Origin of the sequence: Galbibacter sp. PAP.153 (genome assembly GCF_037029175.1) — a bacterium.
Taxonomy (GTDB): domain Bacteria; phylum Bacteroidota; class Bacteroidia; order Flavobacteriales; family Flavobacteriaceae; genus Galbibacter; species Galbibacter pacificus.
Genome location: NZ_JAZEUN010000002.1, coordinates 57,672 through 115,342, shown reverse-complemented (window position 1 = coordinate 115,342; position 57,671 = coordinate 57,672). Strand labels below are relative to the sequence as shown.

The window sequence follows — 57,671 nt, the reverse complement described above, 5'->3', positions numbered from 1 at the left end:
ATCAGGATATGTTTTTAATGGAAGATGTAGATGTAGTGGTTGCTACCATTGCATTTGGTATGGGGATAGATAAACCGGACGTCCGGTTTGTAATACACCACGATATTCCCAAAAGCATAGAAAGTTATTATCAGGAAACCGGCCGCGCCGGCCGTGACGGGGGCGAAGGCCATTGTTTGGCATTCTACTCTTATAAAGACATAGAAAAACTTGAGAAGTTTATGAGCGGCAAGCCCGTTGCCGAACAGGAAATTGGCCATGCCCTGCTTCAAGATATGGTTGCCTATGCCGAGACCTCGATGTCCAGAAGAAAATACATTCTTCATTATTTTGGAGAGGAATTCGACGATGTCAATGGGGAAGGAGCCGATATGGATGATAACATCAGGCACCCCAAGAAAAAGCACGAAGCAAAAGAAGATGTTGTTAAATTGCTGAAAGTTATAAAAGGTACCAAAGAAAAATACAAGGCAAAAGAAATTGTAAACACCCTTGTCGGGAAAGTGAATGCCTTGATAAAATCCCACAAAACAGATGAGCGTCCGTTTTTTGGTACGGGAAAAGACCACGACCCAGCTTATTGGATGGCCTTGATACGTCAAGTATTGGTTACCGGGATGCTCCACAAGGAAATAGAGCAATATGGTGTTTTGCACGTAACAGATAGAGGGGAGGCATTTTTGAAGCAACCGGAATCCTTTATGATGACCGAAGACCATACCTATGAAGATGCCAATGACGACACCATTGTGACCGCTGGAAAAAGTGGTGGTGCCGTAGCCGACGAGCAATTGCTTAAAATGCTGAAAGACCTTAGAAAACAAGAAGCCAAAAAGCAAGAAGTACCACCATTTGTGATATTTCAGGACCCTTCGCTGGAAGACATGGCTTTAAAATACCCAATTTCAATAGACGAGCTCATTAATATCCACGGAGTCGGGGAAGGAAAAGCGAGAAAATTCGGGAAACCATTTGTGGCCTTTGTAAAAAAATACGTCGAAGAAAACGACATTATAAGGCCAGACGATATGGTAGTTAAATCTACCGGGGCAAATTCTGCCTTGAAACTCTACGTGATCCAAAATATAGACAGAAAACTCCCATTAGACGACATTGCCGCTTCCAAGGGTATATCCATGGACGACTTGATTAAGGAAATGGAACAGATTGTGTATATGGGCACTAAATTGAACGTAGATTACTGGATAGATGAAATCCTTGATGAAGACCAGCAGGAAGAATTACACGATTATTTTATTGAAGCCGAAGACGATAAAATTTCATTGGCCATGGAAGAATTCGATGGCGATTATGAAGACGATGAAATACGTTTGTACAGGATTAAATTTATAAGCGACGTGGCTAATTGATAAAATTATTTTTTTGATAAAAATTATAAATAATCGCCATTTTCGATAAGTGTAAAAGTATCGACAGCGATTTTTAAATGATATACCAGAGCTTTGATTTTTGTATTGTTTACTAAAATTATGGCTTCCCTCTTTTCGTAATAATCAAATTCCGGGTCGTTAATGCCTTCGTAAGTATCTAAAGAATCCATGATGCTTTTTACGTTTTTCTCAACGTAATAGACTTCACCTTTAATTTTTAAATCGGCCGAAGCATCAAAAACGGCACCGGGAAAAGCGCCCAAGTCGTATAGCCTGCCAGATGCCTGGCCTTTTCCAATATATGTTGCGTTTGTATGTAAATTTTGGGCAAATGTATTATAAAATCCACGCATTAAAGTGCCGTATACAAATACATGCATGTTGTTTTTGTTAGTTGGAGAGTTTATAATAACGGTCAATACAATTGTCCTGCTCGTTGTAGATTTCTTTTATAAACCGAAAGGTAGAGTCCAGTATCCGTACCGATGTAAGATTGTTTTTGTCCACATACGCTACAATTTCCCTTATCTTTTTTTCTTCAAAGGCATATTTTATCAGTCCGTTGGTAACTTCCTTTCCAAAGCCTTGTTTCCAATACTCCTTTAATAAGCGGTAACCAATCTCATATTCTTCTTTTTCGTTTTTAACCAGTGCAATGGTACCAATAAAGCTGTTGCTATCTTTAATGGTAATGGCCCAAACCCAAAAATCGTTCTTCGGGTTTTTATAAAAGTTTAGAATGTTTTCCAGGTCTTTTTTATTTTCTTCAAGGCTAAAGATTTTCCCTCCAATATAGCGCATCACTGTTTGGTCGTTCTGCATTTTATGAAACAGATCGAGGTCTTTTATGGTGAGCTCCCTAATGGTTAATCTATTTGTTTGGAATATCATACATATAAAGGTATGATAAAAAACCTAATACTGGAAACTATGAAGCCACACTATTTTCCAATAATTGCAAATTGAAATTTTTAGTGTCCAAAGTAGCTTCTATCCCTACGGGGATGGTTAAATGTTTTTTAATATGTCCAATGGAAAACCCGTAAATGGAAGGGATGTTTAAGGGCTTAATGCGGTCCAGGATAACTTCCCGTAGGCTAAAAGAAACCCGTTTGGGCTCGTTGCACCCTTTAAAAACGCCCAACACGATCCCGCGTGCATTTTTAAAGGTTTTAGAGTCGAGCAATTGGGTTAACATTCTGTCAATCCGGTATGGGTCTTCATCCATGTCTTCAATAAAAACAATTTTATCGGTATAATCTACATCAAACTCGGTTCCCGTCATGGCCGATAACAGCGAGAGGTTCCCGCCCACCAGTTTACCGGTGGCTTTTCCAGAGTTTATTACATATTGCTCAAAGGTTGCATCGTCTGCAACGGTCTGGCTGGAATAGGTTTCGGGCGTTAAGGCAATGCTGTTGTTGGCATGGCAAATAATATCTTCCAGATGAGACCTGTTAAACTCATTGTCCAGGGTGGTGCCTACCGGCCCGTGAAAGGTTACCAGTCCGGTTTGTTGGTATATGGCATTTAACAGCGCAGTAATATCGCTAAAGCCTACCAATACTTTTGGATTTTGACGGATATGCTCAAAATTTATCTGGTTAAGTATGCGGGTACAGCCATATCCGCCCCTGGCGCAAACAATGCCATCAATGTCCGGGTTTAAAAACATTTCATGTAAGTCTGCCACCCTGGCTTCGTCGGTATTGCTTAAATAACCAAAATTACCTTCTATCCGTGGGGTATGGTACGGAACAAAACCCATGGTTTTTACATTGGTAATGGCATTTTGCAGGGCGTCGCTGGACAGGGCATATCCGGGGGCTATTAAACCAACCGTATCTCCTTTCTTTAACTTCTTTGGAAGGATAATGCTATCTTCTTGTGCTTTTTGCAGGGTTTCCGGTATTTGTTGGGAAATAGCAGTTCCCATGGGAAATGCAGTAAGGGCAGAAACTTGTACCCCACGGGCGATAAATTTTCTTCTATTCATTGTAAAAACTAATTAGCAGCTTTTCAAAACTACTTAATTTTTTTGGCTTCGTCACGGGTTTTTACAATTCATCCCGTAAAAGTAACGGCTCGGTAATTCATTTTTTATAAATAAGGTACTATTTATCAATTTTGAACTGTATTAATCAAACAACCAAATAAAATGATACGACTTCTTTATTACATGTTGCTTTTGCTCTTTAACTTGTTGGGGGGCAAACTTCAGCAAAAAGAAAAACCGATGGCCGTTCAAAAGGAAAAGATAACATCGGTAAGCAGGACAGTATGTATTTCAGAAAAAATAAAAAAAGAGAAACTTTCATTAACTTTAAATTCATTTTAACAAACCGTAGGGGTATGAACATTATTAAAGAAATAGCAAGGGGATTTTCGTTGGGGGTATTGATTTTTCTCATTATAGGGATTATCAATTATTTAAACGGTACTCCTGTTGAATTCGACCATACTTTTATAACCAGCTTTCTGTACAACCAGCTTTACACCATTGTTTTGTATACCGCCAACACAATTTTGATAAAGCTTTTGTTCAAGAGGTACGGGAAAGAGCTGTATACGCTCAAAAACATTTGGATTTTTTTGGTGGGCTCGGGCGTGGTAACCTTTATCTGCCTTTTCTTTATTAACCTTTTTATAAAAACGGTAATCGGGGGAACATCGGTTGCGACGTTTATTTCAAGCGAAGAAATTTCGGATTACATACAGCCTTTGGTCATATCGTTTATCATTGCGGTACTGTTCTCGGCCTTTTTTTACTACCGGAAAAGGCAAGAATCCAAGGTAAAGGAGCAAAAAGTAATTGCCGGAAGGGCCACGGCACAGTTTGATGCCTTAAAGAACCAACTGGACCCCCATTTTTTGTTCAATAGTTTAAATGTACTTACAAGTTTGATTGACGAGAACCCGGATGCCGCCCAAAAATTTACCACCGCCCTCTCCAAAGTATACAGGTATGTACTGGAACAAAAGAACAAAGAGCTGGTAACGGTGGCCGAGGAGATAAGTTTCTCCAATACCTACATGAGCTTGCTTAAAATGCGGTTTGAAGACAGTATTATCTTTAATGTTTCTGAAGGATTACTGGAGAACGAGGCCAAAGTAGTGCCCCTATCCTTGCAGTTATTGCTCGAAAACGCCGTAAAGCACAATCAGGTAAACCCTAAAAAGCCATTGCAGATCAATATATACCAAGACCACGGTTATTTGGTAATAAGCAACCGGTTGCAACCTAAAGAAGTAGTTAAAAAAAGCAGCGGCGTTGGCCTGTTCAACATTAAACAGCGCTACAACTTGCTAACAACCAGAAAAGTACTTATAGAACAGGATACAGAACAATTTAGTGTAAAAATACCTATGTTAACCAAACAAATTTCAACAATGACAATACAAGAAGATTACATACGGGACAAGCGTTACAAGCGTGCCAAGGAGCGCGTAGACGCCATTAAGGGTTTTTATGGCAATTTAACCGCCTATATAATTGTAATACCCTGCCTTGCATGGCTTAACTACCAAACAACCAGTTTTCCATGGATTATATTTCCAACGCTGGGCTGGGGCTTCGGGATATTAATGCATGCAATGGAAGCCTATGGCTACAACCCATTGTGGGGCAAACGGTGGGAAGAAAGAAAAATCAAGGAACTAATGGAAAAAGATATTTAAAAGAAAATACGGCCATGGAAAATACAGAAAAGCAAAATAAGTACCTGCGCGCAAAAGAGCGTGTGGAGGCAATGAAAAAGTTTTACAACAACTTAACGTCGTATATTATTGTCAATATATTTTTATTTATAATAAACTATTGGACAAACGGTTTGTCTTACGCATGGTTTCTGTGGGTTACCTGCTGGTGGGGCCTCGGGCTTCTTTTTCACGCAGCAAAGGTATTTGGTTGGAACCCTGCCTTTTCCAAGGAGTGGGAAGAACGAAAAATCAAGGAATTCATGGAAAAAGAGGAAGAAGATTACAAATCGTCCCGGTGGGAATAAAACAAATATGTCATGGAAGTATCTGAAAACGAAAAATACAAAAAGGCCAAGAAAAAAGTAACCGAGCTAAAAAGCTTTTACTGGCATTTGGCAATATTTATTATTGTAAACAGCTACATATTTGTAAGCGTATACATAGATACCTCAAACAAAGGGGAAAATTTTTGGGATTACACAACTTTTATAACCTTTTTTTTCTGGGGAATAGGGCTCTTGATACATGGGTGGCATGCACTGTGGAAAGATTACTTTTTTACCAGGGAATGGGAACAAAAACAAATACAGCGTTATATAAAGAAAGACGTGCAGCAAGAAAAACGCTGGGAATAACAAAACAATAACAATGAATGTAATTATTATAGAAGACGAGGCACCATCGGCAAGACGGTTGCGCAGAATGTTGGAGCAGCTGGGTGTTAACGTAGACCAGATACTGCACTCGGTAGAAGAGTCCGTTCAATGGTTTTCCAAAAACGGGCACCCGGAACTTATTTTTCTCGACATACAACTGTCCGATGGCCTTTCGTTCGAGATCTTCGAAACCATCAACATACAAAGCGCCGTTATATTTACCACTGCTTACGACGAGTATGCCCTACAGGCCTTCAAGCTTAACAGCATAGACTACCTGTTAAAGCCCATAGACCAGGAAGAACTAGAGAAGGCCGTGGTTAAATACAAACAATTTAAACCTTCGCAGCATGGGCCCCAAATAGATTTTAGCGATATCAGGAAATTACTGGTAAATCCGTTGGAACGCGACTATAAAAAGCGCTTTACCGTTAAGGTGGGCCAGCATATCAAGCTTGTGCCCATTAACGATGTGGTTTGTTTTTATAGCAAGAACAAAGGTACCTACCTGCATACCAACGAGAACCGCAGCTATTTGCTGGAGACAAGCTTGGATGCGCTACAGGAAGAGCTTCACCCCGAAAAGTTCTTTCGGGTAAGCCGTAAGTTTTTTATCAATGTAGATGCGGTGAAGGATATTATTAGTTATTCCAATGCGCGCCTACAGGTTAAGCTCCATCATTTTAACGAGCAGGAGATTATTGTAAGCCGCGAGCGCGTTAAAGACTTTAAGGACTGGTTGAGCTAGGATTGTTGCCCGCCGTTTGCACAACATACAGGGTTATATGGGCGTACGCCCCCCTTTTACGTAGAACAGGCGGGGTTTTCTTTATAAAAAAGGTTCCCGTGGATCGATTTGTACAAGGGGATCATCAACTTTTTTGTAACTTTATCCGGATAATCAATCAAAAACCAATCTAAAACATACTACAAATGCAAAAAACTGCAAACAGCCCCCTTTATTTCATCATTATCGGTATCTTTTTTCTTTCCATCCCTTCCATAACAAACAGGTTTGTACCCGTGTCCGATGTTTTTCGGGGCCTTTTTATGGGTATCGGGATAGGAATCCTGTTATTGGCCCTTATATACAGGCGCAAGAAGACCATTGACCAATAATTTTCTTTACGTACAGTTATTTTTTATACCATGAAGCATACATTTTTTATCTCTACTGCATTTTTAATGCTCATAGTTACGGCATTGCCTGCACAAAACGGTATTGATCCCGTTAAAGAGGCACAAAATTATATAACAACTACCAGTGGCGTCCGGTTGTACGCAAAAAAAGCGGGCAAGGGCCCCGTTTGTATCTTTGTTCACGGCGGGCCCGGGGCCTGGAGCAAATCGTTTGAGGACCTTGGCGGGAACAAGCTCGAAGAGCAGCTCTCCATGATCTATTTAGACCAGCGTGGATGCGGGCGATCGGGAAATCCGGCCGATAACGATTATTCGCTGGACAGCATGGTAGACGATATCGAACAAGTAAGGCAAAATCTTGGCACCGAAAAGGTATATATCCTGTCGCACTCCTTTGGGGGCATCTTGGCGGTAAACTATGCAGCCAAATACCCGCAGCACGTTAAGGGGTTAATACTTGCAAACTCCACATTAAACCTTTTATATTCGGTAAACGGGCAAACCGATTATATAAACAGCCTTTTGGGTACCAATTTTACCGCATCGGGTCCAGAAGACGTGTTCCCCACCTTTATAGAAGCCACCAAACAGCTCAACGAAGAGGGCTTGGATTATAAAAGACTGTCCGACATAGAAGAAAACGTAGAAAAAGTAGACAGTGTAGACCTTACCAGCCCAAGTACCTACCAATTTGCTCAAAATGCACTGCGTATCGATGCTTATTTAAAAGATTATACTACCATTACGCCCAATATTGCCTGCCCTGTATTGATAATTACGGGAAAAAAGGACCATGCCATTGGGGTAGACCACTACAAGGCATTTAAATTTCCAAATCAAGAGGTAGTTAGCATAAACGGGGGCCATATTTTGTATTTTGAAAACAATAAAGCCTTTGTGGACGCCATTTTTTCGTTTGTGGACAAGACACAATAGAAATTCCGTCAATTTTTAGCAATATTTATTAGTAATTAACAAACAGTTGTTTCTTTTTTTCTGAAAAGGAAGCAGACAGGTGCTATGCTGTCTATTTTTTTTGAAAAAGATAGAACTCGGCTAAAAATGTGTGTAATAAAGTTGAAAAAAATGGATGACGAGTGCTAAAATGTGTAATAAAGTTGAAAAAAATGGAAAAAATTTGAAAATAATGGATGACGCGTGCAAAAATGTATAATAAAGTTGAAAAAGATAAAAGAAAATTAAAAAAGATAGAAGATAGATGCCTAGGTGTGCAAAAAAAGCTGAATATAAAACCATAAACTCCTGCAAGGTCTTTTTTTTGACCTTGTAGGTCTGTGTTCAACCATAAAAATGGAACATCGGCTACAAAGTGTGGAATAAAGCCAAAAAAGATAGACTATAGCTACTAAAAGATAGGACATTGTAGAAAAAGGTAAAGAATGCATCATATAAAAGGGGATTAAAGCAAATTCCGTAAAGCAATTCACGGTATGTATTCATATATAGATAATACGGTACTTTAAATTCCTGCAAGGTCTTTTTTCTGACCTTGTAAGTATGGTTTCTTCTGTTATATGATACCTACAAGGTTTAGGAAACCTTGCAGGATTGTGGACACTGATATAATGAATGCCTTTGGGATTTTATTTTCTATTATTATAATAAACAAAACATCTGCAAGGTCTTTTTTTGACCTTGTAGGTCTGCTTTTAACCATACAAATGAAAAAAGCTAAAAATGATGGATGACGAGTGCTAAAGTGTGTAATAAAGTTGAAAAAGATAAAAGAAAATTAAAAAAGATAGAAGATAGATGCCTAGGTGTGCAAAAAAAGCTGAATGTAAAACCATAAACTCCCGCAAGGTCTTTTTTTTGACCTTGTAGGTCTGTGTTCAACCATAAAAATGGAACATCGGCTACAAAGTGTGGAATAAAGCCAAAAAAGATACACTATAGCTACTAAAAGATGGGACATTGTATAAAAAGGTAAAGAATGCATCATATAAAACGGGATTAAAGCAAATTCCGTAAAGCAATTCACGATATGTATTCATATATAGATAATACGGTACTTTAAATTCCTGCAAGGTCTTTTTTCTGACCTTGTAGGTCTGCTTTTATCAATAAAGATGAAAAAAATCTGAAAGGAGTAGATGATGGGTGTCGCAATGTGTAAAAAAGCTGAATAGGGTAGCACATTTATTAAAATAGATATGGCATCATTTAAAACCGCTATAACAAAATGCAAAGTCGTTTTACAGGGCTTGAATAGGGATGGCAATCTTAAAAAAAATAGTATCTATATTCTTTTCCGTAGGGTATTTTACAATTTCTTCCTAGATACTTCATTTTTTGTTTAAAATTCTTCAAAAATCATCAAAATAAGAATTTTATTACGACTATATACCTAAAAAATGGTGTATATCAATACATTAATTTTAATGTATTTCGTGTTTTTTAAGAGAATTTATGATTTTTATCATAGATTATATTTTATATTGTCCGCAGAATTTCAAAAATAGGATATTATGAAAGGAAAGAACACCCCTATGGGAAAATTGATGCAATACGGTATAGCATTGCAAAACGTAGAAAAATCAAACTACATAAAAGAGGCCATGATGTTATCTGGTTACGACGAGAAGAAGATAAACGAAGGAAAAGTGCTGCTAAAAGGCACAGAAGATGCAACTAGGAACCAAACACGTAAAAGTATCGAGCTTTCTGCGGCTTCCAGCGAATTTAAACGCCTAAAAAAACAAGTTACAGAGTTTTATAAGGAGCAACGCGCCAAGGCCAAGATAGTTTTTAAAGAAGATGGCAACGCAATGGACGAGCTGGGAATAAACAGGCCGGTTCCTTCAAAATATGCACAGTGGCAAGATTCGGTAGCGCAGTTTTACGAAACTTTGTACACTTCTACGGCTTTGCAAAAAAAGATTGCCGGCATTGGCATCAAAAAAGAAGATATTATAAGCGCCATAGATTATGTAACGCTGTTAAAGAACAAATATATTGATTATATAGAAATAAAGGGTGTAAAAGAGGATGCTACCAAGGACCGCAACAAGATTTTTGATAAATTAAATCGGTGGATGCATAGTTTTTATGTTGTTGCCGAAATTCAGCTAAAAGAGCACCCGCAATTATTGGAATCGCTGGATAAAAGGGTAAAAAGTTAATAGTTAGCCTACATATGTGGCCCCGTGCACAATTTTGTGGCAGTGGGGCAAAAAATTGTGCCAAAGCTATTCTTCGTCTATACGGTTATCGTCAAAGGCAGAGGGGAGGAGCTTTGGTATCAATTTTATAAAAATAGGGAGCAATATGGCCCCGCCGGGCAGCGCAAAAATGGCCAAGGACGGAATGGATTTAAAAATGTCCAGCAATTGTTCCTTTATTTTCCTGCGTTCCTCGTCAGAGAGGTCGGTAGTGGTAGATTTTCCCAGTAAATAGATAAGTTCCTTGCTTTCGGTAAGCTCTTTTACCAAGCGTTTGCTGTTTCTTTTTATCAATCGCTTTACCAATGTGTGCGAATTGTCGAAAAACTGCATAATGGGGTGCGCACTCTTAAAAAGCGATACGCGGTCTTTGTATTTTTCAAAAAAAACGCTCACATGGTTTATGGATTCTGTTACCATGTTGTCGTCGAGCCTTAAATCTTTGCCGGTGCCAAAGATAAATTCAGATTCCTTGTAATCTACCGAGTGATCTTCCCAAGCGGCCAGGCATACCATGTCTATAAAGTATTTTTTTTCGGGCAAAGAGAAATCACCTTTCAATTTATCCCGGTAGGTACCGTCAAATTGTTCGTCTTCTACATTGTTGTACAGCAACGATGCGTTAAAGAGCTTGAGCAGTTGGTTATCGTTCTCGGTTTTTTCCTGTTTGGCGTTAATGGCGTGGTATGCCAGGTTAATAAGGATACTTTCCATTTTTTTGGCATGCGGGCGTAGGTTTTTGTGTCCGTTTAGGTGTTTGGTGTACATCAAAACATCTACGTACAGGAGCGAATTGGTAAGTATCTTGCTAAAATTTTTGGTAAGCAGATTATCGAGTATATGCACGCGGTTGTGCACGATTTTTTCCAATCTTGCGCTTGGTTTCTTCCCCGTGAACAGGTTGTCTATAAAAGAAATCTTTTCGGCCTCAAGATCATCATAAAAAAGCAGGACATCGTTTAAAAAATCTGTAAAATTGCCGCCATCGGCGCAATAAAACTGGTAAGTGCCGTGCAAAGCCGTGAGCAGGTTAACCTTTGCCATTTCATCTTCAGAGAGATCGTTGTTTGACTGTAAAATGCCCGGAATATCCACATTGGCACCGTAAATAAAGCCAAGTTTTCTCATTTCTGTGTACAAAACCTCGGCAGAAGGATAAAGAATTTCCTTCTTTTTTACTATTGAGCCATATTTATCGATCCAGCCTTGCGCAGAAGGATTCATACTGATGAAAATTTATACTGCTAAAATACAATAGTTAATGTAAATACATAATTAAACCATAGGGATGCTTTTCTGTTTGGCACCCGTACAAAACCTATAAAAAACTTTACTTCCCGGCTTTTATTGTACAACATGCTGCCAAAAAACAGTAACGGGCACGGCCATAGAAAATTTTTGTGCAAAAAAATAAAACCGGCCTTCAACTTATTACGTAAGTAGTACCGAAAGATAAGTTTTTTTGGTTAATAGCCCATTCGCTCCCGTACCAATGGGAGCAATTGGGCTTTAATGCTCACTCGATGAGTTAAAATTTAGGTTTTTTGTTAGGTTTAAAAGCGCTTGGCTCTATATAGCTGGCGCTTTTTGCCGTTTGGTTGAAATATGTTGGATTTATGCCGAAAACATTAAAAAATGTTGATTTTAATGGCATTTGTGCCGGTGCATGGCAGTAGTCTTGTACATTTATGTTAATTTTATGTCTCAAGAAAACCTATATTAAATGAAAAAATACAAACCCGCCGAAAACCGATACGAACAAATGCAATACCGCCGCTGCGGAAAAAGCGGAATAGACCTTCCGCTGTTATCGTTGGGATTATGGCACAACTTTGGCGATAACGACGATTTTGACAATGCCGCAAAGCTATTGCGTACTGCATTCGACCATGGAATTACACATTTTGACCTTGCCAACAATTATGGCCCCCCATATGGTTCTGCCGAGAAGAATTTTGGCAAAATATTTAAACGCGACTTTAAAAAATACAGAGACGAGCTCATTATCTCTACAAAGGCAGGCTGGGATATGTGGCCCGGACCCTATGGGAATTTTGGGTCCCGCAAATATTTAATTTCCAGTTTGGACCAGTCTTTAAAAAGAATGAAACTGGACTATGTGGATATTTTTTATCATCACCGGCCCGACCCAAATACGCCATTGGAAGAAACCATGGGCGCCCTGGACCAAATAGTGCGACAGGGAAAGGCATTATATGTTGGAATATCTCAATACAACGCCGCCGATACCAAAAAAGCGGCAAAAATATTAAAAGAACAGGGAACACCGTTCTTGATTCATCAACCAAGGTACAATATGATGGACCGTTGGGTAGAAAACGGGCTTTTGGACGCCTTGGACGAGGTGGGCATTGGCAGTATCGTGTTTTCTCCGCTCGAACAAGGAATTTTAACATCAAAATACCTCGGAGGGATCCCAAAAGATTCGCGGGCCGCTACCGAAGGGAGTTATCTGGATGCTTCGCGCATAAAACCCGAACTTGTTGAAAAAATACAAAAGCTCAACGATATAGCCGAAGCCCGGGGGCAAAGTCTGGCACAAATGGCAATAGCCTGGTTGCTAAAGGATGTGCGGGTAACATCGGTATTGATTGGTGCGAGCAGGGTGTCTCAGCTAAAGGATAACCTAGAAGCTATAAAGAATATAAAGTTTACCAAAACAGAATTGAACAAAATAGATAAAATTATAGTGGATAAATAAAAACTAAAGCCACTGTTCATTTTTATTTTGGACAGTGGCTTTTAATAAGTTTATATTATCTTTTTTATGACCCGCAATTTATGCGAATGTGTTTTGGTATCTACATTAAAGATTCCGGTATGGTCAATGCGGTCTATCCTAACTTTTCCATGGGCATGGATAATGTAATTATCTTTCATAATAATACCAACGTGGATAATATTGCCTTCATCATCATCAAAAAAAGCAAGGTCGCCGGGCTCACTTTCTTCAATAAAGCTTAAAGCTTCACCTTGCGATGCCTGCTGGGCTGCATTCCTTAACAATTTATGGCCGTTTAGTTTGTATACCATTTGTGCAAATCCGGAGCTATCGATTCCAAAAGGTGTTTTTCCGCCCCATAAATAAGGAGTATTAAGGTACAGATAAGCAGTCTCGATAATATTTTCTTTTGGCAAGACGCCTTGTTTTGTTTCACCGTCGAAACTCCCGGAAAGGTGTTCGGTAGCCTTTACGTTGCAGCCCAAAGGAATGGGGAGCAGGTTATTTTGATTGTCGTATACAAATTCAACTAAATCGGCAGACAATACAAGTTTTTCCTTTTCTACAATATGGTATAGTTCTTCATCTATAAGCTGGTATTGGGTATTCTCTATCCACCCTTCGTATTTGTCGAATGCCAAGCGTATTTTACTCCATTGTTTTCTGCGTTCCAGTACTTTAAAATGGTCGCCATAAAGCACTTGTGAGCTAAGTTCGCCTATATGTTGGGGCTCATTACGTAAAGGAACGATACTTAGATGACAAATTCCATATTGCATTTAGCTGATGATTAGGTATAAATATTAATTTCTTTCAATTACAATGGCCGAAGCACCACCGCCGCCGTTACAAATGGCCGCGGCACCTTTTTTAGCGTTATTTTGTTCTAAAACGCTTAGTAGGGTAATCAAGATACGCACTCCGGAGCACCCCAATGGATGCCCGAGGGACACAGCACCTCCGTTTACGTTTACCTTATCGTCTGTAAGCCCTAAAATTTTCATATTGGCGAGACCCACTACCGAAAAAGCTTCGTTAAACTCAAAGAAATCAATATCATTTAGTTTCAGTCCGGCTTTATCAAGCGCTTTTGGCAATGCTTTTGCTGGGGCCGTGGTAAACCATTCCGGCTCTTGAGCGGCATCTGCATAGCTTAAAATAGTGGCCAATGGTTTTAACCCTAATTCCTTGGCCTTTTCCCCGCTCATTAATACCACTGCTCCGGCACCATCGTTTATAGTAGAAGCATTGGCTGCCGTTACCGTTCCTTCTTTTGTAAATGCAGGTCTTAATGACGGTATTTTATCGAGCTTTACATTTCTGTATTCTTCATCTTCCTTAAATAGAATGGGTTCACCACGGCGTTGAGGGACTTCTACGGGAACAACTTCATTGGCAAATTTTCCTTCTTCCCATGCTTTGGCAGACCTTTTGTATGATTGAATGGCAAATGCATCCTGATCTTCACGTGTAAACTTGTATTTTGTGGCACATGCATCGGCACATACGCCCATTGCATTTTGGTCGTATGCATCTACAAGTCCATCTTTTTGGAGCCCGTCGATTAATTGGCCGGGGCCAAATTTTGTTCCTTGTCGCATATGTACGTAATGAGGGATAAGGCTCATGTTTTCCATTCCTCCGGCTACAACAATAGATGCATCTCCCAGGGCAATAGCCTGCGCACCTTGCATAATGGCTTTCATGCCGCTGGCACAAACTTTATTGACCGTGGTACATGGAACCGTGTTTGGTATTCCGGCAAAAATGGCGGCTTGCCTTGCCGGGGCTTGCCCTTCACCTGCTTGCACTACATTTCCCATCAATACTTCCTCAATCAAAGCAGGGTCCAGGTTTATTTTGTCAAGAGCCCCACGAATAGCAACAGCACCCAATTTAGGCGCAGGCACCGTAGATAGAGAGCCCAAAAAGCTTCCTATGGGGGTTCTGGCAGCCGATACAATTACAACTTTGTTCATAATACTCGTTTTATTGTTGCGAATTTAGTTAATTTAAAAAGATATTCACAAGAACTTCCTTTTTAATAAATATCAATAAGGATACTATTTTTTGTTACATTTGAATATCAATACCCTGTTAAATGAAGCGATTTTTAGACAACTTATATAAAAATCAATCTATAGTTTATAAAGGATTTTTATTTATAGCCACTATTGTTTTGATAGTTTATCTTTTCCCAAAAGGAGGGAAATTTAAATATGATTTTCAAAAAGGAAAATTGTGGCAATATGAAACTTTATACGCACCGTTCGATTTTGCCATATATAAAACCGATGCGGAAATAAAAAAAGACAAAGAAGCCATACAGGCCAACCATCCTGATTATTTTAGGTATGAAGATGCCATAACAGATGCCGTTTACAACGGTTTCGACGAAAAGTTTAACTCATATTTCCCTTCGGATGATTACGGTAAGAGCGAAAGGGATCGGTTATATTCGTATGGGCAGGAACTGCTTAATACCATATATGAAAAAGGGGTTGTACAGTTTAACTCTGATTATACAGACGATAGCGTTGTGAATGTGGTTAAGAGAAATGAAGAAAGAACGGTTTTATATGGAAGTTTTGTTAAACTAAATCAAATAGACCGGTTAATAAGCACTTTTATAAAAGAAAAAGGGCTTACCGAATATAAATCTCAATACAACAGCCTCTATTTTGATATTATTCAACCAAATGTCTTCTTTGATGAAGTACTTACCGCGAAAACATTAGAACGTGAACTGGCAAAGGTAACAACCACAAGGGGGAACATAGATAAAGGAAAACGGATTATTGCCAAAGGCGAAGTTGTAGAAGGCGAAAAATACAATATTTTAAGTTCCCTCCGGAAAGAATACCAGTCTAAACTGTGGAGCGAAAGTAATTATAACTGGATTGTATTCGGGTATACCATTTTGGTGGGGATTACACTGTTTATGTTGCTGTTGTTTTTACAAAAATACCGTCAAGAAGTATTTATAAACAACAACAAGGTAACATTTATTTTCTTTAATATTTTGGTGATGATATTCTTAACAACCACGGTAGTTAAGTTTAATGTAGATTATGTGTATGTCGTTCCGTTGTGTATCATGCCCTTGATATTAAAAGCATTCTTCGACCCACGGCTGGGCTTGTTCACGCATGTTTTAACCGTGTTGTTGTTAGGCTTTATCGTGCCCAATAGTTTTGAATATGTTTTTCTTCAAATTATTGCGGGGATCGTAACCATTCAAACTATTTCCGAACTGCATAAAAGAGCCAATCTGTTTATATCGGTAGCACAGATTACCTTGGTGTACATTATAGCGTATTTTGCATTTTATGTGATCCATGAAGGAAATTTTGAAAACATACATTGGATAACATTTGGGTTGTTTGTATTGAACGGGTTAGCAACGCTGGCCGCATTTCCATTGATTTACATTTACGAAAAATTGTTTTCATTGGTGTCTGATGTTTCTTTATTGGAATTATCCGATACGAATTCCAAATTGTTAAAAGAATTATCCGACAAAGCACCGGGAACCTTTCATCATTCCCTGCAAGTGGCAAACCTAGCGGAAGCAGCAGCCAATGAAATTGGGGCAAACTCCATGTTGGTAAGGGTAGGGGCATTGTATCACGATATAGGGAAAATGAACAATCCAACTTATTTTACCGAAAACCAGACTACAAGTGTAAATCCCCACAACGAGCTATCGCCCGAGGAAAGTGCCAAAATTATCATCGATCATGTTATTGAGGGGATTGAATTGGCAAAGAAAAATAATTTGCCCGATCGGGTAATAGATTTTATACGTACCCACCACGGGACATCCTTGGTTTATTATTTTTACAGAAAAGCTTACGATTTAAACGAAAATGTTTCAAAAGAAGATTTTCAATATCCGGGCCCCATTCCGTATTCAAAGGAAACAGCAATATTGATGATGTCGGATTCGGTTGAAGCAGCATCTAAAAGTTTAAAAAACCCCACATTCACGATTATTAACGATTTTGTAGAAAAAATTGTTACAAAGCAAATAGACGAAGGTCAGTTTTTAAATGCAAATATTACTTTTAAGGAAATAGAACAAATAAAAAAGGTGCTAAAACAAAAATTGACAAATATATACCATTTACGAATAGAATATCCGGAGTAGTATTTTATTGGTAGCTAGGAAAGTACTTTTTTACTTTAAAAATAATTAAAAAAATAGTTGCATTGTTCTAGATGAACTACTACATTTGCATCCGCAATTTTAGGTTGCACGTTCATAATTAATATAAAGAATTGGAGAGGTGCCGGAGTGGTAACGGAGCAGATTGCTAATCTGTCGGCGGGTAACTGTCGCCAGGGTTCGAATCCCTGTCTCTCCGCTTTTATTTTTCGATGTTATTTATTTCATAAACCGAAAAAAATCGGGGTGTAGCGTAGCCCGGTTATTGCGCCGCGTTTGGGACGCGGAGGTCGTCACGCTTGAGGCGTGACCACCCCAAACATATGAAATGAAAAATGGATTATGTGGTTTATATATTGTTCAGCGAAGGTATTTCGCAATATTATGCTGGGCAAACCGAAAACATTGAAAAAAGAATAATCAGGCACAATCGGGGCTTGGTGAAATCGACCAAAAGGGGAGTGTCTTGGAAGTTGATAAAAATAATACCAGTTTCAAGCAGAGCAGAAGCTATGAAACTGGAAAGAAAAGTTAAAAAACGAGGAATAAAAAGGTTTCTTGCCGATTTAACTTAACACCTTCGGGGTGTAGCGTAGCCCGGTTATCGCGCCGCGTTTGGGACGCGGAGGTCGCAGGTTCGAATCCTGCCACCCCGACAAAAGATGGAGGTCGTCGCGCTTGAGGCGTGACCACCCCGACAAAAGATGGAGGTCGTCACGCTTGAGGTATGGCCGTCTCAATTTACAATGGTCGCGTAGCTCAGTTGGATAGAGCATCTGCCTTCTAAGCAGACGGTCCCAGGTTCGAATCCTGGCGCGATCACAAAAACCCTGCAACCATTTGGTTGCAGGGTTTTTGTTTTTGTGAAGTTATTTTTTGATACAAAGCATATTATTTTATCTGATATGATTCTTTTTTATGTATTACCATAAAATTTAATTAATTTGAAATCTAATTTTTGAGGTGTAGTGAAGAAGAAATGAAGCTTCAAAGCCAAAGCTCCGGAAGTATTAGGTTCAAGTTATAGCGCTTGTCTCTGCACTATCACGAGCGTCACACTCGTTTCGGGAATAAGTAAGCAGGGGAAAACATTATTGGTCATTGCAATTGGCATGAACCCATTGAATGGCATTCTCAATATTTCGGAAAAGTTTCATTTCTTTCCCGTAAAAATATTTTTCTATTTTATAATTGTGCTTAAATATTTCTTTGGTAGAAACAATGGCTACGGCCTTTAGGTTTTCGACCTCTTTAATATATGCATACAAAGCGGGGTCTATGGCATACGAATTTTTTCTTAAGGAAATGTACCCAAAGTTTTTGTTTCGGTAATGTATTTCGGCCAATGAGGCCAATGATGAAATATTTTCCAACGTAAGGTCTATACCATCATTCATAGAGCCAATGGCAAAATTGGGGTAAATCTCTATATACCCAAAATCCAGCGTATATGCTTTTATTAACCGATGCTTGGAAGTAAGTGCATTCATGTGGCAAAATTACGCTATTTCCAAAGCAAATTGTAGTGGCCTTTTAAATATTAGATTAACTACATTTTTATTAGATAAATTGATGTGGTGCTTAAAAAAAGATAATGGTTATATGTTATTTTTTAGCTTTCCAGTTCAATTTTTTTTCAATAGATTTTATCATGAGCCCTGCAATGTCTATGTCGGTAGCGGTTTCGATCCCTTCCAAACCTGGCGACGAATTTACTTCCAATAGGAGCGGGCCTTTGGAAGAACGTATAATGTCTACCCCGGCAACGTCCAGTCCCATGGCTTTGGTGGCTTTTACGGCAATCTTTTTTTCAGCCGATGTTAATTTGATTAACGATGCCGTTCCGCCAAGGTGCATGTTTGCCCTAAACTCTCCCGGAGGTGCTTCCCGTTGCATGGCCGCAACTACTTTTCCGTCAATAACAAAACAACGGATATCTTTGCCGTTGGCTTCTTTTATAAATTCCTGCACAAGAATGTATGCATTAAGGCTTTTAAAGGCATTAATAACACTTTCGGCCGCTTTTTTGGTTTCGGCCAGCACAACGCCTTTTCCTTGCGTTCCTTCCAGTAATTTTATAATAAGAGGTGAGCCACCAACCATTTTTATTAGGTCATTAGTGTCTAGCGGGGAGTTTGCAAACCCCGTTGTGGGAATGCTTACGCCGTTTTTAAGGAGCAATTGCAACGAAAAAAGCTTGTCCCGAGACTGCCTAATGGCTTCGGCTTTGTTAAGGCAGGCTATGTGTATAGACTCGAAATGCCTGGCCAGTGAGCACCCGTAATAGGTCATGCTCGGCCTGATTCTCGGGATTATGGCGTCGAGATCGTTTAAAATCTTTCCGCCACGGTAATGTATTTCCGGCGTTTCTGCATCCAGTTTCATATAACATTGCCGGATATTGAAAAACTCTACTTCGTGCCCCATGCGTTCCCCGGCTTCAATGATCCTCCGGTTACTGTATAAATTGGGGTTGCTGGCCAGTAATCCAATTTTTAAGCCTCCTTGATTTTGTACATTGGCCTTGTAGCGTTTGTTTACGTCTTCATCGCTTAGGTCGCCAAAAATAAAGCTGCTTTCTGGATCTACAATCAATCTCCCCATCATGGCTTCCCTTCCAAGGAGCATGCGGTAGCCCATACTGTCTCTATTGGTCAAGGAAACTTCAATATCCCAAGTGGTGTCGTTTATATTGAGCGTAGTTTTAATTATGTACCTATTCTCGCGGTTTCCGGTAGAGCTTTTTATAACACGCTTGTCTATAACAACGGCCTCGCAATGAATAACCTTTTTACCGTTATGCTGAATAGGGTATACGTCAAAGGTGACCCAAGTTTCGTTATTCCTCTGAAAGGGCTGGATATTAACAGCGTGTAGGGCAGAAGTTTTGGCACCGCTGTCTACCCTTACTTTTATGGTTGGAATCTCTAGTTCTGGTAATGATACCCATTCTTGGCTACCAATGATCGTTTTACTCATTTATTTTAATTTGATTCACTTCTAAGTTAAGAAGAATTTTAGAGCGGATAAAATTAAATAAAAAAACGTGCGATAATTAATACCGCACGCTTTAATATTTGAAATTATTTTAATGTTTACGATTCAGCAGATTTTTCTGCTTTCTCGATAGTAATGGTAAGTTCTTCCTTTTCAGAAATTAAGTCCATTAAAATGCTATCGCCTTCAGTTAACTTGGAAGTAATGATTTCTTCCGCCAGGGCGTCTTCAATATATTTTTGAATGGCCCTTTTTAACGGCCTTGCCCCATATTGCTTGTCGAAACCTTTATCGGCTATGTAGTCTTTGGCCTTATCGGTTAGTTTTAAATGATAACCCAGACCTTCAATACGCAGGTAAAGTTTTTCCAGTTCGATGTCGATAATCTTGTGGATATCTTCTTTTTCCAATGGATTGAATACGACAACATCGTCAATTCGGTTTAAAAACTCTGGAGCAAAAGCTTTTTTAAGGGCATTTTCGATAACACTTCTAGAGTGCTCATCGGCCTGTGCCTTTTTAGCTGAAGTTCCAAAACCAACTCCTTGACCAAAATCTTTTAATTGACGCGCACCAATGTTGGATGTCATGATGATGATGGTGTTCCTGAAATCTATTTTTCTTCCCAGGCTATCGGTAATGTAACCATCGTCTAAAACCTGAAGCAACATGTTAAACACATCGGGGTGCGCTTTTTCTACCTCGTCGAGGAGAATAACGGCATAGGGTTTTCTTCTTACTTTTTCGGTAAGTTGCCCGCCTTCTTCGTAACCTACATATCCCGGAGGTGCGCCTATTAATCTCGACACGGCAAATTTTTCCATGTATTCGCTCATGTCGATTCTAATTAAGGCGTCGTCCGAATCGAACAATTTATTGGCCAACACTTTAGCCAATTGGGTTTTTCCAACCCCTGTTTGTCCTAAAAATATAAACGAGCCAATTGGTTTGTCGGGATCTTTAAGCCCGGCACGGTTACGCTGTATTGCTTTTACAACCTTGGCAACCGCTTCGTCCTGACCAATAACTTTTCCTTTTATGAGTTTGGGCAGTTCGGCCAATTTAGAGCTTTCTGCCTGCGCTATACGGGTTACGGGAACCCCGCTCATCATGGAAACCACGTCGGCCACGCTTTCGTCCGTAACGGTTTCCCTGTGGAGTTTGCTTTCTTCTTCCCATTGATCCTGTGCCTGCGCTAATTCTTTTTCCAAACGTTTTTCGTCGTCCCTTAATTTAGCAGCCTCCTCGTATTTTTGCTTTTTGACTACGGAATTTTTAAGTTCTTTTACATCTTCCAGCTGTTTTTCGAGCTCTAGGATTTGTTTTGGAACTTCCATGTTGGTTATATGGACACGGGATCCGGCTTCGTCTAAAGCATCAATAGCCTTGTCGGGCAAGAAACGGTCGGTTATGTACCTATTGGTTAGCTTAACGCACGATACAATGGCTTCTTCGGTATAGATTACATTGTGGTGTTCTTCATATTTATCTTTAATATTATGAAGTATTTCAATGGTTTCCTCTACCGAAGTAGGTTCTACGATTACTTTTTGGAAGCGTCTTTCCAAGGCGCCGTCTTTTTCAATATACTGTCTGTATTCATCCAAAGTGGTGGCACCGATGCATTGAATTTCGCCCCTCGCCAGAGCCGGTTTGAACATATTGGAAGCATCGAGGCTTCCAGTGGCACCGCCGGCACCTACAATAGTGTGTATCTCGTCTATAAAAAGAATAATATCGTCGTTCTTTTCAAGTTCGTTCATTACGGCTTTCATACGCTCCTCAAACTGGCCACGGTATTTTGTGCCGGCAACCAACGAAGCCAAATCGAGCGTTACAACGCGCTTGTTGTAGAGTATCCTTGAAACTTTCTTTTTAACAATACGGAGCGCCAAGCCTTCGGCAATGGCACTTTTACCAACACCCGGTTCGCCAATAAGCAATGGGTTGTTTTTCTTTCTTCGGCTTAATATTTGAGAAACCCTTTCAATTTCTTTTTCTCTTCCAACAACTGGGTCCAATTTGTCCTCCTCGGCCAGTTGGGTAAGGTCCCTACCAAAATTGTCAAGGACCGGGGTTTTGGACTTTTTGTTTGATTTAGGGGTACTTCCCGTACCGCCAAAAGGATTGTCCCTTCCTTCTTCTCCTGCACCCGTTTCGTCTGAAAACGATTCGGATGTTGGCGAATCTATAAAATCGTCATCACTGGTAATCATAAGCTTGAATTGTTCTTTAACGTTGTCATAATCGATTTTAAGCTTATTTAGCAACTTTGTGGTCGGGTCGTTTTCATTCCTCAAGATACAAAGTAATAAGTGAGCTGTATTGATCGACGAACTTTGAAATAGTTTGGCCTCCAGAAAAGTAGTTTTTAATGCTCTTTCTGCTTGTCTGGTGAGATGCAAGTTGCGTTTGTCGTTCGCAGTTACATTAGTTCCAGGGTTTGAGGGGCTTAATATTTCTACTTTTCTCCTTAAATGATCAAGGTCTATGCTTAATGCAGTTAAAATGTCTATCGCTTTTCCGTTTCCGTCACGCAAAAGTCCGAGCATAAGATGTTCTGTGCCAATAAAGTCATGGCCTAAACGTAAGGCCTCTTCTTTACTATATGCTATAACATCTTTAACCCGAGGTGAAAAATTATCATCCATACTTCTCTCTTTCTTCAATTAAAAATAGTAAAACAACTACAAGTAGGCAAAAACTATACCCTAATTAATTAGAATTAGGACTACTTTTAGCTAATAGACAAAAAAACTCGGCAAAATCAAAAAAATTAACATTCAATTTATTAACCTTTTCGCAGCTGTTCTTTGTTGATAAAAACATGAAAAAACCTTTTAACGGAAAGCGAAAGCGTCTATAAAATACGTATATTGGCACGATTTATAATTAAAACATACATAAAATATTTAATATGGCAGAAGGAGAAAAGCTGATCCCTATTAATATTGAGGACGAGATGAAATCGGCTTACATTGATTATTCAATGTCGGTCATTGTGTCACGTGCTCTACCAGATGTTAGGGACGGACTAAAACCTGTTCACCGACGCGTTTTGTTCGGGATGCATGAATTGGGAGTTAGATCTAACAGTTCTTATAAAAAATCTGCGAGAATTGTAGGAGAAGTTCTAGGTAAGTATCACCCGCACGGAGATACTTCCGTTTACGATACCATGGTGCGGATGGCCCAAAGCTGGAGCTTACGCTACATGATGGTAGATGGTCAGGGGAACTTTGGATCGATAGATGGAGACAGCCCGGCGGCAATGCGTTATACCGAAGCCCGTATGCGGAAAATATCAGAAGATATGCTTGCTGATATTGATAAAGATACCGTAGATCATCAGTTAAACTTCGACGATACCTTAAAAGAACCTAAAGTACTTCCTACCAGGGTGCCAAACCTATTGATAAATGGTGCATCGGGGATTGCTGTGGGAATGGCCACCAATATGCCCCCGCACAACCTATCGGAAGTTATAGACGGTACCGTAGCCTATATAGAAAACAGCGATATAGAGATAGACGAGCTCATCGAGCACGTAAAGGCCCCCGATTTTCCAACTGGAGGTATTATTTACGGCTACGATGGCGTTCGTGAAGCTTTTAAAACCGGAAGGGGGCGCGTGGTAATGCGTGCCAAGGCCCATACGGAAGAAGTTAACGGAAGAGAGTCTATCGTTGTAACCGAAATTCCATATCAGGTCAACAAGGCAGACATGATTAAGAAAACGGCAGACCTTGTTAACGATAAAAAAATTGAAGGGATTTCGAACATCCGTGACGAATCGGACAGAAACGGGATGCGCATTGTTTATATCTTAAAGCGCGATGCCATTCCAAATATTGTTTTAAATACACTTTATAAATACACCGCACTGCAATCTTCGTTTAGCGTAAACAATATTGCACTGGTAAACGGTAGGCCGCAATTGCTTAATTTGAAAGACATGATCCACCATTTTGTGGAACACCGTCATGAAGTAGTTGTAAGAAGGACCGAATACGAACTGCGCAAAGCGGAAGAACGGGCCCATATTCTTGAAGGCTTGATTATTGCTTCTGATAATATAGACGAAGTAATTGCCATTATCCGGGCTTCCAGCAATGCAGATGAAGCGCGTACCAAATTAATAGAACGTTTTAAACTGTCGGAAATCCAGGCCAAGGCAATCGTAGAAATGCGGTTGAGACAATTAACGGGGCTGGAACAGGACAAACTGCGTTCTGAATATGAAGAAATTAAAAAATTCATTGATGATTGTAAAGATATTCTTGCCCGTAAAGAGCGTAGAATGGACATCATCAAAGAAGAACTTCTGGAAGTAAAAGATAAATACGGAGATGAACGTCGCTCTCAAATAGAATACGCCGGAGGCGATTTGAGCATTGAGGACATGATCCCGGACGAGCAAGTGGTTATTACCATTTCTCATGCGGGTTACATTAAAAGGACACCGCTTACCGAATACAAAACCCAAAATAGGGGCGGGGTGGGCCAAAAAGGCTCTTCAACAAGGAACGAAGACTTCTTGGAGCATTTGTTCGTGGGTACCAACCACCAATACATGTTGTTCTTTACCCAAAAAGGAAAATGTTTCTGGATGCGCGTTTACGAAATCCCCGAAGGGAGCAAAACTTCCAAAGGAAGGGCTATCCAAAACCTAATCAATATTGAACAGGACGATAAGGTAAAAGCTTTTATTTGCACCAAAGATTTAAAAGACGAAGAATATATCAACAGTCATTTTGTCATAATGGCCACAAACAAAGGTGTGGTCAAGAAAACGTCACTTGAGCAATATTCGCGTCCGCGCCAAAATGGTATCAATGCCATAACCATTCGGGAAGGCGACGAACTTTTGGAGGCAAAGCTAACCACCGGAAACAGCCAAATACTGCTTGCGGTCAAGTCTGGTAAAGCCATCCGGTTTGAAGAAAGCAAAACACGGCCAATGGGAAGAAATGCTTCTGGTGTACGTGGGATTACCCTTGCCGATGATAACGACGAGGTAGTCGGGATGGTTTCCGTTAACAATTTTGAAGAAAATATTTTAGTGGTTTCAGAAAATGGTTACGGAAAACGTACTTATCTGGACGACCCAGAAGATGGAGAAGCCGTTTACCGGATTACCAATCGTGGCGGTAAAGGAGTTAAAACCATGTCCATTACCGAAAAAACAGGTGCTTTGGTAGCTATCAAAAACGTGTCTGATGAAGACGACCTTATGATAATTACAAAATCTGGAGTAGCCATAAGAATGGCCATTGAAGATCTTAGGGTAATGGGCCGTGCCACACAAGGCGTAAAATTAATAAATTTGAAAAACGATTCCATTGCCGCTGTTGCCAAAGTGATGAAAGAAGAAGAGGAGATTGATGATGTGGAAGATATCGAGGTAAACGACGATGGCATAGATGTTGATTCGAATACGGAAGAAAACACAGATAACAACAATAACGAATAACACTTAACACAAATTTTTATTACCAATGAAAAAACAAGTTTTATTAGCGTCGGCAATATTGGCTTCTTCTTTCGCAATAGCCCAAAAAAGCGAGCTGAGGGATGCTGAAAAAGCCTTGGACAAAGGGAGTTCTGCCGAAGCGAAAAGCACATTAGAAAGCATATCGTCTACCATTGAAACAGCAGACGATAAATATAAAGATGAGTATTATTTCCTTTTAGGGAAAACATATGTAGACTTGGCCAAAAAAAGTGGCTCTGATGCAGATTACGAAAAAGCCGTAAATTCTTTTAACCAGTTAATCGAATTTGAAAAATCGTACAAGACAAAATATACAGATGAAGCCAAAGAAATCCTTAACGGTTTGTCTGGAGACATTGTAAATGCCGCTGTTGAAGATAACAAAAACGAAAACTTTGCCGGGGCAGCTAAAAAACTGTATATGGCTTATGAAATGACCGACAATCAGGATTATTTATACTTTGCTGCATCTAGTGCTGTAAATGGTGGAGATCTGGATACGGCTCTTGAATATTACGAGAAATTGAACGAGTTGGAATACACCGGAGAGAGTACCGCATACATGGCCGTTAACAAAGAAACCGGTGAAACCGAAAACCTTGGGTCTGAGCAAAATCGTGACCTCATGGTTAAAACTGGTGAATACACAGATCCATCTGAGGAAGAAACCGAATCGAGATATCCTGAAATTATAAAAAACATTGCGTTGATTTATAATGAAAAAGGAGAGACCGAGAAGGCCGCCGAAGCGATTAAAGATGCAAGAGAAGCAAATCCAGAAGATATTAACTTATTGCTTACCGAAGCTAATATGTACATAAAAATGGGGGATAAGGCCAAGTTTCAATCTTTAATGGAAGAGGCTATTCAAAAAGACCCCAACAATCCTACACTTTATTACAACCTTGGCGTTATAACTGCCGAGCAGGGTAATAAGGAACAGGCTAAAAAATACTATGAAAAAGCCTTGGAATTGGATTCCGAAAATGAAAATGTATATTTAAATATGGCTTCCTTGATACTTTCTGATGAAAGAGCAATGGTTGATGAAATGAACGGATTGGGGAATTCTGCTGCCGACAACAAACGTTACGACGAATTAAAAGGTCAGCGTGAAGAATTGTACAGAAGCGCGGTTCCTTATCTTGAAAAACTTTTAACCATCAATCCAGATAATATAGATGCCGTAAGAACACTTATGAATATCTATGGAACACTTGGTGAACAAGCTAAGTTTAAAGAAATGAAAGATAAATTGGCTACTTTGGAACAATAAGACAGCTAATAATATTATTAGGAAAAGCGCCTTGAAAAAGGCGCTTTTTTATTGGCGCCGCCAAAGGGTATAATATCTCGAGGCTTGCCTCGAAATTAAAAATTTGTTTCTGACCAATGCCTCGTGTGTTTGCACCGAGGTAGTTTACTTTAGGTATTTTGCTAACGGGCTATTGCTCTTTTTTAATTTATCTACAGCCAGTTTGGCAATTAAGGTAGCTCCTTTTACGGATAAATGGGTGTTGTCTTCTTTACCGTTTGGGTAATAGGCAATTTCGCCCGGTTTATAATGCAAGTGGAGTTCTTTTGATTTTTCCGGCCCGTAGGATTCCTCTAAAATTTCGGTCATGTACTGAAGGTCGATAAAAGGCACATTCATTTCACCGGCAACCAAACGTGTTTCTAGCGGATATTCCCCATGTGTATCTACCAAAACCCCATGTTCGTTAAAATTTCTTCTTACAATAGACGACAATAGAATAGGGGAGGCACCCTTTTCTCTGGTTTCGCGCACAAACTTTATTAGGTTGTGCCTATAGGCCGTATGCGGATTGGTATACCTTGTGGCATCTTTTATTTTTTGATCGTTGTGCCCAAATTGTATAAAAACATAATCTCCCGGTTTTAATTCATTATAAATAGAATCCCAGCGGTTTTCATTAATAAAGCTGCGGGTGCTCCTTCCGTTTACGGCCTTGTTTTTAACAAGCAGATCATTATTGAAAAACTGCTGTAGCATTTGTGCCCAGCCCCTTTCTGGATTTTCTTCTGGATTGGGTTTGTTTGCCATGGTAGAATCTCCAATGGTGTAAAGTGAAATTTGTTGGGCGTTTACCTGAACCGCAAAAAGGAACATGACAAACAGGCTTGTAATCTTTATTTTTTTATGGTTTGAGGTACCATTCATCATCTTGGTCTGTTTTTAAAATGTTTTTAACTGTATATATCTTGTATTGCTCTTTGGTGAGTTGATGCGACCATGAAACGCGGCTTGTTATATTTTTGCCCAATCCTGTCGAGTTGTATTCGGCATAAAAGGTCTTTTGGTGGCTATCGGGTTTGTCCCAATCGTCCCAGCCTTGCGGAAGTATATGTTGCCCCATGTTGCAATTTATAAAAACGGTTTTTGCATACACGCGCCACGGCCTTCCTAAGCAAACCTTGCCCACATTGGTAGCAGCGGTAAGCCTACAATTAATAAATACCAGGCCAAAGCCGATTCCTTTGGGTGTTGAGGCTGCTGTAATATAGGAATCGCTTTTACTGTGTAGGGTGCAATTATTAAAAACAGCGGTTGCCTGACCAAAAATAAAATCGGTTGAGCCTTCAATATAACAGTTTTTAAAATATTGTTTATTGCCTTCCCCGGTAACGTATACGGTATCTTGATTTCCGTTAATGTTGCAATTTTCCACAATTACCCTATTGGATGTTATTGCCAGTGAAATGGCCTGCCCAACAGGACCAGCCGAATTGGAGATGGTAAGGTTTTTTACAATACAGTCGTTTGCATCAATTTGAAGCGTGGCGGTATGGAAGGTACTGTTTCTTCCCAGTCCGACGGCATCAAAATAATCGTTGTATTCAATAATTGTTTCTTCTTTACTTTCACCAATAATCGTGAGCATAGGGTTCCATTGGTATATTTTTACTTTTTCATTGTAAGTACCCTTTTTTATAAAAATGGTGATTCTTTCGTATGGAAACGACTTTGTACCGTTAATGGCTTCCTGTATTGAAGTATAATCGCCGCTTCCGTCTTTGGCCACTACAAAATCTATTTCTTCTTTATGAGAATTATTGTCGATTGCATACAATTGAAGACTTATCAGCAATAAAAAAACAAAGGATAATTTGAATAAAGGTTGCATGGTTTATTTATCGAGTTGTAATGCTGCTAAAATAAAAGGTCCGGTTCCCTTGGGGTCGTTGTCTTTTTTACGCTCGTTGATGTAATATTTGTACGATCCATCCCTATATGGATTACCACCAAGACCTGCCACGGCACATACTTGGGTAAGGGTTATGGTGCCATTACTTTGAACCTTGATAAGTTTTGTGGTAAGCCCATTAAAACCTTTTGTTGCATTTTCCATGAAATGATCCGGCAAATAACCTTTGTTTACACCTTTGGCCAATGCATAGGTTAACATGGCCGAACCCGAAGCTTCCAGGTAATTCCCATCACGGTCGCCCATATTGGGCACTTGGTACCAAAGTCCACTTTCATCTTGAAATGCAACAACGGCTGTGGCCAATTGGTTAAGGTACGTTATCAATTCTTGTTTTTTAGAGTGATTTTCTGGAAAATAATCGAGCACATCTACCAAAGCCATTGCATACCACCCCAAGGAACGTGACCAAAAATTAGGAGAAGTCCCCGTTTTTTTATCGGCCCATTCCATTTGCCTGCTTTCGTCCCAACCATGATATAATAATCCGGTTTTTGGGTCTTTGGCATTTGTTTCAATAAGTTGAAATTGCTTGGCAATGTTGTTCAATGCTTTTCCTTCTTCAAAAGTTGTGGTGTATTGGGCATAAAAGGGAGCTCCCATGTAAAGACCGTCCAGCCACATTTGATTTGGATACCGTTTTTTGTGCCAAAAACCACCGGATTTTGTACGTGGCTGATCTTTTAATTGAAGCCGCAAGGTGTCCATGGCAATTTTGTACCGTTTATCATTTGTTTTGGCATATAAATCGAACAATATCTTACCAGCATTAATCATGTCGATATTATATTTTTCTATTTCGTAATTAACAATATTGCCACTGCTATCTATTAAAGCATCGGCATAGCCTTTGGCATAATTATAATAAGCTTCGTTTTGGGTTTCTGCATACAATTTTTCAAAGGCCAGCGAAACCAGGCCATGTACATAATCCCATTTGGGTCTTTTTGCATCGTCAATTTGCCAAGCTTCCGGGTTTCTGTACATAATGGATTTTGCCATTTTTTCTGACCATTTTTCAGTGGAATCTACTACCATTTTTATTTGAGACGTAGTCGTTTCGGCTTTCTTTTCGGTCTTCTTACAACTAAAAAAAGAGGTGGAAATGGCCAAAATGGCCATAAAAGAGATGCAGTAAGTAAATTTCATAAATAAATTGGTTATGGTAATTGGTTATTAGAGTTTAAGGTTTCAAGTATGCCATTGATGTATTCAATAAAATCGGCTTGATTGGTAATACCATCTTTTTCTTTTTCCCAAGCTCCTAAAAAGTAATAAGATATGGCATTGGTAGTGGGTTTGAAAACCAATAAATGATCGTCCGGGCCTTCAACCTCATTTTCAATATCTGTGGTTTTATAGAAAATTGCCATTCCCAATTTATCGGGGACAAGAGTTTGTGTGCCGTATGTTGCCATATATGCCCAGTTGCCATTTGCACTCTTTTTGGAAATTAAATCAATGTCATCAAATTTTACAATTCCAGTGCATATGCCTTCAATAGCTTTGGAAGGAGTAACGGTGTGTTTTGTATAGCGGTGATTTGGGGTAATGCTTAATTTTGAAGAAAGGTCTATTTTTTGTTGATTGGTTTCCCACCCGTGATAATCCACATACACTGAAGAAGTAGCGGCGGAGTTTTCAACTTTTGCATAGGTGGAGTCCACTTTTTCAAAATGCAGCACTTTTCCGTCTATATATCTTCCAATAGAACCTATTCCAAGGGATTTTCCGGCTTTTAGGATGTCCATTCCCCAATCGCTCATTTCGTGGTACGAGTCAAAATTGTCCTGTCCAACGTTGGGGAGCACCATTTCACTAGTTTTTTTTCCGAAGATATCTATGGCGTTACGCCAGTCCAGATATAAGCGATAGCCAACTTTGTTGCTTTCCCAACCGGGGCCTTCATACCTTATGTACCATGAATGATCTGTATGTTCTTTTGGTACTTTGAGTTCTTGAACATTTTTATAAGATGTTCCATTGCTATACTCTTTGTGATTTTTGGAACCGTCTACCCATTCGCCACCTTGGGCAATAGAAATTTCGGCATATGTTTTTCTTTCGTTTTGTTGTGTCTCTACAGGTTTTTCAGCAGGGGTATTATCGGCTGATTCTTTTTTTGGTTCGGTTTTGCATGCTGTGGATAATGCCAAGCAGCATAATGGGATTAAGAATTTAACTTTTTTCATTGTATTGATTTTAATATTGAATTGTAGGTTTTTATTTTAAACATCATGAACTTGACGACTTTTATATCACCAAGTTCATGAATGCTAACTAAATGTACAACTTAAAAACGAGAACTATTCATATGCGGGATTTTGAGGGAAATCTTTATTCTGGTTTAGGTCTATTGCTTCTTGCGGAATGGGTCTTAATATTTTAAGTTCCCCATTGGCTCCAACAAAGTTTCCTTCATCGATTAAATAATGATACATGGATGCTCTTTCTACCAATTTTCCGGTACGTTTTAAATCGAACCAGCGATGGTATTCCCCAAGGAGTTCCCTTGCTCGTTCATCCAGGATATAATCAATATCCATATCGGCGGCCGTTGCGGGAGTGGCATTGGCCCTTTCCCTAACGGCATTAAGTCTCGCCAAGGCCGTTCCGGCATTTCCGTCTTGAAAATAAGCTTCGGCAGCGATTAAATAAGTGTCTGCCAATCTGGACAAAATAATATCTCTTGTGCTTCCTCCATTGCTACTGAAAGGTGATTCAGGATCATCAAACTTTTTAACGGGAATGGTTTCGTAATCAAAATTTCTGTTTTCAGAAGGTACATATTCCCCATATGCATGTATGGTTGTATTTGGATGATCCAAACGGTAAGCAGTAGTATCGGCCGTGGTGCTAGCCCATTTAGGCGCATAATAATGCGCTACTTCAAGCCCACTATGATCTTCTACCCTAAAATAATCGTAATATTTTTGGAAAGCTTCAGTCATAAATGTTCCTTCCCAGCGCTCGTCGCCTTCATCAAACAGGCTAACGGCAAAAGCGGTAGGGCATAGGGTGTATGACCTGTAAGGTGCATTATCGGCAACTTCGGCCCCGCCTAAATACGAGCTGAAATAATAGTTTTGCTTGTTCCCGATATTAGTTGGATCCGAGCTGTTTGATGTTTCATCATATTGAACGGAAAAAATGGTTTCAGCATTCATTTCATTGCCCGGGGCCCACAATTCTTCAAAAGGAATGGTTAATGCCTGCCCGTTAATGGCATCGTCGGCATAGCTGGCGGCTTTGCTAAAATCGTCGGAAGCGGCGAAACTTTCGTATCCCCTTGTTAAATGTACCTTGGCAAGCAAATGCTGAACCGCCCTTTTGTTAACATGGCCATCGAATGCCCCGCTACCAACCATGGTTAAAGATTCTTCAAGTTCCGAAACTATAAAACTGTAAACTTCTTCGGCAGAGTTCCTGTCGAACGTCAATACCGGGCTGTCGATATAATCGGTTACCAGTCCAACGCCACCGTATGTCTGAACCAATAAAAAATAGGCATTGGCACGTAAGTATTTCACTTCTCCAAGTTGTTGGTTTATGTTAGAGGTTTGTTCGGTCAAATCGCTATAATAAATGGCCATATTGGCACTTTGTATGGCTTGATAGCAGGTAGTGTATAATTGTCCAACGCCTTGAGAAGAGGACGTTAATTGGGTATATCGGCTTAATCCCGGTGGTTCTTGGTCGCGTCCTTCGGCATAAAGATCTGTACCGGCACTAAACAGCCATGCATCGCCACCATAAATATCTTTAAGTTTTGCATAATTGGCATTGATTAGCGACGTGTAACCATCAGCTGTGGTATAAAAGCTGTCGGCAGTAACGTTTGATAGATTTTCTTCTTCTAAATAATCATCACAAGAGAAGCATGTGATGCTTATGATTCCTAAACCTAGTAATATATTTTTGATCCTCATGATTGATTAAAATTTTAAGTTGATTCCTAACTGATATGTAATAGAGCTTACGCGACCTACACCTAAACCTGCACCTGCCCATTCCGGGTCGTACCCATCATAATCTGTAAATACAAAAGGATTTATAACGTTTGCGTATATCCTGAAATATTTAATATTTAATTTTTCAATTAGGTTATTGTTAAATGTATATCCCAATGCAATGTTTTTTACCTTTACAAAGGAAGCGTCCCTGTAATATCCTACGCCGTCGTCTTTCCAATAGGTCCCCATATTCCTTGGTTGTGGGTAACTATTTGAAAATTGTGCGGGAACCCCGGCTTGGTTTTCCGGCACATACCAATCGATATCCAGTTTTTGGCGGCCACGGTCTTCTGTATTGGTGAAATTGGCATGGAAATTACTATAAACATACATACCTTGATTTGTTATTACAGAAGCTGAGAGGTCAATATTGCCAACTTGTAGTTTGGTAAATAAACTACCGGACCAATCTGGGTTTGGAGTTCCTAAAAATATACGGTCGTCATTCGGGCTAATTACCCCATCGTTATTAATATCCCTTACTTTTGCTTCCCCTTCGCTTTGGTTGTATGATACTGCTTCGGCAACTTCGTCACCTTGCCAAATACCATCAAAGTCATAATTATAAATAACATCAATGTCTTCTCCTATGAACCATCCATTTCCCACATCGTCTACTTCATCTTGACCATACAATTCTTCAACAGAATTTTTGTTTTTGGTAAAAGTAAGCGTGGTAGACCATGAAACTTTTTTATTGTCGATTATGCGTCCTGTTAAACTGGCTTCCACCCCTGTGTTTTTTACCGATCCAACATTGGCATTTATCAATGGCCAACCTGATTCCAATGGAAGGTTTTGTTCCATAATCAAATCATCAGAAAGCCTATCGTAAACATCTACGGTACCGCTAATACGGTTGTTAAAGAAACCATAGTCGAGACCAAAGTTCATTTCCCTGGTTTTTTCCCAGCCTAATACTGTATTAGCCAATTTACTGGGGAGCCAACCGTTGGCAGTAGTTCCGTTAAAATCGTAGTACAGTTGCTGGTCTAAGATATTTTGCGTGGAATAGGGGTCCACATTATTATTTCCGGTATAACCGTAACTAAGTCGTAATTTAAGGTTGGAAATGGTATTCGAATTGTTCAAGAAATTTTCTTCACTTATACGCCATGCAAAAGCTGCCGAGGGGAAGGTATCCCATTTTCTATCCTGTGCCAATAATGATGAACCGTCCCAACGGTTGGAGAGTGTAATTAAGTACTTGTCTTTATAGCCATAGTTGAGGCGCAGGGCATAAGAACTTAAAGTTTGCTTAGAATAAGCCGACCCTAAGTTGAAGGTGCTTTGTTCCCCGGAACCAAGATTGTAGAATCCCGTATCGAAAGGCATATTTCTGGCGCTCTCAAAAGAACTTTCGCTCCTGCTGTAATATAAACTTTGAAGTGCCAAAAAATTAAAAGCATGAACATCGTTAAACGTATAATCAATATTGAATTGGTTGTCCCATGTGCCGTTAAAATTCTCGCTGTTTTCAATAGCTGCGGAAGCTTTGTTGTTATTTGCAACCCCGGTGGCCGTCATTGCGCCCCATGACTGCCCTCTTCTCGAGCTGGTATATCCTGCGGAATAGGTTGTTTTAAACGATAACCAGTCCAGTATGTTATACTGAAAATACACATTTCCAATCCCGGTCCATCTTCGTGTTTCATCAGAAGTATTTCTAATCTCGAGAATTGGGTTATAGGTACTGGTTTTGTCAATATACAATGTATTTGGGTCAATCCCATCGGTTAGTTTTCCTGGTAGCGGAAACAATCCTGTGCCGTCCAGTTGATAAGGGTTTAAGAAGGGATTTAGCCTAAAAGCTTCCTGCATGGCAATATCACTACCATCTTGTTGTTCCGTCAAGGCAACGGTAAAATTGGCGCCTAATGAAAATTTATCGTTGATTTTTTTATCGAGCCCCGATTTAAAACTATATTTTTTAAGGGATTCATTTTCAATATTCCCTGTTTCGTTTTGAAGTCCTAAACCTAAATTATACCCCAAACCATCATCGGTCCTTCCGGATACATTTACATAATTGTTTTGTTGAATACCGGTTTTTAATACGGCATCGTACCAATCGAACGTTTCGTTGTTATTGGCCCTTCTCAATAATTCTGAGTTGCGGGTACCAATTACTGCATTGTACAAAGTTTCCGGGGTTACATAGCCATCGGGCCCATCGCTTGCAGTTGCCAGATAAGCCGATTGATGGTAATACCACCATTTTTCACCGCCCATCATTTTAGGAAGCCTTGCTACCTCTTTTACCCCCATATAACTATCTAGGGAAACTGTAAAATCCGATGGTGCATTGGCGCCACTTTTTGTGGTAACAATTACCACCCCATTAGAACCCCTTGAACCATAAATGGCCGTAGAGGATGCATCTTTTAAGATATCCATTCGCTCAATGTCCTCTGGGTTTAAAAAGTTAATATTGTTTGTAGGAACCCCATCAACAACAAAAAGCGGTCCCGAATTTCCATTCAGGGAATTTTTACCCCTAATGGTAATGTCATATCCGTCGCCAATACGTCCAGTAGATTGTGTAATTTGCACCCCCGGAACATTACCCTGCATGGCCTCCAGCGGATTGTTCATGCTCCTGTCGGTAAGGGTTTCGGCATCCATGCTCCCCACAGCTCCGGTCAGATCAGATTTTTTCTGGGTACCATATCCAATTACAACTACTTCATCCAACGATTGCGTATCGGGCTCAAGAACAACGTTTATGGATGAAGCTCCATTTAAAGGAATTTCTTGAGTTTTGAAGCCAATATAGCTAATTACCAGTGTTGCATTTAGACTGGATACGTTAATGGAGTAATTCCCGTCAAAATCGGTTGTGGTTCCATTAGAACTCCCTTTTTCAACTACATTCACTCCCGGTAGGGGCGTGCCAGTTTCTGTTTCAGTAATACTCCCTGTTACGGTCGTATTTTGCTGTCCAAAACTTAAGCTACATGCCAGCAAGCAAAGAGCTGTTGTAGCTTTTAAAAGCTTTGAAGGTTTTAAACGGTTAATAAAGTTAATTTTCATAATTGCGTTAGCTTGGTTTTTGTAATTTGGTTTAATCTGTTCGTGTTAGTTTTTTTGTAATCGATTGCACGAAACTAATGAAATACTACTAAAAAACAAATTTTTTATCAAAAAAAATGATAAATCGGTAATATAAAACCTTCAATTTTAACAAAATAGTATTACATTAGCATATATTTTATGGATTAAGGGGTGCTACATCCCTCGATTATAGAGCTTTTGACCCTTTTATAGTTTAATTTGTAATCGATAACATAAAAATTAGCACTATAAACCAAAATAGTTACATTTGTAAGCTATTATCTATTAAAGGATAACAGAATGAGTGAAAAAACTACCATTTACGATATAGCCAAGGCACTAAACATTACAGCTGCTACGGTTTCCAGGGCACTTAACAATAACCCGAAAATTAGTGCCGCTACAAAAAAACTGGTCATGGAAACTGCGGCTAAGATGAATTACAAACAAAATAGGCTTGCACTGGCTCTTAAAAGCGGTAAGAGCAATAACGTTGGCGTTATTGTTCCTTATATTGATAGAAATTTCTTCTCGGCAATTATAAGGGGCATTGAAGAGGAATTGTACCCGTTGGGCTATCATGTCATTATATGTCAAACGCACGAGCAGGAAAGCACCGAAATCGATAATATCAATGCATTGCTCAATGCACAGGTTGACGGTATTTTAATGTCGGTTTCCAAATTAACCACGCAAACGGACCATTTTGAATACGTATTGGAAAAGAATGTGCCCTTGGTATTTTTTGACCGTAAAAAAGATTTAAAAGGGGTAAGTACCGTAACCATTGACGATTTTGAGGGCGGATACAGGGCAACCAAGCACCTAATTGACCAAGGCTGTAAGCGCATTGCGCATTTATCGGGGGACTGGAGCCTAGAGATTTATAAAAATAGGTACGAAGGTTACAAGAAAGCATTGACCGATCATGGCATTGCCCTTAAAAAGGAATATGTAATTAAAACAAAAAGCGATATCCGGGCCGGTCAAAAGGCTTCAGAAAAGTTATTGATGCTCCCGGAACCACCCGATGCTATTTTCTCCTCCAGTGATTATGTGGCTTTGGGGGCCATTCAGCAATTAAAGAAACATGGGATTAAAATTCCCAGCGAATTTTGTGTGGTGGGCTTCAGTAACGAGCCCTTCACCAAATTTTTAGAACTTTCCATGACAACGGTCGATCAATCGCCTGTGGAAATGGGCAAAATGGCTGCCAAGGTTTTTCTGGAGCAAGTAAAAGACTCGAACGTTAAAATAGAAAAAAAAGTGGTACTTTCGCCCACTTTAAAAATAAGGATGTCTTCGGTTAGATAATAATTACAGGGAAACACCTCTTTTCCACGGGATAAAATCGTTTTGATTTAATGCCATGGCTTTCGACTTTTTCCCGCTAGCTATTTCTATGATATATTCCAATAGGATGCCTGCCATTTCTTCGATGGTTTTTTCGCCACGGATGATGGCCCCGGTATCGATATCGATTATATCGGGCATTTTTGAGGCGAGCTCGCTATTTGAAGCCACTTTTATTACCGGCGTTATCGGGTTCCCGGTCGGGGTTCCCAGACCTGTAGTAAACAATATAATATTGGCTCCAGAACCGGCCATGGCGGTAGTACTTTCTACATCGTTTCCAGGTGTGCACAGGAGGTTTAACCCTGGTTTGGTGGCATATTCGGTATAATCCAGAACATCGGTAATGGGAGAGGTGCCTCCTTTTTTGGCGGCCCCTGCCGATTTCATGGCATCGGTTATGAGTCCGTCTTTAATATTTCCGGGCGAAGGGTTCATATCGAAGCCCGATCCCGCGTCTACAACAGATTTTTCGAAATCTTTCATAAGCTTCAAAAAGCGTTCTGCTTGGGAGTCGTCAATGCAACGGTTTACCAATTCTTGCTCCACGCCACAGAGTTCCGGGAATTCTGATAAAATTGCCGTTCCTTTTAAAGCGGCCAGAATGTCTGAAACATGACCAAGGGTTGGATTGGCAGAAATACCTGAAAACCCATCGGAACCCCCACATTCCAGTCCTATTTTAAGTTTAGAAAGAGGCGCAGGTTTACGTACTACTTTATTGGCCTTTTTTATTTCCTCAAAAGATTCTTCAATAATGGTATTGAGCATGTTTTCAATGGTTCCCATTTGTTGTTGCTCATAGATTAAAATAGGCTTTTCGTTATCCGGTGAAACTTCATTTAAGGCATCTTTAAAAATCTTGATCTGCAAATTCTGGCAACCAAGGCTCAATACCGTGGCCCCGGCTACATTTGGGTTGTTAACATAACCGGCCAAAAGCCTTGCCAATGTTTCCGAGTCTTGGCGGATACCACCGCAGCCTCCTTGATGCGTAATAAATTTTACTTCAACGTTGTTAAAAACGGGAACTTGCCCTGAAGTGGTTTCTTCTTGACCGGCACCTTCCTTTTTATTGATAAGGGACCGAAGTAACAATCGGTGTTTGTTGATGTCTTCATTTAAAAGCTCTTTTTCGAAAACTTCTTTTAGGACTTCAATATTTCTATTTTCGCAAAATACCAAAGGAAAAAACAGCCAGACATTGCGGGTACCTACCTGCCCGTCTTTACGATGGTAGCCGGAAAAAGTCTTGTTTTCCCATTTTTTTACATCGGGTGCTTCCCAATTGTAGGTGGCGGTTTTTCTAGATACCTTTTCACTTTGGTGTTTTACATTTTCGGTGGTGATAACTTCTCCCTTTTCTATGTTTTGGCCTGCACTGCCTACCAACACACCGTACATAATAATACGGTCCCCGGGATTAAAAGCTTGCAGCGCAATTTTATGTTTGGCCTTTACGTTGGTGGTTGGTATAACGTTTTCACCTTCAAAGGTAATGGAATCTCCGGCCGATAGGTTTTTTAGTGCAACGGCCACATTATCTGAATGGTGTACCTTAATTAACTTCTTTTCCATAACTCATCATTTTAAACATTCTGAAGATAGGCCTTAAAGTTTTCAAAGCCTTTTTCAACACCGTGGCCTTCAATTTCCTTTAGGGCCATTGTTACTGCTTGTTTAAGTCCGTTTATATTGCTTAAGTCTTCATCCCAGAACAAAGTTTCTGAAAGAATGGTTTCAGAAATGGTTTCCATGGAATTTACAGTCCAAACATCCTTAAACTTATTTACAATGCTTTTGTCGTCATGGACCGGGAGTAACTTACCGTTCCATTCGCCTTTGTAAAAGCGGATAAGGCATGCCAGTGCAAAAGTTAGGTGAGGAGGAAGGGTTTTGGTTATTTCAATATGGCCTTTTAGGCTTGGCAATACCCTTACCTTGAATTTTGATATTGAATTTAGGGCAATGCTGGAAAGTTGATGTTTAATAAACGGATTCCTAAAGCGGTCCAATATATCATTTGCAAAATTTTGCAGTTCTTTTTTGTCCATGTTCAGGGTTGGGATAATTTCGTTAAAAACCGCTTTTTGAACAAAATCTCCCGTAAAACCGTTATCAATGGTTTCTTTTACGGTTTCATTTCCATAGAGTAAAGAAAACGGGACCATGGTGGTATGGGCACCATTGAGTATCCTTACCTTTCGGGTGCGGTATGGTTGCATGTTTTTTACAACCAGTACATTTAGTCCTGTTTTGCCAAAAGGAAGTTTTTCTTTGATATTTTCATCTCCTTCAATTACCCAGAGGAAGAATTTCTCGGCTGAAACAATTAAATCATCTTCATAATCGAGTTCTTTGCGATATGTTTCAATATCATCCTTTGGATATCCGGGAACGATTCTATCTACCAAAGTATTATGAAAAGTATTGTGGTTTAGCAACCAGCTTTTAAAGGCATGGTCGAGTTCCCAAAGGTCAATATATTTTAAAATGATTTCTTTTAAGGTATCTGCATTGTAATTTATCAATTCGCACGGGATGATGGTCAGCCCTTTGTTTGGGCTTCCTTGGAAATAATTGTAGCGTTCCAGTAACAAGCGGGTTAGTTTTGCCGGAAAGGAAGCAGGAGGCTGCATGTTTGGGGTATCGTTTGGATTAAAAGCAATACCGGCTTCAGTGGTATTGGAAATGATAAACTCCAAATCCTCTTCCTTAGCTAAGTCTAAATACTCTTGAAAGTGAGTGTATGGGTCAATTCCCCGAACAATGCTGGTAATCAATTCTTTTTCTTGAACTTCTTTGCCTTGATAAATACCTTTCATAAAAAGGGTATACAATCCATCTTGCTCATTTAGTTTGGCTACCATGCCTCCGGCCAATGGTTGAACCACGGCCACTCCAGCATTGAAATTGCATTTTTGGTTAAGGGTATGAACGGCATAATCTACAAAAGCCCTTAAAAAGTTCCCTTCGCCAAACTGGACAATCTTGACAGGAGGTTTTGTTTGGTGGGTTTTAATGTTTCTATTTAATTTTTTCATTTTTATAGCGTAGCATTTTTATTTATAAATCAAATAAACTTGGTAACCAAAGCGTAAGTTGTGGAAAGTAGGTTACGAGGAACAGGGCAAAGATCATTGCCAAAAACATAGGAATTAATGGTTTTACCACTTTTTGTATGGTTGTATTTGCCACCCCGACGCCCACAAACAGTACCGAACCAACGGGAGGCGTGCATAAGCCTATGCAAAGGTTTAGCACCATGATAATACCAAAATGTACAGGATCCATGCCCAATTTGGTTACCACGGGTAAAAAAATAGGGGTAAAAATTAGTACAGCCGGGGTCATATCCATAAAAATTCCTACAAACAATAAGAGCAGGTTGATAATAAGCAGGATTATAATGGGGTTATCGCTAATGCCCAACAGAACACTACTGATATTTTGAGGGATGTTCTCGTATGACATTACCCACGACATACTCATGGACGCGCCTATCAATAACATTACAATGGCGGTTGTCGCGGCAGAATCCAATAAAACCTGCGGAAGGTTTTTAAATGATATTTCCTTGTAGATAATCCCTAAAACCAAAGTGTACAATACCGCAATGGCTGAAGCTTCAGTAGCGGTAAACACACCTATAACTATTCCGCCGATAACAACTACAAGTAAAAATAAACTGGGAAGTGCATCAATAAAAGTTTTAAAAACTTCTTTTAAAGAACTTCTTTTACCAACCTTATATTTTTTCTTTTTTGCCCAAACAGCAGCTACAATCATTAAAAAAAGCCCTGTTAATATTCCCGGGATATATCCGGCAAGGAACAGTGCTGCAATAGAAACCCCGCCACTGGCAAGAGAATAGACAATTAGCACATTACTGGGCGGTATTACCAATCCCGTAGTTGCAGAGGTAATATTTACGGCCACGCCAAATTGCTTGGAATACCCTTCTTTTTCCATTTCAGGGCCCAAAATGCTTCCCATGGCCGATGCAGAGGCCATGGCCGACCCGGCAATGGCGCCCATTAACATGGCAGCGATAACATTAATCAATGCAAGCCCGCCCGGAAGCGAGCCCACCAAGGTTTTGGCAAAGGCAATAAGCCGATGGGCAATTCCCCCTTTGTTCATTAATTGGCCCGAGAGAATAAAAAATGGAATTGCCAAGAGGGCAAAACTGTCGAGGCCAGTGGCCATTCGTTGCGATACTGTTGTAAAAGCCGGTAATGCAGAAATACTTACCAACATTGTTAACAAAGACGAAATGGTAATACTCCACGCAACGGGGGTTCCAATAGCCAATAAAGCTATAAAGCTAATTACCAATACAAGTACAGGTATATATTCCATGTTATGATTTCTTTAAAATATCTGAAGTTTTATAAAAAATAATGAGTAAGCCACTTATTGGAATTACCAAATAAACAACTGCCAACGGTACGTTAAGGGCCGGCGAGTGTTGACCGAGAATGTAGCTTATGTAAACAAGGCGTATGCCCCCAATAACAAATGCAACCAAGGCAAACAATATAATTAATACATTTACCAATATTTTAAGTTTTTGCTGTGTTTTGGTACTGGTTTTGGACGGAAGTACGTCTATGGCCACGTGCATGTTCCGCCCGGAAACATATGCAGCGCCCAATACCCCGACCCATATCATTAAATAGCGGGCCAGTTCGTCTGTAAAAGAGCTTGGGGTTCCGGTAACATAACGTGTAAATACCTGCCACAATACGTTTATAACCATAATGGCCATTATTAAAACGAGGAATCTGCCCAAGAGAAGGTCTATCTTTTTTCTAATGTCCATGCTTATTTTGTTTGTTTAATTTCCTGAATGAGGGAATACATTTCCTTATTGTCTTTATAACTGTTGTAGACGCTTTGTACTTCTTTGGCAAAAGGCTCTTTGTTTGGGTGAATAATTTCAACACCAGCTTCTTTTACGGCGTCCAAGGCTTCTTTTTCTGATTTGGCCCATAATTTACGTTGGTATTTTACCGATTTGTCTGCGGCTTCCTGCAACCATTTTTGTTCTTGTTCCGTTAGGCTGTTCCAAAAATGTGTTCCAACGACCAACACATCGGGAAGTACGGTATGCTCGTCGAGCGAATAGTATTTACATACCTCATAATGCCTGGAGAGGTAAAAACTTGGCGGGTTGTTTTCGGCTCCATCTACCACACCTTGTTGCAAGGATGTATATAACTCTCCCCATGAAATAGGGGTTGGGGAGCCGCCCAAGCTTCTTACCATGTCCATTGCCGTAGCACTTTCCATCACCCTAATTTTCATTCCTTTTAGGTCTTCGGGATTTTTTACAGGCCTGTCTTTTGTATAAAAGCTTCTGCTTCCCGCATCGTAGTAACAAAGCCCTTTTAACCAATATTTTTCACCTTCATTTAAAAGTTGCTTACCAATGGGTCCGTCCAAAACATTAAAGGAATGTTCCTTGTTCCTGAAAAGAAACGGAAGTCCAAGTACTTTCATTTTAGGAGCAAAATTTTCCATAACGCCTACAGAAACCTTTGTCATGTCAAGGCTTCCTATTTGAAGCAGTTCCAGACATTCCCTCTCGGAGCCTAATTGTTGGTTGGGGTAAATTTTAATGGTGAGCTTGCCGCCGGAAGCTTCTTCAAGGTTCTTGGCCATTTCAAGCATTGCCTTGTGTACCGAATGGTTTACATCCAGCCCGTGAGCCAGCCTTATTGTTTTATGTTTTGTAGATTCATTGCACGAAAAGCATAACAGAAAGCCAAATACAACGATTGAGATTTTTAAAAAATTCTTCATTTTCTGGCCTTTTTAATCATATTAAGTACTGCTTCAACGTTTTTCTCCAGTTTTTTGTAATCGCCTTTTTCTATAATTTCTTTTGAAATTAATTTAGAACCCATTCCAACACATGTTACCCCGGCATTAAACCAGTCGGTAATGTTTTTTTCGTCTGGACTAACGCCGCCCGTTGGCATAATGCTTGTCCAGGGGCATGGGCCTTTTATAGCTTTAACAAACGATGGGCCGTAAGTTGCACCGGGAAACAGTTTTACAATTTCACAGCCAAATTCTTCTGCTTTTGCAATTTCGGTAAGGGTTCCGCATCCTGGTGCCCATAAAATTTTTCTACGGTTGCAGGCAATGGCTATATCTTCCCTAAATACGGGGGTTACAATAAATTGTGCTCCCAATTGAATGTATAATGAAGCCGATGCTGCATCGGTTACCGAGCCCACGCCCAATATCATATCGTGGCAATGCTGGCCGCAATATTTTACCAAGTCTGAAAAAACTTCATGGGCCAAGGCACCACGGGCCGTAAATTCGAACAAACGTGCGCCACCATCATAACAGGCCTTTACTGCCTGGCATACAACATCTTTATCGGGGTGATAAAACAAAGGTACCAGTCCGGTACTTTCCATTGTTTTGGCGACTTCTATTCTTGTATATGTTTTCATGTACTTATTTTTATAGTTTTTGTTGACGGTTTACCTATTTACCCTACCGGAAGTATCACCGCCCATTAAATTTTCCACATCTTCTTTAGATACCAGATTGGCATCACCGTATATAGTATGTTTTAAGCAAGAGGCCGCAACGGCAAAATCCAGTGCCTTTTGGTCGTTGTAATGGCTGAGCCCGTAAATTAAGGCGCCCATAAAGCTATCGCCCGCTCCAATCCTGTCAACAATATCTGTTATGTCGTAAGATTGAGACGACCGCATTTTTTCCCCGTCGTACATTACGGCCGACCATTTATTGTGCAATGCGCTTATGTTTTTTCGGTTGGTAATGATTATTTTTTTGCTATTTGGAAAGTGCTGCTTCAATTTTTCGCAAAGGGACTGTTGAAGCTTTTCTTCTGAATCTCCATCGGGAACGATATTAAAATACTGTTTAGAAGCATAATCGCCCGCAAGGATTACATGGCATTTAGAAACCATTTTTTCCATGATATCTCCGGGGGTTTTCCCATAGTTCCAAAGGTTGGCACGGTAATTAAAATCGGTTGAGACGGTAAGGCCCAGATCTGTGGCCATTTCAATGGCTTCCAGGCAAACATCGGCGGCACCTTGAGAGACCCCGGGTGTAATTCCCGACCAATGAAACCATGCGGCATCTTTAAAAACCGTTTCCCAGTCGATCATCCCTTTTTCAATATCGGCAAAAGAAGAATGTGCACGGTCGTATATAATTTTACTTCCCCTTACAGAAGCGCCTTTTTCCAAAAAATAGAGCCCTAAACGTTTACCGCCTTTAAGAATATGTTTTGTGCCAATATTGTATTTTCTCATTTGCATGAGTGCTGTTTGGGCAATATCGTTTTCGGGCAGGCGCGTAACCATTTCTGCCTGCATGCCAAAATTTGCCAATCCGGTAAGCACGTTTAATTCGCTTCCGCCATAATCGGCATTGAGTTCAATGGCTTGAGAAAATTTTAAATGACCTTTGGTGGAGAGCCTTAACAAAACTTCCCCCAGTGCAACTACTTTTTTCAAGGTAATAGGTTTTGGTGGTTAATGCTATTTAAAAATTAAAATATTCTTTGGCGTTATTATACGAAATATCCTGAATGATCTTTCCAATCCATTCCATATCATTGGGTAATTCCCCATTTTTGATTTCTTCCCCAAACAAGTTACATAAAATTCTTCTGAAATATTCATGTCTTGGGTATGAGAGAAAACTTCTGGAATCGGTTAGCATGCCTATAAAACAACTAATAAGCCCCATGTTTGATAAAGCGTTCATTTGCTTTATCATCCCGTCTTTTTGGTCTAAAAACCACCAACCGGAACCAAATTGTACTTTTCCTTTTACGGAACCATCGTTAAAATTGCCAATCATGGTGGCCATAACTTCGTTATCGGCAGGGTTAAGATTGTATATTATGGTTTTTGTTAACGTATTGTTGGTATCTAGACTGTTGAGGAACTTGGAAAGGTTTTCCGCTTGCGGATAATCGGCAATGGAATCCCAACCCGTATCTGGCCCTAACTCCTTCAACATACGTGTGTTGTTGTTTCTTAAAGCCCCTAAATGAAATTGTTGTACCCAACCCTTTGCGTGGTATTGTTCGGCCAGAAATTGCAATACGGCACTTTCATATTTAGAGATTTCTTCATTGGTAAGTTGTTTTTTATCGATACGCTTTTTAAAGATATCCGTAATTTCCTTTTCGGTATATGCTGCATAGGGAATTGCATTTAAGCCATGGTCGGATACTTTACAGCCATTTTCATCAAAATAAGCTATCCTGTCTACCAACGCATCTTTTAAGTCTTTGTACGAATTGATTGAAATTCCCGAACTTTTCTCAAGTTTATTCAGGTATTGAACAAAATCTTCGTTTCCAATTAAAATGGCCTTATCCGGCCTAAAGGAAGTTGAAATATGGGTTTTAAAATTACTTTTTGCCAGTTTTTGATGATGCTCCAGGGAATCTGTTGGGTCTTCCGTGGTACAAACTACTTCAACGTTCATTTTAGAAAGCAGGCTTTGGCAACTAAAGGCATCAGAATTTAATTTTTCTGAAGCTTCTTTATAGATACTTTCAGCGCTTTTTTCATTCAACAAATCATAGATATCGAAATAGCGGGCCAATTCCAATTGTGTCCAATGGTACAATGGATTTCGCATGGTATACGGAACAGTTTTAGCCCATTGAAGAAATTTATCTTTATCAGAAGCATTTCCGGTAATAAATTTTTCGTTAATGCCCAAAGTACGCATGGCACGCCATTTGTAATGGTCGCCATAAATCCATATTTGCGTTAAGTTTTCAAACACCCTATTTTCTGCAATATCCTTTGGGGGCAAATGGCAATGATAATCTATAATCGGCATTTTGCTCGCATACTTATGATAAAGCTCTTCTGCGTATTTATTTTGAAGTAAAAAATTGTCGTTTATGAAAGTATTTTTCGCCATTTATTTTTCGTTTATTGGTTTCCCGATGGTGGCCAAAATGCCGCCATCTACATAAATTACCTGACCGTTTACAAAATTACTTGCCCCTGAAGCCAAGAAAACCGCAGTTCCGGCCAGGTCTTCCGGATTTCCCCAACGGGCGGCAGGTGTCCTGTTGATGATGAAATCGTTAAATGGATGGCCGTCAACACGAATGGGTTCGGTTTGCGAAGTTGCAAAATAACCCGGCCCAATGCCGTTTACCTGTATATTGTGCTTGGCCCATTCGGTAGCCAGGTTTTGGGTAAGCATTTTTAGGCCGCCTTTGGCCGCGGCATATGCGGTAACGCTGTTCCTACCAAGTTCGCTCATCATGGAACAGATATTTATAATTTTACCGCCCCCGCGTTCAATCATATTTTTTGCAACCAATTGAGACATGATAAACGCTCCCACAAGGTCAACATCTATTACACGGCGGAAATCGGCAACATTCATGTCCAATGCAGCTTCTCTTTTTATAATGCCCGCATTGTTTACCAAAATATCGATATGACCTTGATTTTTATATATTTCCTGTACTTTTTCGGCGGCTTTGTTCTCATCGGTAATATCAAAAAGATAACCGTTTGCAACATACCCCTTGCTTTTGTAATGGTTTAATGCATTTTCGAGCTTTTCGGGGGTGGTACTGCTTATTACAAGTTCGGCACCCGCATCGGCAAGGCCTTCGGCCATGGCCATTCCTAGCCCGTGCGTACCTCCTGTTACTAATGCCCTTTTTCCTTTTAGGTTGAATAAATTCATCTATTTTATTTTAATTCGTTTGGCGCAACACCGTCCATGTCGCCATAATCTAGATTTTCACCGGCCATTCCCCAAATAAAAGAATAATTGGCCGTTCCCGACCCAGAGTGGATGGACCATTCGGGAGAAAGCACCGCTTGATGGTTTTCCATGAAAATATGACGTGTATGCTGAGGTTCCCCTAAGAAATGGCATACGGTTTGACCTTCTTCCAGATCGAAATAAAAATAAGCCTCCATTCTTCTTGTATGGGTATGTGCGGGCATGGTATTCCATACATTTCCTTCTTGAAGCTCGGTAACCCCCATTTGAAGCTGGCATGTTTTTACGATGCTGTTTACAATAAGTTTGTTTAATATTCTTTTATTTGCGTATTTTTGGTCGCCCAACTCTATAATTTCGGCATCTTCACGGCCTACTTTTTGAGTTGGATATTTATGATGGGCCGGGGCAGAGTTAATATAAAATAAAGCCTGCTCGCCATCGGTAGATTCAAAAACGATATCTTTACATTCCTTGCCTATATATAAGGCCTCTTTTTTACTGAGTTCATAAACATTGCCATCTACGGTTACAATTCCCTTTCCGCCAACATTTATAATTCCCAATTCACGCCTTTCCAGAAAGTAATTGGCCTTTAAATGGTCGAAGGTCTCTAATTTAAGGGATTTATCAACCGGCATGGCACCGCCAACAATGTACCTATCATACATGGTGTAGGTTAATCTTATTTCATTTTCCTTGAAAATGGGATTCAACAAAAAATGATCCCTTAATTCATCTGTTCCGTACTTTCTGGCATCTATTGGATGCGTTGCATATCTAAAGTCTACTTTAGTCATAATTATGTGTTTATGTAATCGATTACACAAATATAAATCAATTTTTTAAATATTACCAAAAATCAAAAAAAACTTAGTGTTATTTTTATTATCCATTGATTTTTATAAAAAATTTAATGTATTTTTCAATAAAACATACAATATTGTTTTTCAGGTTTACACTTTCGATTTCCTGATGCCCATTTCGAGCCCCCTTAATTCTGCCAGTCCGCGCAACCTGCCAATAGCCGAATAGCCGGGGTTTGTTTTCTTTTTAAGGTCGTCGAGCATTTTATGCCCATGATCTGGGCGCAGGGGCATCCTGTAATCCAATCGGTTGTTTGTTGCCCTTTTGCACTGCTCGTTAATCAATTCTTTCATGACCCCATACATGTCAACATTGCCTTCCAGATGATTGGCTTCATGAAAATTCCCTTCGGCATCTCTTTGTGTGCTTCTTAAATGAATAAAATGTATACGGTGTCCAAAGCGTTTTACCATTGCTGGAAGGTCGTTATCGGGACGCACCCCAAACGAGCCTGTGCAAAAAGTGAGCCCGTTAAACTGGCTGTCAACAGCGGTAAATATATCGGCAATGTCCTGTTCTGTACTTACCACCCGGGGAAGCCCAAGAATAGGGTAGGGCGGATCGTCTGGATGGATGCAAAGCCTTACGTTGGATTTTTCGGCTGCTGGCACAATATTCTCCAAAAAGTAAAAAAGGTGTTCTTTAAGTTTTTTGGCGTCTATGTTGTTATACTTTTGAAGCACATTGTTGAATTCGGTTAAAGAATAACCTTCTTCGGCCCCCGGAAGCCCGGCAATAATATTATTCACCAGTTTTTGCTTTTCTTCTTCCGATAAGTTTTCGATATATAGTCTTGCAGCTTCAATTTCTTCTTTTGAATAATTATTTTCGGCCCCAGGCCTTTTCAGTAAAAACAATTCAAAGCCTGCAAATGCTTTTTTATCAAACCGTAAAGCCGTAGATCCATCTTCAACTAAAAAATCCAAATCGGTACGGGTCCAATCCAGTACAGGCATGAAATTGTAACAAACGGTATCGATGCCGCATTGGCCAAGGTTAATAAGTGTTTGCTTGTAATTGTCTATATATTGCTTGTAATTTCCTGTTTGCGTTTTAATGCTTTCGTGCACGGGAACACTCTCTACAACCGACCATGACAAACCTACTTTTTCAATTACTTTTTTATGTTGCAAAATAGCCTCCATTTCCCAGACATCGCCATTTGGGATATGGTGGAGTGCGGTTACAATCCCGGTTGCCCCGGCCTGTTTGATATCTTGAAGCGATACGGGATCGTTTGGTCCGTACCAACGCCATGTTTTTTCAAGTGTAAGATCCATTTTATTGATTTTCATAATTCAATTAAACCCCGCTAAAAGCACTAAACCCACCGTCAATGGGGATAACGACACCAGTTACAAAAGAAGCCCCGGCAGATGCCAGCCAATTTACCACCCCTTGCAGTTCTTCTGGTTTTCCAAAGCGTTTCATGGGTGTTTGTGCAACAATGGTATTTCCCCTTTGAGTTAGAGAGCCATCTGGATTTAACAAAAGGGCCCGGTTTTGTTCTCCCACAAAAAAGCCTGGTGCTATGGCGTTTACGCGTATTTCGTCTCCGTATTTTAGTGCCATTTCCACTGCTAACCACTTGGTGAAGTTATCTACCGCAGCCTTACTGGCCGAATATCCTACCACACGGGTTATGGCTTGTTGTGCCGCCATTGATGAGATGTTGATGATGCTTCCGCTTTTTTGCGCTGCCATTTGTTTGCCAAAAACAAAAGAGGGGAGAACGGTACCTTTAAAATTAAGGTCGTTTACTTTGTCAAAATCATCCAAGGAAAGATCGAAAAAGGTGTCTTCGGGAGCTATGGTAGCCCCTTTTCTGTTGCCTCCGGCCGCATTTACCAATATATCTATTGTTCCCCAGTTTTTTACAATACTGGTTTTGGCGTTTTCAAGTGCGTTTTTGTCCAGGACATCTGCAACCAGTGCCATTGCCTGTCCGCCATTTTTCTGTATTTCCTTTACTACTTGTTGTACGGTTCCTTCGGTTCTTCCTAAAATGCCTACCTTGGCACCACATTGGGCAAGGCCTTTTGCAATAGCCCCGCCCAATACGCCATTTCCACCAGTAATTATGGCTACTTTATTTTTAAGTTGATTCATGTAATTTTTTTTATTGGCGCCGCCAAAGGGTATAATACCCCGAGGCTTGCCTCGAAATTAAAAATTTGTTTCCGACCAATGCCTCGTGTGCTTGCACCGAGGTAGTTTACTCTGATAAAAAATCTTCACGGGCAGGATTAAAAACATCGACCAAAACGCCATCTTCGATACATTTTGCCCCATGGATGATGTTTGGTTGTACAAAAAAAGTATCTCCGGTCGTTAAAATCTCCGTTTTGCCGCCTATGGTTATTTCAAATTTTCCCGATGCAACAAAAGAGCTTTGCGAATGGATGTGTTGGTGTTGGTATCCAATGGCTCCTTTTTTAAACTTAACCTTCACCATCATAAGGTCGGTATTAAATCCGGTAATTTGCCTGCTTATTCCTTCAGCAACAGCTTCCCAAGGATTTTCATCTTCTTTAAAAAAGTCGGTTGTTTTCTTTTCCTGCATCAAAAAAGTTTATAAAGTTGGTTCCCAGCCTTTTTCATATTCACGTCCCCAAAGTTTCATGGCATCGTTATCGAGCATTTTTCCGTTCTTTTCATCAATTTTAAAGCCTTTTTTAATGCGATAAGCTACATTGGTATAATGCACCATGGCCATACTAACACTGGCATCATCGATAGGTGCGTTTAATTTTTCTTTTCCACGGATGGTTTCAAAAAAGTTAACCATGTGGCTTGTAGACATGTCGCCACCACCACCGAGTGCCGTGCCTGCTTCATTAGAGCCTGCATTGACTTCTTTTACCACTTTTCCGGAGCGGTCCATAAGGATGTATTTTTCCCTGTCTACATAAACAGAGCCTTCACTTCCATAGATTACGGTACCGCGGCCACCGCCGTAGGTTTGATAACCGTTTCTACTTTTTCCGTCCCATTGGATAATTTTATTGTCGGCAAATTTAAAAGTAGCCAACATGGTATCGTACATTTCCCAGCCATCATCTAAAAAGTGTCTTTTATTGCCTTCTACTTCTGCATGTTGCGGAAAGCCTACCTGTAATGCCCAACGGGCAACATCCAGCTCGTGCGTGGCATTGTTTCCGGCTTCTGCCGTACCGTAGTTCCAACCGTACCAGTGCCAGTTATAATCCCAAGTGTTATCAGTATATTCCCTGTGGACTGCGGGTCCTTGCCATAGTTTCCAATCGAGCCCTTGCGGAACGGGTGCCTTTTTTTGGATTGGCGTTTCGCCACGGCCATTGCTGTAAAAAGCAACCGCTTTATATGGGGTGCCGATTACGCCGTTATGAATTTGATTGATGATATCTATGGTATGGCCAGACGAACGTTGCTGGTTCCCCATTTGTACAATTTTGTTGAATTTTTTAGAGGCAGCAACCAGCATTTCGTTCTCATTCATGTTATGGCTACAGGGTTTCTCCACATATACGTGCTTATCGCCCTTTAATGCCAGAATAGAGCCAGGGGTGTGCCAATGGTCTGGGGTTGCATTAATGAGGATATCTACCTTTTTATCGTCTATAACCTTTCTAATATCGTTTTCCAGTTTTGGGGTGTAATCAATCAATTTGGAGAAATTTTCCTTGGCCTTAAGTCTTTGGCTTTCCATAACATCGCACAAATACATAAGGTTTACATTGCTTTCTTTTCTTGCAATGGGCTGGTAATATGCACCCAAACGGCGTCCCAAACCGGCAATGGCCACATTTAAACGGTCGTTGGAGCCAATAATCCTGCGGTAACTGCTTGCGGGCATCCCCATTACAGAGCCGCCTACGGCAAGGGCGGTACTGCTTAATACAGTGTTTTTTATAAAGTTGCGTCTAGTTGTCATGATTTTATAAAGTTTTTATTTTGATGTTTTTATAAGATACTCTGTTTCCATGGTCTTGTAATAGGATGCTTCCTTTTTCCAGTTCCCCGAAGTTTGGCCATTTTTTGTATTTACTTTCTGAAACGAGTTTACGGAATTCATCGCTTCCCCTTTCATATTCCAAAACCTTCATTCCGTTTAGCCAATGTTCCACATGGTTGTCTTTTGAAACAATTCTAGCGGTATTCCACTCCCCGATAGGATGAATTGGTTTTTTAGGGTTGGCTTGAATTAGGTCGTATAAAGAAGCCACGGTCCTGCTTCCGTCGTGGTTCCCTAGTTTGGCATCCGGGTGATTGTCGTCGTCAAGGATTTGATACTCCAAGCCTATGGAAGAGCCCGGGCCTTTGTTTATTTCGGTATCAACATAATATTTAATGCCGCTATTGGCCCCTTTAGTAAGTTTAAAATCTACTTTCAGCTCAAAATTGGCGTATGGCTTTTTGGTAACAATATCGCCACCGGCAGCCGATTCCTTTCCTTCACTTTCCAAAACGGTTAAAATACCATTTTCTATTACCCAACCTTTATCTGGGAATTCATCGAGTCTGGCACCTCTCCATCCATTGGTGGTTTTACCATCCCAAAGCATTTTCCAGCCGTTTTTCTTTTCGTCTATGGTTAAGTTGTTTTTGGTAACAACCGGGGGAACTGGGGTTTTTGTGCTGTATTTGCTTAAACTATCGGTAAGTATATTTATGTTTTTCCACATAATTTCTGTTCCCTCTTTGGCATCTTTGCCAATTGCGTGTACTTGCAGTGCTATAAACCCAGTATGTGTTTTGTCGTCTACGAGATGTGCAGCGGGCACACCATTGATCCAAGTTTTTATGGTATCTCCAATGGCTTCAATTCTATAATGGTTCCAATCTCCTTGTTTAAATGCCTGTTGAGCCTGTTTATCGTCTGTTAGCGGGAAAAGCCACCCACGTCTTCCTTCATCATAAATACCGGCGCTCCAGGCCCTGTCGGAAGGATCTATTTCAATTTGGTAACCATGTACGCGCCCATTTTGGTATTGGGGAATGCTGTTACTTCGGATTTGAATACCGGAATTCATCGTAGAATCTACCTTATAATCAAGTTCCATAATAAAATCGTCGTACATCTTATCGGTTGTCATGAATGAGTTTGGCGTATCGTGAACGGTACTTCCTATAACCATTTCGTTTTCTACCCGATATTTTGCTTTTCCGCCTTTTTGCGTCCATCCGTTTAAGTCTTTGCCGTTAAAAAGCGGTGTCCAAGGGGTATTGTCTTTTGGACCTTCCTGGCAACCCGATAAACTAACGGTAAGGCCTAATGCTAAGGCATAGAGTTTGTAATTTTTGATTCTTGATTTCATGTGTTTGTATTTAGTTGTTTTTTAAGTGGAAAAAATGAAACATCCATGAGGGTCTATTTTATTGTGTGTTGAATATGGATGTTTCATTTTAATATATTTTTTTTGAATATTCATTAATATCCAGGGTTTTGCGGAAATTCGTTTGAGGTTCTATCAATTTGAGTTAAGGGGATAGGCCTCAAATTATGATAATCTTGAATGAAGGAAGCTGCTTGCGGGTTGTATAGTTTTACACGTTCCACCAACTTTCCGGTACGTACAAGGTCGAACCACCTTTTTCCTTCCTGAGCCAGTTCTTTGGCTCTTTCTTCAAGAATTACATCAATGTCAACAGCATCAATGGTTGGTAGCTCGGCAACATTATCTGCGCCATAAGCCCTTTTTCTTACTTCATTGAGGTAAAAAAGCGCTTTTGTTTGATCGGGGCTTGACTTTAAAGCATTTGCTTCTGATGCGATCAAGTAAATTTCGGCCAAGCGGTAGGCAATAAAATCCCTTCCACCAGATTCTTCGTTGGTAGAAGCCCTATTGGGCTGCAACCATTTTTTACTGGACGGATATATTTTCTCGGTATATTCATCTTGGTTATAAATACTTTCCCCATATGGCTTGGCATCTTTTTCGGTTTGTGAAAAAGGAACACGTGGCAGGTAAACGGCAGTATCGCCCACTTCGACACCAGGTGGCGCAGAATCTGGGTTGTTTGCATAATATACCGTTACAAAAGTGCCATCGTACCTTTGATCTTCCATATCGTATAAATTTAATAAATAATTTGTAGGTCTAAACCTTTTCCACGGTCTTCCGTTTACAATATCCCTTTTCATGCCCGGTAATTTGTCGTATTCCATTAAAAAGAACAAGTGTGCCGGGTTCCCGCCATTATCGTATTCCAGTTCGTCTGCAAATTGTGTAGACCATATTACCTCGCTGTTTTGTTCGTTTTCAAGCTCCCATAATTCGGCATAAGAACCTACCAGTGAAAATGGGCCATTGTCTATAATGTCTTCGGCATAGGTAGCTGCCATATCGTAATTTTTACGGGTAAGGTAGAGGTCTGCCAAGGTTGCCTTAGCAGCCCAAGACGTGGCTCTTCCAAAATCGTCCTGAACCCCCGGTAAATTATCTTCTGCAAATTGCAAATCTTCTATAATTTTCGGGTACAATTCTTCCAGGGCCATTCTGTGCGCCTCGGTTTCGGCTGTGGTTGTTTCTTCATTGGTATAATGTACGGGGCCCCATATACGTACCAGCCAATAATAGTAATAAGCCCTTAAAAATCGTGCTTCGGCTACAACTTCCGTTACTTTTTGAGGATTGTTGGGAATTGCTTCTTGGGCCCGGCCTATAACTGTATTGGCGGTATTGATGCCTTTGTAAAATTCGTCCCAGGATTCCCGTACAATCTGCGAACTTGCATTGAGGTCGGAATCATACGTGTTGAAATATTTAAAACCACCATCCGAACCGTTGGTATAGGTATCGGTACCAAAGGCAATAAGGGTCCATCCGGTTTCTTTGTTTGTACCGTCCCGAACGGTGTTGCTGTTCCCTATGAATACGCCCAGCGAGGCATAGGCTCCGTTCAGGGCAAAGTCGATTCCTTCTTCATCAATAAAAACGCCATCGGCCGTAAGGTCCCCGGTAAGTTCTTCATCTAAAATATCACTACAGGAGATTAGTGACAATAATGCGAATATGTATATTATGTATTTCTTCATGACTTTTTCTTTAAGATTCAATTAAAAGGCTACGTTTAGCCCAAATAAAATGGTTCTTGGCGAAGCAATAAAGTCGTCTCCACTACCAAGTTCGGGATCAAAACCTTTTAAATCGGTTTTTGTAAACAAGAAAGGATTTTGAGCAGATGCATAGAACCGCAATCTATCCAATCCCAGAATTTTATTTACATTTTGATTAACAGTGTAACCCAGCGTAATATTACGTACACGCACAAACGACGCGTCCACATAACTTAGAACACCGTTGTCCAGAGGCCTTTCCCTGTTTATGTTAGGCCGTGGATATTCGTTGCTCGGGTTTTCGGGCGACCAGTAATTTAGGTCCAGATCGTTGTTACGTCCAAAAATGGTTACGTTTTCCAATGCGCGGGATCGGGTTAAATGCCCTTGACGTGTATAAAGCGATACCACAAAATCAAAACCGGCATATTCCATTTTACTGGTAAAACCACCAATCCACTTGGGGTCTAGCTGCCCCAAAATTTTTCGGTCATCATCATTTAATGCGCCATCGTTGTTTAGATCGGCCAGTTTAATATCTCCCGGTCTTCTTCCGTAGCTATTGGCGGCATCATTTTCGTTAAGTTGCCATATTCCGTCAAAAACCCGGTCGTAATAAACGCTTAGGGGCTGCCCAATAAACCAACCGTTTCCAACATCGTCTGTTTCACTGTCCAAAAGCTTCACGATTTCACTTTTGTTGGCAGAAAAATTAAAATCGGTTGTCCACCTAAACTTATCTGTTTCAATATTAACCGTACTTAAAGTTAATTCGATTCCAGAGTTTTTGGTTTCCCCGACGTTTTGAAGAATAGAAGAATAGCCAGAAGTAGCAGGCAATACCCTATTTAGCAGCAAATCGGTTGTTTTTCCGGTATAGAAATCGATACTTCCCGCAATTCTGTTTTTGGCAAATGCATAATCCAGCCCGATATCGAAAGTTGTAGTGGTTTCCCATTTTAAATCTGGGTTGGCAATATCTTCTGGCTGAAAACCATAGGCGGGGTTTCCGCCAAACGAATTTTCGAACCTTTTTATGCTCCCGAAAGTAGAGTAGGGGGCAATGGGGTTACGCCCAACTTGACCGTATCCCGTTCTAAGCTTAAGGTCGCTTAAAACAGATTGGTTTTTAAGGAAATCTTCCTGAATAATTCTCCATGCAAAGGAAGCAGAAGGGAAGAAGCCCCATTTTTTTCCTTTGGAGAGTTTAGAAGAACCGTCATACCGTCCGGTAAGGGTAAGTAAATATTTATTTTTATAACCATAATTAACACGCCCCATATAAGAAACCCATCCTTCGGTTTCCAAGGAACTGTCACGGTTGTCTACTTGAGAGGCATCGCTTAAATTATTGAAGGTCTGACTGTCGTTTGCAAGTCCTGAAACCTGAAGGTACAAGCGGTCTCTTTTAGTTTCCTGAAAACTGTATAGGAAGGTCGCATCAACCGAGTGGTCCTGCCCGAAGACTTTGGTATAATTTAAAATGTTCTCGATGGTATAGGCCGTATTGACTCTGGTTTCTTTTGATGCCTGAGATAATCCGCCCGTGCGGCTTTGAGACATGGAAGCCCTAAAATCGTTATACGTAATGGACTCAAATTGCGGTTGAACGTTTAAAGTATATTTTAGCCCATCTAAAATTTGATAACTCGCAAAAATATTGGCGAAATACCGGTAGCTAATATCTTCATCGATGTAATTTCCCGGGGTTTCATTGCTAAGTGGGTTCCAATTTAACCCATCTGCCAATGGATCGAGTGTAGCTACGCCATCTTCGTCAAAGGGAGTAACCAATGGTGGCTGGTTCATTAAACTGGCCAAAGGGTTGTAATTGTTTTTTTTAGAAAAATTGGCCTGTTGCGATAGCCCGACTTTAAGTTTGTCGGTAGCGTTAATATCGAGGTTTGTCCTGAAAGTATACCTTTCATAATCGGCTAAATTGTATACTCCATCCTGATCGAAATAACTAAGCGAAAGATTGTACCTTATTTTTTCTGAACCCCCTGAAACGCCGAGCTGATAATTGATTTGTTGCCCAGAACGTGTGCCGAGGTCGATAAAATCGGTATCCACTCCATTTTGGTAGGCTTCCAATTGAAGCGGTTCCAGCGAACTTTCCACCGATGGCAACGGCAAGGTACCGGGAACAAGCCCTTGTTCTTCTTCTTGACCGGCCCTTCTGGCTTCACGTCTAAGGTTTACGTAACCATCTGCATCGAGCAACTGATAATTTTCAGGTACTTCGGCAAAGCCATAATACGTATCGAAGGTAAATTTGGCTTTTCCGGCCTGTCCTCTTTTTGTGGTAACTAAAATAACGCCATTTGCACCTCTTGCCCCATAAATTGCGGTTGAAGAAGCATCTTTTAAAACTTCTACGGAAGCGATATCGGCAGAATTGATGTCGTTCAGGCTTCCTTCCATGGGAATCCCATCCACGACGATCAAGGGTTCGTTTGAAAAGTTAAGCGAACTCCTTCCCCTAATAAGCAAACTAGGCGATGTACCTGGCGATGCACTGGTTACGCCCACATCCAATCCGGCCACTTTACCTGCCATGGCGTTAAAAGCGTTCCCTTCTTTTGTAGAGTTGATATCGTCTCCGGAGATAGAAGAAATGGCCCCTGTAACATCGGTTTTCTTTTGAGTTCCATAACCTATTACAACCACTTCGTCCAGTGCGGCGGCATCGGTTTCCAGAGTGATGCTTACATTGCTTTGCCCGTTGAGCGGAACCTCTTTGGTAGAAAAACCAACAAAAGACACAGCCAGCGTAGCATTTTGGCTGGATACGGATAATTGAAACTTACCGTCGAAATCTGTTTGAGTTCCGTTTTGAGTTCCTTTTTCTATAATCGTGGCGCCCGGGAGGGG

General features: G+C 40.3%; 47 protein-coding genes and 3 tRNA genes (2 of these 50 cut by a window edge). 18 read left to right on the top strand and 32 right to left on the bottom strand.

Features of this window, described 5'->3' with window-relative positions; genetic code table 11:
• Positions 1-1,370 carry the 3' portion of a DNA helicase RecQ gene (gene recQ, locus UXI14_RS01310; RefSeq protein ID WP_277898768.1) on the top strand. It extends 832 nt beyond the left edge of the window, so 1,370 of the gene's 2,202 nt are visible here — the last part of the coding sequence; its start codon lies beyond the left edge, outside the window; the stop codon is at positions 1,368-1,370.
• 23 nt (positions 1,371-1,393) lie between these two features.
• Here recQ and UXI14_RS01305 read toward each other — a convergent pair whose 3' ends face one another.
• The 3 genes from UXI14_RS01305 to UXI14_RS01295 are packed head-to-tail and all read right to left on the bottom strand — an operon-like array spanning position 1,394 to position 3,387.
• Entirely contained in the window at positions 1,394-1,771 is a 378-nt protein-coding gene (locus UXI14_RS01305) for a gamma-glutamylcyclotransferase family protein (RefSeq protein WP_335964453.1), read from the bottom strand.
• 10 nt (positions 1,772-1,781) lie between these two features.
• The gene (locus UXI14_RS01300) at positions 1,782-2,282 is read right to left on the bottom strand and encodes a GNAT family N-acetyltransferase (protein WP_335964451.1); all 501 of its coding nucleotides are present in this window, start codon (positions 2,280-2,282) and stop codon (positions 1,782-1,784) included.
• A 37-nt stretch (positions 2,283-2,319) separates the two neighbouring features.
• Positions 2,320-3,387: an LD-carboxypeptidase gene (locus tag UXI14_RS01295; RefSeq protein WP_335964450.1), complete on the bottom strand. Its 1,068-nt coding sequence runs from the start codon at positions 3,385-3,387 to the stop codon at positions 2,320-2,322.
• Between the two features lie 162 nt (positions 3,388-3,549).
• On the opposite strand from UXI14_RS01295, the gene UXI14_RS01290 reads away from it, so the two are divergent.
• The 8 genes from UXI14_RS01290 to UXI14_RS01255 all read left to right on the top strand — a co-directional run bounded on the left by UXI14_RS01290 (position 3,550) and on the right by UXI14_RS01255 (position 10,029).
• Positions 3,550-3,729 (top strand): hypothetical protein, encoded by a 180-nt coding sequence (locus tag UXI14_RS01290; RefSeq protein WP_335964449.1) that lies wholly within the window; start codon positions 3,550-3,552, stop codon positions 3,727-3,729.
• A 14-nt stretch (positions 3,730-3,743) separates the two neighbouring features.
• On the top strand, positions 3,744-5,069 hold the full coding sequence (locus tag UXI14_RS01285; RefSeq protein WP_335964448.1) for a 2TM domain-containing protein: 1,326 nt from the start codon (positions 3,744-3,746) through the stop codon (positions 5,067-5,069).
• 14 nt (positions 5,070-5,083) lie between these two features.
• Entirely contained in the window at positions 5,084-5,395 is a 312-nt protein-coding gene (locus UXI14_RS01280) for a 2TM domain-containing protein (protein WP_277898774.1), read from the top strand.
• 12 nt (positions 5,396-5,407) lie between these two features.
• Positions 5,408-5,725, top strand: a complete 318-nt coding sequence (locus UXI14_RS01275) for a 2TM domain-containing protein (protein ID WP_335964447.1) — start codon at positions 5,408-5,410, stop codon at positions 5,723-5,725.
• Between the two features lie 13 nt (positions 5,726-5,738).
• Positions 5,739-6,494 (top strand): LytTR family DNA-binding domain-containing protein, encoded by a 756-nt coding sequence (locus UXI14_RS01270; protein WP_335964446.1) that lies wholly within the window; start codon positions 5,739-5,741, stop codon positions 6,492-6,494.
• 185 nt (positions 6,495-6,679) lie between these two features.
• Positions 6,680-6,865 (top strand): hypothetical protein, encoded by a 186-nt coding sequence (locus tag UXI14_RS01265; RefSeq protein WP_335964445.1) that lies wholly within the window; start codon positions 6,680-6,682, stop codon positions 6,863-6,865.
• A gap of 30 nt (positions 6,866-6,895) precedes the next feature.
• Positions 6,896-7,822, top strand: a complete 927-nt coding sequence (locus tag UXI14_RS01260; RefSeq protein WP_335964444.1) for an alpha/beta fold hydrolase — start codon at positions 6,896-6,898, stop codon at positions 7,820-7,822.
• 1,553 nt (positions 7,823-9,375) lie between these two features.
• Positions 9,376-10,029: a hypothetical protein gene (locus UXI14_RS01255; protein ID WP_335964443.1), complete on the top strand. Its 654-nt coding sequence runs from the start codon at positions 9,376-9,378 to the stop codon at positions 10,027-10,029.
• Between the two features lie 66 nt (positions 10,030-10,095).
• Here UXI14_RS01255 and UXI14_RS01250 read toward each other — a convergent pair whose 3' ends face one another.
• The gene (locus UXI14_RS01250) at positions 10,096-11,292 is read right to left on the bottom strand and encodes an LETM1-related biofilm-associated protein (protein ID WP_335964442.1); all 1,197 of its coding nucleotides are present in this window, start codon (positions 11,290-11,292) and stop codon (positions 10,096-10,098) included.
• Positions 11,293-11,791: 499 nt separating this feature from the next.
• On the opposite strand from UXI14_RS01250, the gene mgrA reads away from it, so the two are divergent.
• Positions 11,792-12,790, top strand: coding sequence for an L-glyceraldehyde 3-phosphate reductase (mgrA, locus tag UXI14_RS01245; protein WP_335964441.1), 999 nt, complete (start codon positions 11,792-11,794; stop codon positions 12,788-12,790).
• A 50-nt stretch (positions 12,791-12,840) separates the two neighbouring features.
• Here the strand turns inward: mgrA and UXI14_RS01240 are convergent, their stop codons facing one another.
• Positions 12,841-13,590 (bottom strand): C40 family peptidase, encoded by a 750-nt coding sequence (locus UXI14_RS01240; RefSeq protein WP_335964440.1) that lies wholly within the window; start codon positions 13,588-13,590, stop codon positions 12,841-12,843.
• 24 nt (positions 13,591-13,614) lie between these two features.
• A complete protein-coding gene (locus UXI14_RS01235; protein ID WP_335964439.1) occupies positions 13,615-14,790 on the bottom strand; it encodes an acetyl-CoA C-acyltransferase in 1,176 nt (391 codons plus the stop codon).
• 122 nt (positions 14,791-14,912) lie between these two features.
• Between UXI14_RS01235 and UXI14_RS01230 the strand changes: the two genes are divergently transcribed.
• The 5 genes from UXI14_RS01230 (at position 14,913) to UXI14_RS01210 (ending at position 17,801) form a co-directional block, all read left to right on the top strand.
• Entirely contained in the window at positions 14,913-16,961 is a 2,049-nt protein-coding gene (locus UXI14_RS01230) for an HDIG domain-containing metalloprotein (protein ID WP_335964438.1), read from the top strand.
• 133 nt (positions 16,962-17,094) lie between these two features.
• Positions 17,095-17,178 (top strand) — tRNA-Ser (locus UXI14_RS01225).
• Between the two features lie 136 nt (positions 17,179-17,314).
• A complete protein-coding gene (locus tag UXI14_RS01220; protein ID WP_335964437.1) occupies positions 17,315-17,554 on the top strand; it encodes a GIY-YIG nuclease family protein in 240 nt (79 codons plus the stop codon).
• A gap of 6 nt (positions 17,555-17,560) precedes the next feature.
• Positions 17,561-17,635, top strand: a tRNA-Pro gene (locus UXI14_RS01215).
• A 92-nt stretch (positions 17,636-17,727) separates the two neighbouring features.
• Positions 17,728-17,801: transfer RNA gene (locus tag UXI14_RS01210), tRNA-Arg, on the top strand.
• 269 nt (positions 17,802-18,070) lie between these two features.
• On the opposite strand, the gene UXI14_RS01205 is transcribed toward UXI14_RS01210, so the two are convergent.
• From UXI14_RS01205 to UXI14_RS01195, 3 genes are all read right to left on the bottom strand, one after another.
• Entirely contained in the window at positions 18,071-18,469 is a 399-nt protein-coding gene (locus tag UXI14_RS01205) for an STAS/SEC14 domain-containing protein (RefSeq protein ID WP_335964436.1), read from the bottom strand.
• A 115-nt stretch (positions 18,470-18,584) separates the two neighbouring features.
• Positions 18,585-19,958 carry a 30S ribosomal protein S6--L-glutamate ligase gene (gene rimK / locus UXI14_RS01200; RefSeq protein ID WP_277898787.1) on the bottom strand — a complete coding sequence of 458 codons (1,374 nt, stop codon included), beginning with the start codon at positions 19,956-19,958 and terminating at the stop codon, positions 18,585-18,587.
• 116 nt (positions 19,959-20,074) lie between these two features.
• Entirely contained in the window at positions 20,075-22,627 is a 2,553-nt protein-coding gene (locus UXI14_RS01195; RefSeq protein WP_335964542.1) for an ATP-dependent Clp protease ATP-binding subunit, read from the bottom strand.
• Between the two features lie 266 nt (positions 22,628-22,893).
• Between UXI14_RS01195 and gyrA the strand changes: the two genes are divergently transcribed.
• Both gyrA and UXI14_RS01185 read left to right on the top strand, forming a co-directional pair.
• Complete coding sequence (gene gyrA, locus UXI14_RS01190; RefSeq protein WP_335964435.1) at positions 22,894-25,449, top strand: DNA gyrase subunit A; 2,556 nt, start codon at positions 22,894-22,896, stop codon at positions 25,447-25,449.
• Positions 25,450-25,474: 25 nt separating this feature from the next.
• Positions 25,475-26,746 carry a tetratricopeptide repeat protein gene (locus UXI14_RS01185; RefSeq protein ID WP_335964434.1) on the top strand — a complete coding sequence of 424 codons (1,272 nt, stop codon included), beginning with the start codon at positions 25,475-25,477 and terminating at the stop codon, positions 26,744-26,746.
• A 144-nt stretch (positions 26,747-26,890) separates the two neighbouring features.
• Here UXI14_RS01185 and UXI14_RS01180 read toward each other — a convergent pair whose 3' ends face one another.
• From UXI14_RS01180 to UXI14_RS01155, 6 genes are all read right to left on the bottom strand, one after another.
• Complete coding sequence (locus tag UXI14_RS01180; RefSeq protein WP_335964433.1) at positions 26,891-27,655, bottom strand: rhamnogalacturonan acetylesterase; 765 nt, start codon at positions 27,653-27,655, stop codon at positions 26,891-26,893.
• Positions 27,630-28,616, bottom strand: coding sequence for a pectinesterase family protein (locus UXI14_RS01175; RefSeq protein ID WP_335964432.1), 987 nt, complete (start codon positions 28,614-28,616; stop codon positions 27,630-27,632). Before UXI14_RS01175 ends, UXI14_RS01180 begins: the two co-directional genes overlap by 26 nt.
• Positions 28,617-28,619: 3 nt before the next feature.
• The gene (locus UXI14_RS01170; protein ID WP_335964431.1) at positions 28,620-29,846 is read right to left on the bottom strand and encodes a glycoside hydrolase family 88 protein; all 1,227 of its coding nucleotides are present in this window, start codon (positions 29,844-29,846) and stop codon (positions 28,620-28,622) included.
• Between the two features lie 11 nt (positions 29,847-29,857).
• Positions 29,858-30,889, bottom strand: coding sequence for a DUF4861 family protein (locus UXI14_RS01165; protein WP_335964430.1), 1,032 nt, complete (start codon positions 30,887-30,889; stop codon positions 29,858-29,860).
• 114 nt (positions 30,890-31,003) lie between these two features.
• Positions 31,004-32,626 carry a RagB/SusD family nutrient uptake outer membrane protein gene (locus UXI14_RS01160; protein WP_335964429.1) on the bottom strand — a complete coding sequence of 541 codons (1,623 nt, stop codon included), beginning with the start codon at positions 32,624-32,626 and terminating at the stop codon, positions 31,004-31,006.
• Between the two features lie 6 nt (positions 32,627-32,632).
• The gene (locus UXI14_RS01155; RefSeq protein ID WP_335964428.1) at positions 32,633-35,743 is read right to left on the bottom strand and encodes a TonB-dependent receptor; all 3,111 of its coding nucleotides are present in this window, start codon (positions 35,741-35,743) and stop codon (positions 32,633-32,635) included.
• 321 nt (positions 35,744-36,064) lie between these two features.
• On the opposite strand from UXI14_RS01155, the gene UXI14_RS01150 reads away from it, so the two are divergent.
• The gene (locus tag UXI14_RS01150; protein WP_335964427.1) at positions 36,065-37,078 is read left to right on the top strand and encodes a LacI family DNA-binding transcriptional regulator; all 1,014 of its coding nucleotides are present in this window, start codon (positions 36,065-36,067) and stop codon (positions 37,076-37,078) included.
• A gap of 3 nt (positions 37,079-37,081) precedes the next feature.
• Here the strand turns inward: UXI14_RS01150 and UXI14_RS01145 are convergent, their stop codons facing one another.
• The 17 genes from UXI14_RS01145 to UXI14_RS01065 form a co-directional block, all read right to left on the bottom strand.
• Positions 37,082-38,695 carry an altronate dehydratase family protein gene (locus UXI14_RS01145; protein WP_335964426.1) on the bottom strand — a complete coding sequence of 538 codons (1,614 nt, stop codon included), beginning with the start codon at positions 38,693-38,695 and terminating at the stop codon, positions 37,082-37,084.
• An 11-nt stretch (positions 38,696-38,706) separates the two neighbouring features.
• A complete protein-coding gene (locus tag UXI14_RS01140; RefSeq protein ID WP_335964425.1) occupies positions 38,707-40,161 on the bottom strand; it encodes a tagaturonate reductase in 1,455 nt (484 codons plus the stop codon).
• 22 nt (positions 40,162-40,183) lie between these two features.
• Positions 40,184-41,479, bottom strand: a complete 1,296-nt coding sequence (locus UXI14_RS01135) for a TRAP transporter large permease (RefSeq protein WP_335964424.1) — start codon at positions 41,477-41,479, stop codon at positions 40,184-40,186.
• A gap of 1 nt (position 41,480) precedes the next feature.
• The gene (locus tag UXI14_RS01130; RefSeq protein ID WP_335964423.1) at positions 41,481-41,942 is read right to left on the bottom strand and encodes a TRAP transporter small permease; all 462 of its coding nucleotides are present in this window, start codon (positions 41,940-41,942) and stop codon (positions 41,481-41,483) included.
• Between the two features lie 2 nt (positions 41,943-41,944).
• Positions 41,945-42,925 carry a TRAP transporter substrate-binding protein gene (locus UXI14_RS01125; protein WP_335964422.1) on the bottom strand — a complete coding sequence of 327 codons (981 nt, stop codon included), beginning with the start codon at positions 42,923-42,925 and terminating at the stop codon, positions 41,945-41,947.
• A complete protein-coding gene (locus UXI14_RS01120; RefSeq protein ID WP_335964421.1) occupies positions 42,922-43,590 on the bottom strand; it encodes a bifunctional 4-hydroxy-2-oxoglutarate aldolase/2-dehydro-3-deoxy-phosphogluconate aldolase in 669 nt (222 codons plus the stop codon). The genes UXI14_RS01125 and UXI14_RS01120 overlap by 4 nt, the downstream gene beginning before the upstream one ends.
• Positions 43,591-43,620: 30 nt before the next feature.
• Positions 43,621-44,631 carry a sugar kinase gene (locus UXI14_RS01115; protein ID WP_335964420.1) on the bottom strand — a complete coding sequence of 337 codons (1,011 nt, stop codon included), beginning with the start codon at positions 44,629-44,631 and terminating at the stop codon, positions 43,621-43,623.
• Positions 44,632-44,659: 28 nt separating this feature from the next.
• Complete coding sequence (gene uxaC, locus UXI14_RS01110; RefSeq protein WP_335964419.1) at positions 44,660-46,063, bottom strand: glucuronate isomerase; 1,404 nt, start codon at positions 46,061-46,063, stop codon at positions 44,660-44,662.
• Positions 46,064-46,849 carry a gluconate 5-dehydrogenase gene (locus UXI14_RS01105; protein WP_277898805.1) on the bottom strand — a complete coding sequence of 262 codons (786 nt, stop codon included), beginning with the start codon at positions 46,847-46,849 and terminating at the stop codon, positions 46,064-46,066.
• Between the two features lie 5 nt (positions 46,850-46,854).
• Entirely contained in the window at positions 46,855-47,691 is an 837-nt protein-coding gene (gene kduI, locus UXI14_RS01100) for a 5-dehydro-4-deoxy-D-glucuronate isomerase (protein ID WP_335964418.1), read from the bottom strand.
• Between the two features lie 156 nt (positions 47,692-47,847).
• Positions 47,848-49,038 carry a mannonate dehydratase gene (gene uxuA / locus UXI14_RS01095; protein ID WP_335964417.1) on the bottom strand — a complete coding sequence of 397 codons (1,191 nt, stop codon included), beginning with the start codon at positions 49,036-49,038 and terminating at the stop codon, positions 47,848-47,850.
• Between the two features lie 22 nt (positions 49,039-49,060).
• A complete protein-coding gene (locus UXI14_RS01090) occupies positions 49,061-49,867 on the bottom strand; it encodes an SDR family oxidoreductase (protein ID WP_335964416.1) in 807 nt (268 codons plus the stop codon).
• Between the two features lie 106 nt (positions 49,868-49,973).
• On the bottom strand, positions 49,974-50,321 hold the full coding sequence (locus UXI14_RS01085; RefSeq protein ID WP_335964415.1) for a cupin domain-containing protein: 348 nt from the start codon (positions 50,319-50,321) through the stop codon (positions 49,974-49,976).
• A gap of 9 nt (positions 50,322-50,330) precedes the next feature.
• Positions 50,331-51,671 carry a Gfo/Idh/MocA family oxidoreductase gene (locus UXI14_RS01080; RefSeq protein WP_335964414.1) on the bottom strand — a complete coding sequence of 447 codons (1,341 nt, stop codon included), beginning with the start codon at positions 51,669-51,671 and terminating at the stop codon, positions 50,331-50,333.
• A gap of 4 nt (positions 51,672-51,675) precedes the next feature.
• Entirely contained in the window at positions 51,676-53,055 is a 1,380-nt protein-coding gene (locus tag UXI14_RS01075) for a DUF1080 domain-containing protein (RefSeq protein ID WP_335964413.1), read from the bottom strand.
• 113 nt (positions 53,056-53,168) lie between these two features.
• On the bottom strand, positions 53,169-54,776 hold the full coding sequence (locus UXI14_RS01070; RefSeq protein ID WP_335964412.1) for a RagB/SusD family nutrient uptake outer membrane protein: 1,608 nt from the start codon (positions 54,774-54,776) through the stop codon (positions 53,169-53,171).
• A 21-nt stretch (positions 54,777-54,797) separates the two neighbouring features.
• Positions 54,798-57,671: the 3' portion of a TonB-dependent receptor gene (locus UXI14_RS01065; RefSeq protein ID WP_335964411.1), read on the bottom strand. The gene runs 180 nt beyond the window's last position; the window shows 2,874 of its 3,054 coding nt (coding positions 181-3,054); its start codon lies beyond the right edge, outside the window — the gene reads right to left on this strand; it ends in the stop codon at positions 54,798-54,800.

What these genes read in the sequence shown, in the direction of transcription:
- UXI14_RS01070 (WP_335964412.1), bottom strand. Translation starts at nt 54,776, where the DNA reads ATGAAGAAATACATAATATACATATTCGCATTATTGTCACTAATCTCC.
- UXI14_RS01145 (WP_335964426.1), bottom strand. Translation starts at nt 38,695, where the DNA reads ATGGAAAAGAAGTTAATTAAGGTACACCATTCAGATAATGTGGCCGTT.
- UXI14_RS01085 (WP_335964415.1), bottom strand. Translation starts at nt 50,321, where the DNA reads ATGCAGGAAAAGAAAACAACCGACTTTTTTAAAGAAGATGAAAATCCT.
- UXI14_RS01175 (WP_335964432.1), bottom strand. Translation starts at nt 28,616, where the DNA reads ATGCAACCTTTATTCAAATTATCCTTTGTTTTTTTATTGCTGATAAGT.
- rimK (WP_277898787.1), bottom strand. Translation starts at nt 19,958, where the DNA reads ATGAGTAAAACGATCATTGGTAGCCAAGAATGGGTATCATTACCAGAA.
- UXI14_RS01250 (WP_335964442.1), bottom strand. Translation starts at nt 11,292, where the DNA reads ATGAATCCTTCTGCGCAAGGCTGGATCGATAAATATGGCTCAATAGTA.
- UXI14_RS01280 (WP_277898774.1), top strand. Translation starts at nt 5,084, where the DNA reads ATGGAAAATACAGAAAAGCAAAATAAGTACCTGCGCGCAAAAGAGCGT.
- UXI14_RS01195 (WP_335964542.1), bottom strand. Translation starts at nt 22,627, where the DNA reads ATGGATGATAATTTTTCACCTCGGGTTAAAGATGTTATAGCATATAGT.
- UXI14_RS01255 (WP_335964443.1), top strand. Translation starts at nt 9,376, where the DNA reads ATGAAAGGAAAGAACACCCCTATGGGAAAATTGATGCAATACGGTATA.
- gyrA (WP_335964435.1), top strand. Translation starts at nt 22,894, where the DNA reads ATGGCAGAAGGAGAAAAGCTGATCCCTATTAATATTGAGGACGAGATG.
- UXI14_RS01205 (WP_335964436.1), bottom strand. Translation starts at nt 18,469, where the DNA reads ATGAATGCACTTACTTCCAAGCATCGGTTAATAAAAGCATATACGCTG.
- UXI14_RS01185 (WP_335964434.1), top strand. Translation starts at nt 25,475, where the DNA reads ATGAAAAAACAAGTTTTATTAGCGTCGGCAATATTGGCTTCTTCTTTC.
- UXI14_RS01230 (WP_335964438.1), top strand. Translation starts at nt 14,913, where the DNA reads ATGAAGCGATTTTTAGACAACTTATATAAAAATCAATCTATAGTTTAT.
- UXI14_RS01285 (WP_335964448.1), top strand. Translation starts at nt 3,744, where the DNA reads ATGAACATTATTAAAGAAATAGCAAGGGGATTTTCGTTGGGGGTATTG.
- UXI14_RS01275 (WP_335964447.1), top strand. Translation starts at nt 5,408, where the DNA reads ATGGAAGTATCTGAAAACGAAAAATACAAAAAGGCCAAGAAAAAAGTA.
- UXI14_RS01300 (WP_335964451.1), bottom strand. Translation starts at nt 2,282, where the DNA reads ATGATATTCCAAACAAATAGATTAACCATTAGGGAGCTCACCATAAAA.
- UXI14_RS01220 (WP_335964437.1), top strand. Translation starts at nt 17,315, where the DNA reads ATGGATTATGTGGTTTATATATTGTTCAGCGAAGGTATTTCGCAATAT.
- UXI14_RS01165 (WP_335964430.1), bottom strand. Translation starts at nt 30,889, where the DNA reads ATGAAAAAAGTTAAATTCTTAATCCCATTATGCTGCTTGGCATTATCC.
- UXI14_RS01125 (WP_335964422.1), bottom strand. Translation starts at nt 42,925, where the DNA reads ATGAAGAATTTTTTAAAAATCTCAATCGTTGTATTTGGCTTTCTGTTA.
- UXI14_RS01135 (WP_335964424.1), bottom strand. Translation starts at nt 41,479, where the DNA reads ATGGAATATATACCTGTACTTGTATTGGTAATTAGCTTTATAGCTTTA.
- uxaC (WP_335964419.1), bottom strand. Translation starts at nt 46,063, where the DNA reads ATGGCGAAAAATACTTTCATAAACGACAATTTTTTACTTCAAAATAAA.
- UXI14_RS01150 (WP_335964427.1), top strand. Translation starts at nt 36,065, where the DNA reads ATGAGTGAAAAAACTACCATTTACGATATAGCCAAGGCACTAAACATT.
- UXI14_RS01180 (WP_335964433.1), bottom strand. Translation starts at nt 27,655, where the DNA reads ATGATGAATGGTACCTCAAACCATAAAAAAATAAAGATTACAAGCCTG.
- UXI14_RS01270 (WP_335964446.1), top strand. Translation starts at nt 5,739, where the DNA reads ATGAATGTAATTATTATAGAAGACGAGGCACCATCGGCAAGACGGTTG.
- UXI14_RS01290 (WP_335964449.1), top strand. Translation starts at nt 3,550, where the DNA reads ATGATACGACTTCTTTATTACATGTTGCTTTTGCTCTTTAACTTGTTG.
- uxuA (WP_335964417.1), bottom strand. Translation starts at nt 49,038, where the DNA reads ATGGATCTTACACTTGAAAAAACATGGCGTTGGTACGGACCAAACGAT.
- UXI14_RS01235 (WP_335964439.1), bottom strand. Translation starts at nt 14,790, where the DNA reads ATGAACAAAGTTGTAATTGTATCGGCTGCCAGAACCCCCATAGGAAGC.
- UXI14_RS01080 (WP_335964414.1), bottom strand. Translation starts at nt 51,671, where the DNA reads ATGACAACTAGACGCAACTTTATAAAAAACACTGTATTAAGCAGTACC.
- UXI14_RS01105 (WP_277898805.1), bottom strand. Translation starts at nt 46,849, where the DNA reads ATGAATTTATTCAACCTAAAAGGAAAAAGGGCATTAGTAACAGGAGGT.
- UXI14_RS01265 (WP_335964445.1), top strand. Translation starts at nt 6,680, where the DNA reads ATGCAAAAAACTGCAAACAGCCCCCTTTATTTCATCATTATCGGTATC.
- UXI14_RS01305 (WP_335964453.1), bottom strand. Translation starts at nt 1,771, where the DNA reads ATGCATGTATTTGTATACGGCACTTTAATGCGTGGATTTTATAATACA.
- mgrA (WP_335964441.1), top strand. Translation starts at nt 11,792, where the DNA reads ATGAAAAAATACAAACCCGCCGAAAACCGATACGAACAAATGCAATAC.
- UXI14_RS01295 (WP_335964450.1), bottom strand. Translation starts at nt 3,387, where the DNA reads ATGAATAGAAGAAAATTTATCGCCCGTGGGGTACAAGTTTCTGCCCTT.
- UXI14_RS01240 (WP_335964440.1), bottom strand. Translation starts at nt 13,590, where the DNA reads ATGCAATATGGAATTTGTCATCTAAGTATCGTTCCTTTACGTAATGAG.
- UXI14_RS01155 (WP_335964428.1), bottom strand. Translation starts at nt 35,743, where the DNA reads ATGAAAATTAACTTTATTAACCGTTTAAAACCTTCAAAGCTTTTAAAA.
- UXI14_RS01260 (WP_335964444.1), top strand. Translation starts at nt 6,896, where the DNA reads ATGAAGCATACATTTTTTATCTCTACTGCATTTTTAATGCTCATAGTT.
- UXI14_RS01075 (WP_335964413.1), bottom strand. Translation starts at nt 53,055, where the DNA reads ATGAAATCAAGAATCAAAAATTACAAACTCTATGCCTTAGCATTAGGC.
- UXI14_RS01130 (WP_335964423.1), bottom strand. Translation starts at nt 41,942, where the DNA reads ATGGACATTAGAAAAAAGATAGACCTTCTCTTGGGCAGATTCCTCGTT.
- UXI14_RS01140 (WP_335964425.1), bottom strand. Translation starts at nt 40,161, where the DNA reads ATGAAAAAATTAAATAGAAACATTAAAACCCACCAAACAAAACCTCCT.
- UXI14_RS01090 (WP_335964416.1), bottom strand. Translation starts at nt 49,867, where the DNA reads ATGAATCAACTTAAAAATAAAGTAGCCATAATTACTGGTGGAAATGGC.
- UXI14_RS01120 (WP_335964421.1), bottom strand. Translation starts at nt 43,590, where the DNA reads ATGAAAACATATACAAGAATAGAAGTCGCCAAAACAATGGAAAGTACC.
- UXI14_RS01160 (WP_335964429.1), bottom strand. Translation starts at nt 32,626, where the DNA reads ATGAGGATCAAAAATATATTACTAGGTTTAGGAATCATAAGCATCACA.
- kduI (WP_335964418.1), bottom strand. Translation starts at nt 47,691, where the DNA reads ATGACTAAAGTAGACTTTAGATATGCAACGCATCCAATAGATGCCAGA.
- UXI14_RS01170 (WP_335964431.1), bottom strand. Translation starts at nt 29,846, where the DNA reads ATGAAATTTACTTACTGCATCTCTTTTATGGCCATTTTGGCCATTTCC.